This is a genomic window from Larkinella sp. C7 (assembly GCF_006149005.1).
Taxonomy (GTDB): Bacteria; Bacteroidota; Bacteroidia; order Cytophagales; family Spirosomataceae; genus Larkinella.
The window spans coordinates 576,714-634,384 of record NZ_VBSL01000004.1 but is presented as its reverse complement, the minus strand read 5'-3'; the positions used below and the strand labels follow the sequence as shown (position 1 = coordinate 634,384).

Sequence of the window (57,671 nt, the reverse complement as noted above, 5' to 3'; positions counted from 1 at the left end):
TCATTTTTGCAAAAATCCAGGGCTTTTTCCCGAAAGCGGATGCCATAAATCCGCAGGCTGGTTTCGGCTTCGCGACGGCGTGACGGGCAGCGGTCAAAAACCTGCGCGAATTCATACAGAGCCTGGGCCGTATCACCCAACGCCATGGTTGCCCCCGCATGACGGCACAACGACCAGTCGCTCAGAAACGTTTTTTTGGACAACGGGCGAACCAGGTTGTCATAAAGTGTGCGGCTCAGGGCGTAGTTCTTTGTCATGGCCGCCAGTTTGACGGCCTGAAAAGCGTATCGCTCTTTCAAAAACGGCTCCTGCGTGGACTCAAAACCGGCCCGGGCTTCGGTCAAAAGCGTCGGCAACACTGAGCCTGAGGTGTCCTGACGAACTGAATCTGCTTCCCAGGCATTGACCGGACGCGGGGCGGCTTCCTCGGCTTGCCAGGCCAGTTTCAGGTAAGTCAAAGCCGCCGGGTTGGTGGCTGTTGCCCAGCGAACCAGGCCGTTTGACGCCTGGTTGTCGCGGCTATAGAGGGCGGCAGAAATCTCGGTTTCGGACACTTTGCCCCGGCTGTAGGCTTTCCACGCCAGCACGTTTTCGTCCGTTACGACCGTATCTTCATCCGTATCAAAATAATCATCATACCGGTAGAGTTGGGGCGTAAAGTGATAAATCTGGTCACGCAGGGCGGTCTGGCTACTTTCCGGCATGAAAAAACTCATAAACTCGTTGATGTCATACGAACTCGGGCCACAGGCAAAGCCGATCAGGATGGCAACCGACAGCAAGGCACTACGGAGCCGACCGGACAAGAGAGTGAAGAAACGCATCGCTATAGGAGGATGTTACGGTAGAATCGAGATGATAGAGGGCAAATGTAAGTTTTTGATTTTGAATTTTCGATAGCAAAAGGTGCTTCCCCGCCGTCAAATCGTCGTTTCGGCAGGCTTCGGCCCGAAAGACGTCGCCCCGGCGGATGGAAAAGCCGAGGGCGGTGGTGTCGCGGATGGCGACGAAGCGGTTTTCGGTTGCGGGTTTCAAAAAGGAACACGTCGCCAGCATGTTGGAATCGAGGTTGTTGAGCAAACTCAGAAACCGGTTGTTCCGGTAAACGACCGTCCATCGGAACAGCGGCAGAACCACATCCAACGGTAAAGGATAGTGTTCCAAAAAGTCGGTATACCGTCGGGCTACATCCAGATCATAAATCGAATTGCGGGTTTCGGCACGTTTCCAGTCGGCCATGTTGTAAAACATCAGCATGCCCCGGTCGACGGGCGGCAACCCGGTTTGTTCCGGATATTTGATCTGGTGGAGCCGGATGGTGGCCGAAACCGGACCCTTGAAGCGGTTTTTAAGTTCCCGGAGCAGGTGAAAATACCGCTCCCGGCTTCCCGCGCTCCAGTCGCAATCCAACTGGATTTCCGGGCTGCGAATGCCATTTTGCCGGGAAATCTGGTTGATTTTCCGAAGGAGGTTTTCGGCTAACCCCGGAATGGCCGAAGCATCACTGCGAAGAAGCGTCTGGTTTGTGATAAATACCACCGGAACAATGGTCAGACCAATGGGTTTTTGGGCAAACCGGACGACTGCTTTCGGAACCGCCGATTGGGTGGCCGGGTCCCAGTCTACGTCGAAGTACCGGAGGTAGAGTTTCCGGATTTGAAGCTGATCGAGCAACCGTCGCTCAGTATCGGAAGGGTTGTAGGTGGTTTGCCAGGAATAAAAAGCCGGGGTGAGTTGTTTCGAATCGGGCGTCTGGCAGGAAAGCGTTACCAGTAAACCCGTAATACATATTAGGCACAGCCCACTGGGTAGCTTGAAACGGCAACGGGTTGTATTCATGGAGTGGACTACTTCTTCAAAATTGCCCGCCGGGTACGGCATTCACGGCAATCCGGGAAATGGCATTCGAAAAATCTGGAACCCAGGTTGGTTCCTGCACAGGAACCAACCTGGGTTTTAAACTGCGTCCGACTCGGCCTCAGTCGGCCGCAGCACGGTTTTCTGGCTTTTGCCGTCGAGCGTCAGTGGTTTTCCGAACAGCAAAATCTGAGCGGTTTTGTCCGAAAAGTTCTGCACACTTACATCGGTTTGCGTTACTTTGATTTCCAGCAAAGCGCCCCGAAACCGGACTTTAAACGCCAGCGACGCCCAGTTGTCGGGGCAATGCGGATCTAAAACCACCTGCTCATCCTTGATCCGGAAACCACCGAAACCCTTCACTACCGCCAGCCAGGTACCGGCCATCGAGGTGATGTGGCAGCCGTCTTCGGTGTCGTTGTTGTAGTCGTCGAGGTCCAGCCGGGCGGTGCGCAGGTACATTTCATACGCCTTCTCCTTCATGCCCAGTTGCGACGCCAGCACCGAGTGGACGCAGGGTGAGAGCGACGATTCGTGAACGGTCATCGGCTCGTAGAAATCGAAATTCCGGCGCAACGTTTCCCGGTCGAAGTCGTCTTCAAAAAAATACATGCCCTGCAACACATCGGCCTGTTTGATGAAACACGAGCGCAGAATCCGGTCCCACGACCAGTGCTGGTTCAACGGTCGCTGCCCTTTCGGGATCTCGCTCACCGGCATCAGTTCTTTGTCCAGAAACGATTCCTGTTGCAGAAAAACCTGCCGGTTTTCGTCGAAGGGGAGGTGAATGTTGTTGGCGATGTGGAGAGCGGTAGCCACTTCCTTCTCTTCCCGGAAATGAATCCGGTCGCACAACTCGTTGAATTTCTCCAGGTTGAGCTGCTTCACCCGGCCAACGGCTTCGGCGGTATAGCGTAACGTCCAGGCGGCCAGGTAACTCGTATACCAGTTGTTGTTGACGTTGTTTTCGTATTCGTTCGGCCCGGTCACACCCAGCATCACATACTGCTGTTTGGCCTCCGACCAGTTGACGCGCTGGCTCCAGAACCGGCTGATGGCAATCAGCACTTCCAGGCCGTAGTCCGTCAAATAGTCCTCATCACCCGTATACCGGACGTAATCGTAAATGGCGTAGGCGATGGCGCCGTTGCGGTGAATTTCCTCAAACGTGATTTCCCACTCGTTGTGGCATTCTTCGCCGTTCATGGTCACCATCGGATAGAGTGCAGCCCCGGCCTTGAAACCCAGTTTCTGGGCGTTCTCAATGGCTTTTTCGAGGTGCTTATACCGGTAAAGCAACAGATTCCGGCTGACTTTCTGGTCGGCGGTGGCGAGGTAAAAAGGCAAACAATACGCTTCAGTATCCCAATACGTCGAGCCGCCGTATTTTTCTCCGGTAAAGCCTTTCGGGCCGATGTTCAGCCGTTCGTCTTCGCCGGTATAGGTCTGATTGAGTTGGAAAATCGAAAACCGGATGCCCTGTTGAGCGGCAATGTCGCCTTCGATGGTGATGTCGTTCATTTTCCACTTGTCGGCCCAGGCCTGCTGCTGCTCGATCAGCATCCGGTCGAAGCCTTTGCTGGTAATCCGCTGCAGGTATTTGCGGGCTTCTGAAACCACCGAATCACTGTCGTAATTGAGCGACGACAGGTTCACGGCGTATTTATAGAGAACCGTTTCCTGTCCTTGCCGGCATTCCAGCGTCAGGCGATTGGCGACGTATTTTTCCTGCCGGATGGGCTGGGATTGAAAATCGATCCGGGCATTGTCCTGCTCAATTTCGATGGCCATGCCCGTACAAACGTGAAAGCCGGTTTTTCGGGTCCGCAGCTCGATGTAGGCTTCCCCATAACCGGTTTCTTTCCGGACTTCATCCCAAAACGTTTCGTCGTAGTTGGAGTCTCGGTTGCGGATGTTGCCGTCGATGTAGGGTTCAATCGTGATCTTGGCATCGAAATTCAGGGGGGTCAGGCTGTAACGAATGACACCCGCTTCGTCGTCGACGATGGAGCAAAACCGCTTCGCATTAACCTGGAGTTCTTTGCCACTTTTCAACAAAGCCACAAACGACCGTTCGAGATACCCTTCCTGCATGTTCAGCACCCGCCGGAAGTCGCGGACTTCGCAGGTGTTCAGATCCAGCGTTTCGTATTCGATGTTGATGGAAATACCGATCCAGTTGGCCGCGTTCAGGACTTTGGCGAAGTACTCGGGATAACCGTTTTTCCACCAGCCAACCCGGGTTTTGTCGGGGTAATAGACCCCCGCGATGTAGTTGCCCTGTAAGGTTTTGCCCGAAAAATTCTCTTCAAAATTACCCCGCTGTCCCATGCGCCCGTTACCAAGGCTCATGACACTCTCCGTAATTTCATTGTAGGAACGGTGGAAATCCTCTTCAACAATCAGCCAGGGGTCGTGCTTTAAGTACTGTTTCATTCCGGGTCAAGGGGTTTTTAGCGAGATGGAAGAACACTTGTGTGATAGAATTCTCAGTTAATAGCTTGATTGGTAGGGGATTATGGTTTTCTGGTCGCGGGTTGGGCGTAAATATAATTATTTCGCCAGAAAACCAGCGGCTTCCTGTTTCACCCGCAGGGCCTGGTTGAGGTGACGTTCGGTGTGGGCCACCAGCATCTGAAACGCATCGCCGACGTTGATTTTAAGCCAGTTGCCAAAGAGGGTCATCACTTTTTCCTCGTTCCAGTCGATGTACGGAGCCTTGTCGAGCAATTCGTGCAAAAGTTGCTGCAATTCCACAAACTGCTTCATCACATCGCGGGCGTCCAGATCGTTGCGGGGCGTCATGAACGAAACCGTCGGCAGTTTCATTTTTGTGTTCGGGTCGATGGCTTTGCGCAGCATCCGACCGACCAGCGTGCTTTTTAAGGGTTGGTCGATCGGGCTGGTCTGGATAAACCCGAGATCATCGATTTTTTTCTGGAGATTCCGGATGTAAAACCGTTCGGCCAGGTTGAGGTGTTGCAGACACTGCGTGATGCTCCAGCGGCTGGTGTCGGGTTTCCAGTTGAGTTGCTCATCGGACAGCGGACGAAATTCCCGCTCAATGGTTTCCAGAACCGTTTTGATCCGCTGCTGGAGTTGCTGGGCGGTTTCTATTTTTTGCATATTTTTCTGACCCTGTCAGCGCCGGGTCATCGCCTGATCGGTAGACCCTGACAGCGGTTTTTATGTAATGAAAAGGGTAACCATTGCTGGTATGGTTGGGTTATTGTTTGACCGCTGATTGGGTTTAAACGGCCGTCAGGGTCTTTCGACTGCTGACAGTGATAAGACTGCTTCCAGTGTCAATTTTGCCAACGACGGCACCACCAGGTCGGCCTGAGTCAGGACCGATGGCACGCCAATGCCAACGGCCAGCATCCCGCCCCGTTTGGCGGCTTCGACACCCGCAACGGCATCTTCAAAAACCACGCATTCGTCGGGCCGGACGTGAAGCTCGGCAGCACCCTTCAGAAAAACCTCCGGATCGGGCTTGCCCCGGCTGATTTTGGTGCCGTCGATGATCGAATCGAAATCGTCGATCATGCCGATGCGTTCCAGAATCAGGCGGGCATTTTTACTGACCGATCCGAGAGCGGTTTTCAGGTTGGCCGCTTTTACTGCCACGAAAAATTCCGATACGCCGGGCAAAATGGCTGCGGGTGTCATCTGCGAAATCAGTTCCAGATACCACTCGTTTTTCTGGGTAGCCAGTGCCAGTTTATGATCTTCCGAAACCGTCAGGCCGCCGTGGGCCAGAATAATTTCCAGGGATTCGGTGCGGCTGATGCCCTTCAATTGCTCATTAAATTCTTCTGTAATATCGAAACCCAGCGTATTGGCCATCCGTCGCCAGGCTTGATAATGATAAATGGCCGTGTCGACAATAACACCATCCAGGTCAAAAAGTAAGGCTTTTATGGGCATTGGCTGATTGATTATGCAGGTTGTGTACTGCAATAAAGCGATAAAAAAGGACTTATCCGTTAGCATTCGCCCGTTTTCGTTCAGGCCTGATCAGGGAGCCAGTTCCAGCACCACTGCGGTTTTTGCGGGTAATTTCAGGGTGGACAGGGTGTTGATTACCTCGTCAGTCAGCACGTTTCGAGCCTTTGTAAAACCCGCCATGCGTTCGGCAAACCGGCCGGTTTCCAGACTGATTTCCTGCTCCGTCGAATTGGTGGCTATCATCACGGTTTTGGATGCATCATAGCGAAAATAGACGTAGGTGCCGTTTTGGGGAATAAACTGGGTGAGTTTCCCCGAATGCAAAGTCGGCGTATTTTTGCGGTAATTCGCCAGTTTTTTGACAAAATTAAAGGCGTCTTTCTCCTTTTCGTTTCGCCCGGCATCGGTAAATTTATTCAGGGGATCACCGGGAAAACCGCCCGGAAAATCCCGGCGCACTTCAGCATCCGACGGGTTTTTGGTGTTCTTCATGAGCACTTCCGTTCCGTAATACCACGACGGGATGCCGCGCGTCGTCAGAAGCCAGGTGACGCCCATTTTGTATTTCGCGTAATCGTCGCCAATCACCGACAGGTATCGATCAGTATCGTGATTGTCCAGAAACGTAACCAGTTTTTGCGGATCGGCGTAAACCGCATCCGTCGCCAACGCCTGATAAACCCGGTTGAGGCCCGAATCCCAGCCGAAGTTCTCTTTCAAAGCCGCATTGGCAGCTTCATAGAGTACAAAATCCAGACCACCCGGCTGGTTGGATTTGAACGGCTGATCGATCCGGTTTTTAACAAAAAACGCCTGTGCCACCGGATTTCCTACCCAGGCTTCCCCAAAAATATGGAGTTTGGGATACTCATTTAAAAGGGCCTGATTACAGCGGTTCAGGAAATTCAGATCGTTGTATTTATAGGTGTCGACGCGCCACGCATCCAGCGAAAAAAGCTCCGTACACCAGATCGCGTGCTGAATCAGGTACGTTGACAAAAACGAATTTCGCAGGTTTAGATCGGGCAGAAAAGGCGTAAACCAGCCGTCCAGCAGTACTTTTCGGTCCGACGCAGCGGAATAAGGGTCATACAATGCCTGCTCCTTGTGCGAACTGCCGGTGTAGGTCGGCCACTGGTTGAACCAGTCTTTGAACGGCTGGTTTTTATAGAGCCAGTGGTCATCGCTCACGTGGTTATAGACCGCATCCTGCACCAGTTTCATGCCGCGCTGGTGGAGCGCCTGGCCTAGTTTCTGGTAGCCCTCCGTGCCGCCAAACCGCTTGTCGATCTGGTAATGGTCCGTAAAATGATAGCCGTGGTACCCCGCCTGCATCCGGTCGGGGGCTTCCTGTTTCAAGGTTTCGTCGTTTGCCAGAACCGGCGTCATCCAGAGGGCAGTGACACCCAGTTCCTGCAAATAATCGAGGTGGTTGGTGATGCCCTGCAAGTCACCGCCGTGCCGTAGATGCGGAACCGACCGATCGGCTTTGGTGTCGAGCAGATCTGAAAACGCATCATTGGCCGGGTCGCCATTGGCAAAGCGGTCGGGCATGATCAGGTAAATAAAATCGGCCGCCGAAACGCCCTGCCCTTTCGGCCCGGTCGTCCGGGGTTTTAACTCATACGGTCGGCTGATGGTTTCGGAGCCGGTTTTCCCCACAATCCGAAAGGTGCCCGGTTGGGCGGTTGCGGAAATAAGCAGATCCAGAAAAACAAAATCGGGGTTTTCGGCCTTTTGGGTTTTCACCAGCTTGACGCCGGGGTAATTGATCGTGTACGTCATCGATCCGGCTTTAGGGCCGTAAACCAGGAGCTGGAGGTTGGGGTTTTTCAGGCCGACCCACCAGTTGGTTGGGTCGACGCGCCGGATGGCCGCAGACTGCGCCCGGGCCTGGCAAAAGACTAGCTGGCTGACCAGCAGGAAAAGGGAAATCGAACGGTTCATAACGGTTAGCGGAGAGCTGGAAACGGAATCATAAATATGGTAAAATAAAGGATTTGTTTTCATATTGCCAGTAGTTTTGAAATTTGACGCTGAATCCGATCGGTCGGGTCGGGCAGACCGTGCTAAATTTGTATCTTGGACATGAAGACGAATTCATCCGCTCCAGATTCCATACTAATAAACCGCCGGGCTTTTGCCGGCGGATTGGTGGCTACCGGTATCCTGCATACCCTGGCAGCCTATTCCGTTGAACCCTTACCGTCGAACATGAATACAGCTGTGCCCATCGAAGAAAAATCAGACAAACTTGTTGTTTACCAGATCTTTACGCGCCTTTTCGGCAATCAGAATACGACCAATAAACCCTGGGGAAGCCGGGATGAGAATGGTGTTGGCAAATTCAATGACATCACGTCCAAAGCCTTGCAGGAACTGAAGAAGTTTGGGGTTTCGCACGTCTGGTACACCGGTATTATCGAACACGCCCTGATGACGGATTACGCGGCATTTGGGATCCGGAAAGACAATCCGCAGGTGGTGAAAGGCCGGGCGGGTTCGCCTTATGCCATCAAAGATTATTACGACGTGAACCCGGATCTGGCGGTCGATGTGCCCAACCGGATGAAGGAATTCGAGGATCTCCTGAAACGGTCGCACACCAACGACCTGAAAGTGCTGATCGATTTTATTCCCAACCACGTGGCCCGGGAGTATCATTCCGACGCCAAACCAGCGGGCGTGCAGGACATGGGGGAGGGCGATGACACCAGCAAACCTTTCGACCCGAAAAACAATTTCTATTATCTACCTGGTCAGTCGTTTCAGGTTCCGCAGGGCGTTGTTCCGCCGGAAGAATCGGTGGCGAATTACGTTGAGCAACCAGCCAAAGCGACAGGCAATGACGTTTTCAAAGCCCAGCCCGACCTCAATGACTGGTACGAAACGATCAAACTGAACTACGGTGTCGATTACCTCAACAACCGCCAGACGCACTTCGATCCGGTTCCGTCGACCTGGGTGAAAATGAAGGACATTCTGCTGTTCTGGGCGGCCAAGGGCGTCGACGGTTTTCGGTGCGACATGGCCGAAATGGTGCCGGTCGAATTCTGGGGCTGGGCCATTCCGCAGGTCAAAGCGGCTCATCCCGGTGTCATCTTTATCGCCGAAATCTACAACCCGCAGCAATACCGCAATTATATTTTTACCGGCAAATTCGATTACCTCTACGATAAAGTCGGCCTGTATGACGCCGTTCGGCGGTTGATGGAAGGCCAGGGCACGACGGAAGACATTACGCGGGTGTGGCAGCAGGAATCCGGTGATTACGCCAATCACATGCTGCGGTTTCTGGAAAACCACGACGAACAGCGCGTGGCCTCCCGGTTTTTTGCCGGCGACCCGTGGACGGCCGTTCCGGCCATGACGCTTTCGGCGACGCTGCACACCGGGCCGCTGATGATTTATTTCGGGCAGGAGCTGGGCGTCAACCCGACGCAGGCCGAGGGGTTTCAGGGGGAAGATGGCCGGACGACCATCTTTGATTACTGGGGTGTCCCGGAATTTCAGGCCTGGACCAATGGCAGCGTTGGCAAACCTGCGAAGTTCGATGGTGGCAAGCTAACGGACGACCAGAAAAATCTTCGAAAATTCTACCAGCAGTTGAACCAGTTGGTCAACACCAGCGACGCCATCCGGACGGGCGGGTTTTACGACTTGCAATACGCGAACAACGACCGGGGCAAAAGCCCCGGCTATGACCAACACCGGCTGTACAGTTACCTGCGGCACTCGGCCAAACAGAAACTGCTGATTGTCTGTAATTTCGACAAACAGACAACCGCAAAAACGTCGGTGCGCATTCCGGTGGAAGCCTGGAAAACGATGAAGCTGGACGAGACCAAAACGTATTCTTTTACCGATATTTTCCGAACAAAAACCAAGTTGAAATCAGCCGCGATGTCCGGCGTTCCGATCGAACTGCCGCCGTTGGGTGTGCTGGTTTTGGAAATCAAATAAACCGACCAGAATGGCATCGTGATCCGATTTTTGCTATTTTCACGAAAAACCGGCCTCGCTTTTTCGAACCCTGCGTTTTCTTAACCACCGTACTTGATGAAGAAACTGTTTACTGTTCTGCTTGCGTTAGTGCCTTTTACCCGTTCGATTGCCCAGCAAATCCTGCCACCTTCGCCACTCCGGCAGGTGGCCGTTGCGCCCGGAATCTCCCCGGCCGAAACGGCAATTGCCATCAGTAAATCGTTTCAGGGGCGTCCGTATGTGGCCCACACACTGGACGGCAATGAAACCGAACAGCTGGTCGTCAATTTTCGGGCGTTCGATTGCACTACGTTTCTGGAAACCACCCTTGCGCTTTCCCTGGCCCGCCATCAGTTGCTCAACGAGCAGGATTCGGTGCAGTTCGACCGGCTTTTTCGCAAGAATCTGACCAGACTGCGGTATCGCAACGGCACCATCGACGGTTTTGCCAGCCGCCTGCATTACTTTTCAGAATGGCTGGTCGATAACGAGCAAAAAGGCATTGTACAAGATGTGACGCAAAAAATTGGCGGTATGCAGGTGTCAAAACCGGTGTCTTACATGACCAAAAGCACCTGGAAATACCCGCAGCTTTCGGATCCCTCAACCCTTCAGCAGATTGCGCTGGTGGAGTCGGCCATCAGCCAGCAGAGCTTCTGGTTTATTCCCAAAAAACGCATCAAAGAGATTGAAAGCAGCCTGAAAGAAGGCGACATTATCATGCTGACGGCTTCCCGGCCCGGCCTGGATATGAAGCACGTCGGCTTCGTGGTCTGGCAAAACGGCCCCAACGGGGAGAAAAGGGCCCATTTGCTGCATGCGTCATCGCACTACGGTGAAGTGATGATTTCGGAAGAACCGCTGGCCGATTACGTGCTGTGGAACCGGCAATTTTCGGGGATTCGGGTGGCGCGTTTGAAAGAAAACAGTCCGCAAAACCTCTCTTACAAAGACGCCCGCCGAATCAACTGAAAGGGGTTTTTTACTTTTTCGTGTCGCTTTTCCAGAATCAGCCGGGCCGCGGTCTCACCCATTTTTTCGTGATCGGTCGAGATCACCGCAATGCCGTCGGCCAGAACTTCCTTCAGGGGCGTTTCGTTAAAGGCCAGCACCCCGATGTCCTGCCCCAGTTTCAAACCCCGCTGTTTGACCTGCCGAACCAGTTCGACAAGGTCGCCATCTTCCAGCACAATGTACGCCGTACCGGTTTGCAGTTCGCGGCCCGTCAGCGTGTCGAGAAGTTCAAATTCCTTGTGGTAATGCACACAGAAATTCCGAAAACCGCGTACGATTTCCCGTGGGTAGTAGACTTCTTTCGGGAAAACCAGCGTCAGTTTTCGATACTTTTCCAGCACATCCAGGCCCGATTCCAGGGCTTCGTAAATATCGCGGTCAAACTGCTGGTATACTGCCGAATAGTTGCCGTGCAATTCAGAAATCTCCCGATCCAGAATGATCAGTTCGTTGGACGGGATCTGTTCCAGCAATTTGACGACGTTCACCTGTTCAGTTTCTTCGTAAAAATGTGGCATCACCACATAATAATGGTATTGCCCCAGGTTTTCTTCCAGCAGTTTTTTAAACCGCTGTGCGCTGTGGTGGTGAATGCGCAGGTCGACCACGGCGTTGTGGCCCAGCGCATTCACCAGTGAATAGTAAATGATTTTTTTGTAGGCGCTGAACTTGTTGATCAGAAACAGAACCCGCAATTGGCCGGGACCATCGCGCCGGATAAAAAATCCTTTGCCCTGAACCGCCTGAATCACCCCTTCTTTTTTCAGGAAGTTATAGGCTTTCTCGACGGTATCGCGGGCCAGGTAATATTCTTCACTCAGTTCATTGATCGACGGCAGTTGCTGGTCCCGTTTCAGGGTACCAATTTCAATGCCATTGATCACCGCGTTGACGATCTGACGGTATTTCGGAACGCTCGACTGAGATTCGATATGAAGATCAATCATGGACAAGGGTTAAGGGAATTTTGGAAACTTACTGAAATCCGGTTTGCGTTTTTCTAAAAACGAATCTTTGCCTTCTTTCGCTTCATCCGACAGATAATACAACAGCGTGGCATCGCCCGCCAGTTGCTGAATGCCGGCCTGACCATCCAGTTCGGCGTTGAACGATGCCTTCAGCATCCGCAGCGCAATCGGACTTTTTTCGAGCATCTTGCGGCACCATTCCAGGGTGGTTTCTTCGAGTTGTTCCAGCGGAACGACTTTGTTGACCAGCCCCATCTGCAAGGCTTCCTGCGCGTCATACTGGTCACACAAGTACCAGATTTCGCGGGCCTTTTTCTGTCCGACAATCCGGGCCAGATAGGAGGCTCCAAAACCGCCGTCGAAACTCCCGACCTTCGGGCCGGTCTGGCCGAAGCGGGCATTTTCGGCCGCAATCGTCAGGTCGGAAATCACGTGGAGGACGTGTCCACCGCCGATGGCCCAACCGGCCACCATCGCAATCACCGGTTTCGGAATCCGACGGATCTGCATCTGAAAATCGAGCACGTTCAAGCGCGGAACGCTGTCTTCACCCACATAGCCGCCGTGGCCCCGGACGGACTGATCACCGCCACTGCAAAACGCTTTGCCGCCTTCACCCGTCAGAATCACTACGCCCACACGCTCGTCCTGGCGGGCGAGTTCCATGGCTTCGCTCATTTCCTTGACCGTCAACGGCGTAAAGGCGTTGTGCTTTTCGGGACGGTTGATGCTGATTTTGGCAACGCCTTCGTAATACTGAAATAGAATCTCGCGGTATTCTTTAATGGTTTCCCAGGGATATTTGCTTTGCATTGACTTTCAAGTTAATGTTTGTTGGCTAATTGATCAGGTGGTTAATATGGTTTTATGGATGAACGGTTTTTGCGCGTTATTCAATGTTTAACAATTTCAACCATCAAACCATGCTTACCCATCCAGCCATCGTTAACCACCTCAATCCTCTAATTTATTCTTCTGTAAACTCAGTTTCATGGTAAACGACATCCCAGGTGTGGTCGGCCATCATGCGAACGGTGGCAACACACCGGCGAAACGGATACGTCCGTCCCCACTCATTCGGTGCGATCATGGACAAAACATCGGTCCCGTCTTTTTTCTCGTAGAAATAATACGTGTGTCCGACAATGGGTTCAAAGCCCATTTGGGCTCCGTAAATCCGTTCCGACACTTCTACGCGGTTGCGGATGGCCGTCGCCTGTTCTGCCAGCAACTGCATCTGCCGGTACAACTGCGAGAGTTGCAAATCCGTTTGTTCACGCATGGCCGTCACCGCCCGGCCTTTCATTTTCCCCTTATCTTCCGGCTTGATCAAAGCACCACCGACGGAGTGGGCATATTCGAGCAATCCGGGTTTATCCGTAACTTTATCGACTGAAATCGGATTTACAAACGCTTCGTTCGCCATAGTAAAGTGGGTCAGTTTTAAGTTTACGGTTTAACGTTCCGGAATGCGTGATCAGGATCGGCAACGATAAACCGGCAACGATAAACTTGAAAACCGATGCGGGCCTTCAGAGTTTTGTCAGGAACAAAAATCGGGGCAAAAGTAGCTTATTTTTACGATTCAAACCGTACTCCCCATGCGAATAGCACCCGGTAATTTACCGATACCCCAAACCGAATACGAAGCGAAGGCCATCGCGTTTTGCCGGCAATGGCTTTCCGGCCAATCGGTGTTCACGCTCCGCACCTCCGGTTCGACCGGAACGCCGAAACCGATCACCCTGAGTCGGCGCCAGATGAGGGCCAGTGCAGTTCTGACGGGCCACACGTTTGGTCTGTTACCGGGCGATCACGCGCTGGTATGCCTGAATGTGGATTACATCGCCGGGGTCATGATGCTGGTTCGGGGGCTTGAACTGGGGTTGGTGATGACTGTCGTCGAACCGTCGTCCGATCCGTTGCTAACCCTTAATCCGGAAACCGATCCGGTTGATTTTGCCGCTTTCGTCCCCTTGCAGATGCACGCAATGCTCGACCATCCGGGTCATTCGTTGCCCATTCTGAATCGCATGAAGGCAATTCTGGTGGGGGGAGCCGCCGTGGATCGAACGCTGGCTGAACGGTTGCAAACCGTATCGGCCCCGGTGTTCAGCACCTACGGCATGACCGAAACCGTCTCCCACATTGCCATCCGGCGCATCAACGGGCCGGATCGAACAGAGGTATTTCAGGCATTAAAAGGCGTTGAAATTGGGGTCGATGCGCGAAACTGTCTGTTTATCAAAGCCGCAGCCTCTGACTTTGAGACGATTCAAACCAACGATGTGGTCGAACTAACCGATGCTTTTCATTTTCGCCTTGTCGGCCGTGCCGACTCGATCATCAACAGCGGGGGCGTGAAAATTCAGCCGGAGCGGGTAGAAGAGGTGATTGCCGAACTGCTGGCAAAGGAAGGCATGGCAGCCCGGTTTTTTGTCGCAGGTATGCCAGACGAGCGGTTGGGGCAGCAGGTGGTTCTGTTTCTGGAAGGAACCGAATGGTCGGCAAGCCTCCTGGAGGCCCTTAAAAAGGCCGTACAGCTTTCCATCGGGCCATATGCCATTCCGCGTAAAACCGTACAGGTGCCGGTTTTTTCTGAAACCCCCACCGGGAAGATTGACCGAAAATCGACGGTTTCGGCCAGCCAGTAGCCGGGCGTCTTTTTTCTCCGGTCTTTAATCCCTATTCTTGCAAGATGATTGAGCAGCGCTTCAAAATGATCGAAATCCGGTACCAGACCGCTCTGGTCGTTCCACCGCCATATGCCCACTTTTTTACTCTTCTCCTGCATCCGACCAGCGACGGTCGTCTGTCGATCAACCTGACGATGACCTATACCGACCGGGAAGAACTGGACGAGGAAGAAATTACCGGCGAGGGCTTTTCCATGAATGATGACTATCAATGGGCGGGACATCTGCCGGCGATTTGGGAGCAAACCGTTAGCGATCTGGCCCGAAAAACCCAGCTCAAAGCGTTTAATGAAGAAAAACTAAGTGACAATCAGGATTATTTTTTAGTGACGATTGAAACGTACGCGAAGGGCAACCAGTCCGGAACACCTTCTCAGCGTTCCGAATGGCAGTTTTTGAGCCAGGAGCTGATTCAGGCGGTGTACGAAGTTTCGGGAAAAGAAAAACCGTTTGAAGCGACCTACCTGGAAATCGAGTCGGGCAACCGGACGGAAGCACATCTGATCGCATCGTTTGCCAGTCGGGAAGTGCGTCTGGAAACCAGGCGTGCGAACCAGACCCAAACCAAAACCCTGCCGTGGAAAGAATTGAAGGCTCTGATGGAGGTTTTTTTCGCGGTGGATTATAGCAGCGAGGAAGCCGTGCTCGATGCACCGCGCAAACCCGGTCGGTATCTGAATCTGGGAACGCCGGAATGGTATGAAACCGGTACGGCCATCATCGGTGATGAGGGGCCGGTGAGCAAACTTCGGAACGTTTTGGTTCGACTTATTCAATCGTAAACGCCTGTTTTACAGTGTCACGGTTTGTTGCGTCATGATCAGCTCCGATTTTCCGCCGGCTTTTTTCAGCAGGCACCCCAGGCGGTATTGTCCCGGTTGGGTGGCTTTCAACGGCACGGTAGTCGAAAAACCGTTTCCAAAATAAACCCCTTCCGTGAGCAACCGACGCCAGCCTGCCATTTTCGGCAGCGTTCCGGTCAGATACGTACGCTGGGCGGTTTCATCGTGCAGCACCACAAACAATTCATCGCGCAACTGCCGACGGCGAAGTGGAAATTCGGCGGTTTCAATCAGCAATTGTGGAGGGCCGTTTCCTTCGTGGAGGTAGTGCTTAGTCTGGAAAATAAGTGGTTCGAAACGATTCTGCCGGATGGTAGCTTTCAGCCGTTCGTCAAAATCCGCGAATCGTTCAGGCAGCTGCCAATAGCCCTGCTGATAGGCCGGGACCAGAAACTCTATGCTGCTTTCGATGGAACTAAAATTGCATAATTCCGTTTGGTTTTTTCGCCAGTTATACGTGTCGGCAACGTAACGGGTATATTTGTTAACGACTTCAGGCGTGTAGAGAAAGTAGGAACTTAAATAAAAAAGAATCGCAAAAACGACGAAGAATGCATAAGTAGCCCGGCGCAGTTTAGGATACGTGATGAGGAGAAATAAATACAAGAAAACAGAGCTGAAAGCCGCATAAATTTTAAAGCGGTTTTCCAGGACGATTTCGGAGGAAGCCCGATAAATCGTAATCAATCCCGTCGTTAAAAATATAAAACAAAAAAATGCAAATATCGTGTGGGTAACCGTCGGTTGGGTCTCCTTGTTGCGGAAGCTTTGATAAACCGCCACCAGCATGGATGGAATGACCAGAATGCAGATCAAGGTTCCCCAGAGGATTGGAGCACCGATGGATAAAGAAGGCCAGGTCGACAGGATTGCTCCAATTTTTGCTACAAAAGCAGCCGGAATGAGCGGCCACTCGATGCTGCTTTTGACCCCACTGCCGGGTGTGTAGCCCGCCAGATAACCGGCTAAAGCGATCAACATGGCCAGGGTCCAGGGCAGCAAAACAACGTAATGCCGGTTAATCAACAGAATAAAAAAACCGGTTGCGAACACCAGTATGCCATTTCCGTGTGTGTAAGTAGCCAGAAGGGATAGAAAGACGGCCATCGCGACCCGAACCGGTGCCGGTTCCTGAAGAAGAAGCAGGCAGGCGCACAGGAGCAGAAGCAGGGTGATGTGTTGCAATCCAGTCAAGGCCCATATGGTAACTTCATGGTATTGGGGCTGAAAAATAAATAACGGAATGGGAAGGAAATACGCCAGCGGAAGCTTTAACTGCCGAAATAACCCATAGATATAACCCGCCACAAGAATTAAGTTGAACGCAGCAATAAAAATGTAACTTCTAAAATTCAAATGGCCGTTAATCAGGTAATCGATGTAGGAAACGAAGCGGGGTACGAAAATACGGTGATCGTTATCCGCCCGAAAAAAAGTAGAAATTGTTTCTGGCCAGCTTAACCCTTTTCTAATTTCAGTTATTAACTGAAGAAAAGTGTTGTCATCCTGGAAAGGGAAGTTGACGGAATAAATGGCGACATAATAGACAAAAAAAACAATAGCACCGACGCTTACAAAACCCGATATCCAATTTAAAATATGGATAAAAACAGGGTTTTTCGTCGTTGACTGATTGATTAACAGGGTGTTCACACTAGTAAGTCGGTAACGTTGTCAATATACTTTAGTAAGCGCACTGTACATTCGGATGATGCCTGCCTGCATTATTTTTTCTGAATGCGATCCAGTTCATACTGCAGGTCCTCAACCAGGGTTCGAATGCCATCCAGGGAAGGGCTTGCTTCGGGCATTTGCTGACTGATAAAAGCCGAAACCTCCCACACTTCGATCACTTCACGAATGGAAACTTCCCGGCTGTTGATTGAGGGTTGATCGGAAGACAACAGCAATGTACCTTTTAATTTGACCTGATTGAAAACCCGGCGGCACAGGATGCCCTGGTTCTGGATCAACAGGACATACAGCTTGTTGTCGGCAATATCATACCAGTTCCGGATGTATTTGCCAATGAGCACCGCGCCCGGAAAGGCAAACTCTTCCCCCGCTTCAAAAGCCCGATAAGTGTCGGGAGGGAGCAAAGGTAATTGTAAAATCGCCAACCGATTCAGAAAATCGGGCTGCTGGTACCGCTGCATATAATCGCTGAACTGCCGCTTGCGAACATAAGCAATTGTACTGGTTGAATACGTTTCGGCCGAACTGCGGTGTTCGGGGGGCGAACTGGTTACCGTTCGCGTAGTATCGTAACTATTATTGAAAGACAAAGGTTGTGGTGAAGGCGGATTACCAGACAAAGAAAAAGGTGAGAATCCTTCGCGACGCGAAACCGGCCGGGGAACAATCCGTTGCGATACCAGCTTGATTTGCGGCTGGGCAGGCGGGTAATGATCGACCGGTTTCTGAAAGTTTACCGGGGGCTTGGTGGCCGGTTGCTGGTAGTATTTTTCAAGAACGGACGAGAGAGCCTGGGGAGCAGACGCGGTATTTTCAGTTTCGACAATCTCCTTTGGCAGGGGCGAGGCCGGAAAACCGGTGGAGGGCTGGGTACCTGACGACGGGCGGTCGAGCGGCAACGACAGATCGGGTGTTTCACGGATTTTCCGCAAATCACTTTTCAACAGATTATCGACCGTGGTGCTGAACGCGCGGGCAATCGACATTAGATTGTCCAGATTAGGGTTGGCCCGGGCTTCTTCGTAAGCCCCCAACAGTGATCGTTTGATGCCAATCCGCCGGGCAAACTGTTCCTGAGTCAACCCATTGAGCCGGCGAAGGTATTTAATGTTGTTGCTGACAATACTCATCGGGCAGTGTTTTGACAAAAATATTAGTATTTCTGTATTATTACCTGTTTTTTCATGAAAACGTAATCATGCAATGATCTTGCCGCCATTTAATTGCGAAAATAAGACACAGCTTCGGGATTTGTTCGATGCCCAACGCCGACAGACGGTTTTTCTGAAAGAATCATCGGCCGGGGAACGGGTGGCTAAACTGAAAAAGATACAAGCGTATCTGCTGGCGAACCGAACGGTTTTAGCAAAGGCACTTTATGCCGATTCCCGGAAACCAGCAACCGAAACCGATTTGACCGAGGTGTATGGCACGATCAACGAACTGAATGTGGCCATCCGTCATCTGAAAAGATGGATGAAACCCCAGCCGGTTCCTACACCGCTGGGTATGCTGGGAATAACCAGCTATATACAGTATGAACCCAAGGGTGTTACGCTCATCATTTCACCCTGGAATTACCCTATTTATCTGACTTTGAAACCACTCATTTCGGCGATAGCCGCCGGGAATACGGCGTTCATCAAACCGTCTGAGCAGTCTCCTGGTGCTTCTGCTTTCCTTCGGGTGCTGGTGCAGCAGCTATTTCCACCGGAAGAAGTGGCAGTTTTGGAGGGGGATGCTACGTTGGCTCAATACTTATTGGAATTACCTTTTGATCATATTTTCTTTACAGGCAGTTCGGAAGTTGGAAAAGGGGTGATGACGGCAGCAGCCCGGAACCTGACGTCCGTTACCCTGGAACTGGGCGGAAAGTCGCCCGTCATTATTGACGAAACCGCTGAAATCCGGACCGCAGCCCGGCAGATTGCCTGGGGAAAATGGATCAACAACGGACAGACCTGCGTCGCTCCGGATTTCATTCTGATTCAGCGGTCGGAAAAAGACCGGTTTATCCGGGAGATTCGTGAAGCGATTCGGGTCATGTACGATGCGGAGGGGAAGGGGATTCAGGCTTCCGAAAGTTATGCCCGGATCATCAATGACCGGCATTTCCAGCGGCTTAAATCCCTGTTGGACGATGCCGTACAGAAAGGAGCCACCGTGTCGATCGGTGGGCAAACGGATGCCGGTGACCGGTTGATGGAGCCTACGCTGCTCGAAAATGTGACGGTAAAAATGGCCGTGATGCAGGAAGAAATTTTTGGTCCTCTTTTGCCCGTCATTCCGTATGATACCCGCGAAGAAGTGGTTCGTTTTCTGGGCGGGCGGCCCAAACCGCTCGTCTTGTATATTTTTAGCGGCAAAGAATCAAACCGCCAGTTCTGGCTGAACCGAACGACGGCCGGGAATACGGTTCTCAATGACACGATCATTCACTTTGCCCATGCTGAATTGCCGGTGGGAGGAGTCAATCAGAGTGGGATCGGAAAATCGAACGGTTTTTATGGTTTTCAGGAATTTTCCAATGCCCGCGGGGTGGTGAAACGTCAGTTTGGAAACTTAAAGTTACTATATCCGCCTTATTCAGACAAAGTTAAACGAATGGTAAAAATAATTTTAAAATTTTTTTAAACGAATCGACTCCATATTGGGTCAATTGATAAGATTGCTATATTAGTATCAGTTTTTACTCAACAGCCTCTGTATGATAAATACGTCTCCTTCCTCTGCCGACTTGAAAGAAACCGTTCCCGGAACCACCCGGGACCAAAACCAAAAGTCGGGAGGTCGATCGGGCATTCCGATCATTTTCGTTCATCAGCACTACAGTTTTTACCTGGAATATACCCTGCGGCAAGCTGCTCACTCCAATCCCGACAGCCCGATTCACCTCCTGGGAGATGCCGACAATAACCGGTTTCCGTTTTTGATTCACCACAACGTCAGTGATTTGTTAAATTCGGAAACGGACTGGTTTAAAAGTGTCTATCAGCACCAGTCTCCCAATCATTACGACTACGAACTGTTCTGTTTTGTGCGCTGGTATCTGGTGAAAGAACTGATGCGACGCGAAGGCTATCAACAGGTTTTTGTGGCCGATTCGGATGTGATGATTTATTCGGACATTTCTCACTACGTTAACCAGGCCGGCTTGACGAAATACCAGGCTGCTTATAATGTTGGCGTTGACTACCAGTGGGTTCGGTCAGCATCGGGCCATTCGTCTTACTGGACCTGGGAGGGAATCAGCCAGTTTTGCGATCTGATGAGTAACCTGTATACCCTGCCCCGGTTCATCACATTCATGGATCAGATCCGGGCGGAGAAAATCATTAAAAACGACCGGGCCGGCATTTCGGACATGACGGCTTTGTATGTTTATTACGAGGAAGAAAATTCGCGCATCCGTAATCTGTCGGCTTGTCTGAATGGGTCAGCTTTCGATCACAACATTTCAATGGCAACCAATTACGATCTGGATGAATACGAATTTGGACTGGGGCGCAAGAAAATCGTGATCAAAAATGGACACCCAGTTGCCTATAACCTGTTGTTGAAAAAAGAAATCATTCTCCATACGCTCCATTTTCAGGGCAATAGCAAAAACATTATCCACCGGTACTATACGGGGGGAGGATTGCTGGGAAATAAAGCCTTAAGAGAGATTCGTTTTCGGGCTTCCGTACTCTATCACATGGTGCGATAAGGCCGGGAAAAGATCAATATTCATTGTAAGGCAGATTGACGGTATCCCGCCAATACGTCGTAACGTCGCTGATCATTTGAATCAACTCCGTAAACTGGATGGGCTTGACAAGGTAGGAATTGGCACCCAAGCGGTACGCTTTTTCCACCTCCTGCCGCGATGAAGTCAGAATCAATACCGGAATATTTTTTAACTGGTGGTCGGACCGAATTGCCTGAAGAGTCTCCAATCCATTCCGGAGGGGCATATTGATGTCCATAATGACCAGCGACGGAAGCGGGTTGACGGCCTCCGGGCCAATGCAATTCATCAGATAGTCGATGACCTGATCCCCATCTTCGACAAACCGTCCGCAGTCGAACAACCCATTTTGCATAAACGCTTCATCCAGCAATAGCCGATCTTCTTCATCGTCTTCGGCAACTAATATGGTAAAAGGTCGGTTGGGCAACATAAAGAAATGAATAGGTGCCGGACAATGGCCCTAAATGAGAGATTGAAGGTAGCAGTTTTCCGGTTTATTGCCAACTTGTAAATCATATTTCGCCCCAGTTCGATTGTTTAGCGCTTTTGTGTACCTTACCGGTCCAATTTTTTTGATGGCCTCTTTCGAAATTATGCGCTATTGGTTGCCGGTTTTTCTGCTTACAACCCTGTCGGCTGCGGCTCAGACCCTCCCCGTTCTGGATCAAAATCCCCCCCGCCTGCACTGGTATCAACTACAAACACCCCACTTTCGGGTGCTGTATCCGACCGGTTTCGACCAAACCGCTCAACAAACTGCCCGGCGACTGGAGCAGGTGTATGAACCCGTCAGTGCGACGCTGCAAAAGAGACCCCGCAAGTTGTCGGTGGTTCTCCAGAACCAGACGATGATCAGCAACGGTTTTGTGACCATGATGCCCCGGCGTTCGGAGTTTTTTGCCATTCCATCCCAGGACCCTTTTCTGGCCGGCAATCTCGAGTGGCTCGATCTGCTGGCCGTTCACGAGTTCCGGCACGTGGTTCAATACGATAAAGCCTTGCAGGGACTGACGCGGCTGGCGTATACGGTTTTTGGAAATTCCGCCTTCACGGCCCTGACACTGGGCGTGCCGGACTGGTTTTGGGAAGGCGACGCCGTGGGTACGGAAACTGCTCTGACGCTGGGCGGTCGCGGACGTATTCCGAACTTCGATCTGGGCATGCGGGCCAATCTGCTGGCCGGAAAACGGTTCCGGTATCCCAAAGCCGTCGGCGGATCATACCGGGACAATGTACCCAATCATTACGTTCTGGGATACTTTATGTCTACGTATTTAAAACGCACCTACGGCTCAGATGCCTGGAGCAAGGCCCTGAATCGCTATTACCGGTTTCCACTGTATCCGTTTTCGTTTTCCAACAGCGTAAAAAAAACGACGAATTACCGGATTGAAGAACTCTACCGACGGTCGATGGACGATATCGAAGAAAGCTGGCGGAAACAACAGGAAGATTTGCATTTAACCGGTGCGGTTACCTTTCCGGTTACTGCTTCGGGAAAGGTGTTTACCAATTATCAATATCCGCAGTACATTTCAGACCACGAAGTAATCGCCTTGAAATCCGGGTTGGGGGATATTGCGCAATTTGTGCGGCTGAACCGGAATGGCATGGAATCCAAAGTCATGGTACCCGGTTTATACAACAACCCCGAAATGCTTTCGGTGGCCGCCGGGAAAATCTGCTGGACCGAATTCCGGTATGATGTCCGTTTCGGGCAACGCATTCAGTCCGAAATCAAGCTTTTCGATTTGAAATCCCGCCAACTCAAACGGTTGTCCAGCCACAGCCGCTATTCGGTAGCGTCCCTGTCGCCCGATGGATCCCGGGTGGTGGCCGTCCGCAACGACGAATCATACCAAATCCGGCTGGTCATTCTCGACGCCCAGACCGGTCAGGAACTGCGGGTTCTGGACAATCCGGAGAATGACTTTTATGGTCAGCCCCGCTGGCAGGACGACAACCGGACGCTGGTGGTGGTGACCCGCACCAAAGCCGGAAAAACGATTCAATCCATTGATTCTGAAACGAATATTCGACGTGATTTGATGCCGGTTTCCGGGCAGAACATCAGCCATCCCCAACCCTGGAAACACTATGTTTTCTACAATTCGCCCCGGTCCGGCATCGACAATATTTATGCGATCGACACCCAAACCGGGCAGTCGTATCAGGTAACCTCCCGGCCACTCGGGGCCTATCACCCGACAGTCTCCGCCGATGGCCAGAAACTGAGCTTCCACGACTTTTACGCCGAAGGCTACCGCATCGCCGAAATGCCGCTCGATCCGTCCCGGTGGACTCCCGTCGGCGAGGTTCGCGATGGCACCGTTCGTTATTTTGGCCCATTGATCAGTCAGGAAGCAGGCGGGACGCAGGTGCGGATGGCCCTGGCCGATTCGCTGTCGCCAACGATGGATTTTCCTAAAAAACGCTTTAACCGGTTGCTGAACGCCGTCAATGTGTATAGCTGGGGGCCGGTGGTGAGTTCCGACGGCCAAAGTGGAACGGTCGGTTTGCGGTCGCAGGATCTCCTGAGCACCACCCAAATCGATCTGGGTGTGGGGTATGACCAGTCGGAACGAACGGTGAATTACTACGGAAATCTCAGCTATCAGGGGCTTTTTCCCATCATTGACCTTGGTTTTCAGCGGGGCCAACGGTCCACGTCCGTCTACATCGACCGCCGGGCACCGCTCGATTCGTTGCGGAGTGACGCCTGGAATTACAACCAGTTGAACGCCGGCATCCGGATTCCGCTCCAGCTCACGACCTCGAAGTATTTTCAAAGCGCTTCTTTATCCGCTTATTACAACTTGCAGCAGGTGAGCGGGTATGACCTGCCGGTGCGTCCCATCACGGAAGTCGGCTTTGACCGCGTGCTGCATGGCATGTCCTACGCGGCATCCTATTCACGCACCCTGAAACAGAGCAAACGCGACGTCGGGCCCCGCTGGGGACAGGCAGTTTCGGCCGTCTGGCGAAACACGCCTTTTGGCGGGAAGCTAACCGGTGACTTGTGGGCAGTGCAGGGAAGTCTGTATTTTCCGGGGGTAGGAAAACACCATTCGTTGCGCCTGCGGGCGGGTTATCAACAGCAAATGCAGGGAACATACCGGTTTGCACCGGCGGTTTTCTATCCGCGCGGACAGTCGTATGTCAGTTATGACCAGTTGATGGCAGGCAGTGTGGAATACCGCCTGCCGCTGCTCAATCCCCACTGGTCGATTGGGCGCTGGGTCTACATTCAGCGGGTCAAAGCCACCGGTTTTTACGATGCCGCCCAGGGGGAGAGTCAGGTGCTCGTGCAGGGACAAAACCGGGTGGTCACGGATCAGTTTTACACGACAGGACTGGATCTCTCGTTTGTTTTCAACGTCATGCGGTTACGCACGCCATTTGAAGCGGGGATGCGAACCATCTATAACCTCAAAACCGGTGAGCTGCTGGTGCAACCGCTGGTGATCGGGCTTGGCTTTTAGCATTGAGTGATTTGTGATTGAGCGATTGAGTGTAGAGCCTGTCGCCTTGTCACTCAATCACAAATCGCTCAACCACTCAACGAAATACCACTCAATGATAAACTTCCTTGCGGGCCGATTTCAGCGTATTTTGCATCAGGGAGCAGATCGTCATCAGGCCGACGCCACCAGGAACGGGGGTGATGTAGCTCGTTTTGGGAGCCACCTCGTCGAATTTTACATCGCCTTTCAGCGCAAAACCGCTCTTTTTGGAGGCATCCGGTACGCGTTCCAGCCCGACGTCGATTACCACGGCCCCTTCTTTCACCATGTCGGCGGTGATAAATTCCGGTCGACCCAGAGCGGCAATCAGAATATCCGCCGAACGACAGATTTCAGGCAGATTTTGCGTCCGGCTGTGGGTCATGGTTACGGTGCAATTGCCGGGGTAGGTGTTGCGCTGCATCAGAATGCTCATTGGCAATCCCACAATCTGGCTGCGGCCCACCACCACGCAGTGCTTGCCGGCGGTTTCGATCTGATACCGTTGCAGCATTTCCAGAATGCCCTGCGGAGTGGCCGAAATGTAGGCTGGTAAGCCCTTGGCCATCCGGCCAATGTTGATCGGATGAAAACCGTCTACGTCTTTGGCCGGATCGATGGTTTCCATGACTTTGTCGGCCGAAATGTGGGTGGGCAGGGGCAACTGAACAATCAGACCGTCCATGTCCGGATTGGCGTTTACGGCCTGAACGGCGTCGATCAGCTCCGCTTCGGAAACCGAATCATCGAACCGGATGAGCGTCGAGGCCATGCCGATTTCTTCGCAGCTTTTCATTTTGCTGGCTACGTAGGTTTCACTTCGCCCCGCCGTGCCGACCAGAATGGCGACCAGGTGCGGAGTTTTGCCACCCTGGGATTTGATTTCGGCGACTTCTGCCGCGAGTTCCTGTTTGATTTGCTGGGAGAGAACTTTTCCGTCGAGGAGTTGCATGCGCTAATTCGATAAAACGCAAAGGTAGCGGTTTTACGCAGACGATTGACCGGTTTTCTTGCACATTGTTTGAAAGCAGGCTGGCTTTTGAGCGAAAAATTTAGTATACTTGTAAAAACCGCACTATGGGTTTTACCATCGTTTGACTAAAAATGATTCTTTGATGCCCTTGTATCGCCCCCTTTTTCATGTGATTGCTTTCCTCCTGATTGGGTGGACGCTGGTCTCCTGGGTCAGGGTGTCCGACGGGCGGGTGAAGGAGTCGTTCGTGAAAGTGGCGACGATCGATGTCTCCACCGGGTATGAACTGACGGATCATCTGACAGACGGGTTTGCGCACTTGTTTGTTCACGAAGCCCTGGTTACTCCTCCGGTTTCCCACCAGATTCCGCTGCCCTTTTTTGCGATTATTGCTGCGATTTGGGTATTGATCAAACCTGTAGCCCTTTTCCTCCGGCGCGACGTTTTCTATTATTTCTTCTCCTGGTTTCGGCGTCTCTTTGGCCACCAGATTGCCATTAACGCCCCCTGAAGGTCCTGATTTGATTATTTACTCCTGATATTCCGGCGAGCCTTCGTTGGGATTCTATCCGCCGATGACATCACCTAGTTTGTCAACGGATCAGGGCAAGACTGTAAATACAAACATACGGTTTTGATAATCTAATTAGTTATCCACCATCAACTCAGGCATTATGGTAAAGAAACGCATACAACGGGCTCGCAATTCAGCCGTTTTTCGGGAAATAAAAGAGGTCATATTGATTGTACTGGGTGTACTCAGCGCCGGGATGGGGCTGAAAGGGTTTTTATTGCCCAATGATTTTCTGGACGGGGGCGTGATCGGTATTTCGCTGCTGCTTCAAATTAAAACGGGTATCGACCTGGCTATTCTGGTCGTGGTGGTCAATATTCCGTTTATCTGGATGGGATTCCGTCAGGTTTCCTGGACTTTTGCCCTCAAAACCGCCGTCGCCATTGGATTACTGGCTTTGTGTCTGGCTTTTATCCCGTATCCGGTTGTGACAACGGATAAGCTGTTGATAGCCGTCTTTGGCGGTTTTTTCCTCGGTGCCGGAATTGGACTGGCCATTCGGGGAGGGGGCGTGCTGGATGGGACGGAGGTGCTGGCGATTTATGTGAGCCGCCGTTCACCCCTGTCGGTAGGGGATGTCATCATGATCATCAACGTTTTGATTTTTGGGTCTGCCGCGGTGTTTATCAACGTCGAAACCGCCCTTTATGCCATGTTGACGTATCTCTCGGCCTCCAAAACCGTTGATTTTATCATTCACGGTATTGAAGAATACATCGCCGTCATGATCGTGTCGGATCGGCACGAAGAGGTGCGCCAACTGATCACGGAAGAACTCGAACGCGGGGTAACCGTTTTGAAAGGTGAAAAAGGTTTTGGCAAACGCGGCATGCGCGAAAACGACATCAATATTCTGTATGCCGTTGTTACCCGGCTCGAAATCACCCGTTTAAAAGATAAAATCAGTGAAGTCGATGAAAAGGCATTTCTGATTGAACACAGCATTGCCGACGTTAAAGGCGGGATGATCAAGCCCCGCCCGTTGCATTAACGATCAACTGCTCGGCCAGCCGCGACAAACCTGTCGTGGCTGGTTCGGGAATAAACGTCAGGTTTTTGCGGGGACGTATATCCGGCACGTTCGGATCGACCACGTAAATCGGGACCCCCGGCCGGACGTAGTCGATCAAACCTGCCGCCGGGTAAACCACCATCGAAGTGCCAACGATGATCAGAATGTCGGCGGCATGGGTCAGTTCAACGGCGGTTTCCATCATCGGCACGGCTTCGCCAAACCAGACAATGTGTGGGCGCAGCGGTGCGCCTTTTTCGCAGCGGTCGGTTCGTTTCAATTCCCAGCCTTTGATGTCATACACCAGGTTTTCATCCCGCGTGCTGCGCGACTTGAACAGTTCGCCGTGCAGGTGAATGACGTTCGATGAACCGGCTTTTTCGTGCAGATTATCGACGTTTTGGGTGATGATGGTCACCTCATAGTACACCTCCAGGGATTTCAACGCCAGATGGCCGGCGTTGGGTTGGGCAGACAGGGCCTGTTTCCGGCGCTGGTTATAAAACTCAAGCACCAGATCCGGATCTTTCGCCCAGCCTTCGGGCGTAGCAACATCTTCGATGCGGTGGTTTTCCCACAGCCCGTTGGAATCACGGAAGGTTTTCAAACCGCTCTCGGCACTGATCCCGGCACCGGAAAGCACAACCAGTTTAAGACGTTTGGGCATGATACAAGCTATGGAATGCGCGTTCAAAGTAGGGCAACTTTCGGAAACTAAAAAACGGGTGTTTCTGAAGATGACCGATCGGGTTGGAAATCGCCTGGAATGGAATGGGTAAAAAAAGCCCCTCAGTGTTGATTGAGGGGCTTCGTACCTGACAATCGGACGTATAATTACTTCTTCTTCACGGCGGTTTTCTTGGCCGCAGCGGGACGCGTTGCCGGGGCTTTTGTAACCTTCTTCGCTTTGGGTTTTTCCTCGCCACCCGTATCGCCCGCCAGTTTCAGGCAGTCTTCCAGGGTCAACGTCGCCGGTTCTACATCCTTCGGGATTTTGACATTCCGCTTTCCAATGGAAATGTAGGGGCCATACATGCCGTTGACGACTTTCACGGCCGGGTTTTCCGGAAACTCCTTGATGTATTTATTGCTCTCCGTCAAGCGTTTGGCCTGAATCAGTTCGATGGCGCGTTCCAGCGTTAAACCAGCAGGCGATTCGCCTTTCGGCAGTGAAATGTATTTGTCGTCGTGTTTGACGTACGGGCCAAAACGACCTTTTCCGGTGGAAATCAGCTTGCCTTCAAACTCCCCGATGGATTCGCTGATGTTTTCCAACCGCTTTTGCTGAATCAGTTCGACGGTGCGTTCGGCGGTAATCGTGTAGGGATCGTCTTCTTTCGAAAGCGAGACGTATTTATCGTCGTGCCGGACGTACGGACCAAACTTGCCAATGCCGATCACCATCGGTTTGTCTTCAAAAAAGCCGACTTCGCGGGGCAGCGAGAACAGATCAAGGGCCTCTTCGAGTGAGATGGTTTCGATCAACTGGTCTTTTTTGAGGTTGGCAAACTGCGGTTTGTCCTCGTCGGTGGCTTCGCCAATCTGGACGTAAGCGCCGTATTTTCCCAGCCGGGCCGACACCTTTTTGCCCGATTCCGGGTGAATTCCCAGATCACGGCTACCCGGTTTTGATCCCGTCAGGGCGGCACCCTGCACGGTTTCAACGTTCCGGTGGAAGTCGCCGTAGAAGTTCTGGATCATGTCCTGCCAACCCATTTTGCCGTTGGCGATCTCATCAAATTCCTTCTCGACGTTGGCCGTAAACTTATAATCGACAATGCCTTCGAAGTATTCGACCAGAAAATCATTGACCACCAGCCCCATGTTGGTCGGGAAGAGCTTGGCTTTTTCGGAACCGTAATTTTCCTTGCCGGTTTTTTCCTCGATTTCGCCTTTTTTCAAAATCAATTCCTTGAAATCGCGCTCTTTTCCGGGCCGGTCTTCCTTGATGACGTACTGCCGTTTGACAATGGTCGAAATCGTCGGCGCGTACGTCGACGGCCGGCCAATGCCCATTTCTTCCAGTTTTTTCACCAGACTGGCTTCCGTATACCGGGGAGCAGGTCGGCTGAATCGCTGGGTGGCTTTCATCTGATCCAGATTCAACACCTGACCAATGGAGAGCGGAGGCAGCATGCCTTTGCTTTCTTCGTCTTCGTCGTCGGTCGATTCCAGGTACACTTTCAGAAAACCGTCGAACTTGATCACCTCACCTTGTGCAATCAATTCTTCCGGCGTGGTCGAAATGCCGATGGTTGCTGTCGTCCGTTCCAGTTGCGCATCCGCCATTTGGGAGGCAATGGAGCGTTTCCAGATCAGGTCATACAAGCGTTGTTCGTTGCGGTCACCCCCGGCGGTTTTGACCGAAAAGTCGGTCGGTCGGATGGCTTCGTGGGCTTCCTGCGCCGATTCGGATTTGGTTTTGTATTGGCGGGTATGAACGTATTTTTCCCCAAAGTCGGTTGTAATCGCCTGTTTCGCCTTGTCGATGGCTTCCTGCGACAGACTGATCGAGTCCGTCCGCATATACGAAATCTTCCCGCTTTCATACAGTTTCTGCGCCAGCGTCATGGTTTGCAAAACCGAGAACGACAATTTGCGGGAGGCTTCCTGTTGCAGCGTCGAGGTGGTAAAGGGCGGTGCAGGCGATTTCTTGGCGGGTTTGGTTTCCAGATTTTTGATCGTGAAAATGGCTGCCCGGCATTTGTCCAGAAAAGCGCGCGCTTCGTCGAGCGTACCGAAATTTTTGGGCAGCTCGGCGTTCAGAATCTTGCCGTTGTCGACAATGAACTGGGCCGTAACCTTGTAGCTGGATTTGGTGCTGTGGCCATCGATTTCGCGTTCACGCTCCACAATGAGCCGAACCGCAACCGACTGCACCCGACCCGCCGACAAAGCCATCGAACTGCCCGATTTAATCTTTTTCCACAAAACCGGTGACAGCTCAAACCCCACCAGCCGGTCGAGAACGCGCCGGGCCTGCTGGGCATTGACTAAATCAATATCGATCAGACGGGGTGAATCGATGGCCTTCTGAATCGCTTTTTTGGTAATCTCATGAAAAACAATCCGTTTGGTATCGTCTTTCAGACCCAGTGCTTCTTTCAAATGCCAGGAGATGGCTTCCCCTTCGCGGTCGTCGTCCGTTGCGAGCCAGATGACTTCAGATTCCTTTACCAGTTTCTTTAATTCACTGATAACCTGACGTTTATCGGGAGAAACTTCGTAGATCGGACGAAAGCCATTCTGGATGTCAATCGCCATATCATCTTTTGGCAAATCCCGAACATGACCATAGCTCGATTTCACCACGAAATCTTTACCCAGATACCCTTCAATGGTCCTCGCCTTCGCGGGTGATTCCACGATAACCAGGTTTTTTGACATATAGATTCAGGTTGAATGTTAAAACTGCACCGACAATCGGTCCCCACGTCTCGTGCCAAATATAGAAGCAAAAGACGTAATACTTACAAATCTACAGGCGGGAAAGGTGGCCGGGCGGGTGATTGCTGCGTTTTTATAACGATTTCAGGGGGCTAAACGTTCAGGGAAACTAGGTAAAAATGATCAGATCCAACCGCAGGATTGGGGCTTAAAACCACGGATAGACAACGGCATGGCCGATTTAACCCGCTTGTAGTAACAGCGTTGAAGCCCCTGAGTTCGCCGATAGTTGACGCCGTTTAGAAAAGAAATAAATTAATTTGTGAATTGAACCCCTAAAATGCCTAATGTTGAATGATGAAACGATCTGCCATGACCACTTCGGCGGACGATCTTACGGTTTTAATCGCTTCAAATTCTTAAAATGATACTTCTGATTCTGTGGGCGTTTCTGGCGTCCGGTTGTTTTGCATATGGTCTGTTTTTCTATAGCGTGTTGATTCGGTGGCGGTTGATCGATGGTTCGGAACCGGTCAAAGGGAGTGACCTGGTGTTGGTCGGCCTATGTCTGCTCGTTATGTTTGTGCAACTGGCCTCCATTTTTTTGCCCGCCAATCACTACCTGGCTCTGGGCTGGCTGGCCGGGGCGGTTTTGATGGCCGCAGGGTCTACGGCATCGGTGTCGGCTTATTTCCGTCGATTTACCCGGCAGCAAAAACAGATTCCGCTTTTCTGGCTGTTTGTGGTGGTTGTGCTGCTCTACTCAACCCTCGAACCCGCTAACATCGACAGTGGCATGTATCATTTGCCTTCCATGCGCTGGTACGAACGGTTTCGGGTCATTCCCGGTCTGGGCAATCTACACGGACGGCTGGCATTTAACTCCAGTTTTCTGGTCACTTCGGCGGCCTTTGGGTTTACAGACTGGGCCGGTCAGACGCTGTTTCCGCTCAACGGATTTCTGTATCTCGTTGTCTGCTGGCGGCTCTTGAGTCAGATTCGCTCAGCCACGCCCGTCCGGTTTTTAGCCGTTGTCATTCTGAGCCTCCTTCTTTTTTACCAGATCCGGCAGGTTTTTTCGCCGACGCCCGATGTCTGGGGGGCACTGCTGCCCATCACCATCTTCCTGATCTGGCTGGAACTTCGTCCGGTTTTCTCCATTCGGCACGTCCTCCTCTTCATGTTGGTTTGTGTTTGCATTACTGTCAAATTAGCGACGATTCCCATTGCGCTGGTTCTCGTGCCGCTTGCGTGGGCGTTCAGAAAACAGCTTACTGGCCGTCATATTGTGTGGCTGGGCGGATTGGGCCTGCTGACGGTTTTGCCCTGGATGATTCGTACGACGATTCTGTCGGGGTATCTGCTGTATCCTTTTCCGGCGCTGGACCTGTTTTCATTCGATTGGGAAATTCCGGTTGAACGGGTGCGTTTTGAAAAGGATTTTGTCGAGTTCTGGGCCAAATTCCGGATTATCGAACCGTATTTTGATGCCTCACTCCTGAAAACACCGGCGTCGGAATGGATTCCGGCCTGGTGGCAATACAAAGATTATTATTTCCTGAACAAACCAACCTGGCTGCTGGCCGTCGTGTCGCCTTTTCTGGCCCTGAGCCATTTTTTCAATCCGGCGCGACGAACCCGGTTTCAACCGCTGGTACTTCCGTATGGAGCCGCTCTGGCCGGTTTTCTGTTCTGGTTTCTGTCGGCCCCGGAATTCCGCTTCGGGTATGCCTTTGTCTGGATGACCACTTTTTTGCCCGTTTTACCCTTCTTTCCTACCAAAACCAACTACTGGAACATCATGCCCTGGACCAACGCCCTGGTGGTGGGGCTGATCAGTATTTTATTGGGGTATTATGGGTATGTTTTTCTCTGGAAAGAACGGTTTCCCCTGCAAACCTATGCATTGTTGCCCAAACCGCTGACGTATCGCACCCACGGCACGGAAGCCGAAATGTTCACCCGCCAACGTACCCAAAGTGGTTTGGTGGTGCTGGTTCCGGTCAATACCCCCACCCTTCAGAGTTGTTACGAACTGGAGGAACCCTGCTCTCCCTATTTTTATCCGGATCTGGAATTGCGGGGCCAAACCGTCGCGGATGGGTTTCGGAGTACGCTCGTCAGTCGAAATAAAAATTAGTAACCTTTTTGTTAATAAAGTAAATAAAACCTGTTAAAATAGGGGATAAACTCACTTTTCCCTATGCTTTTATCGATTATCATTCCTGCTTACAACGAGGAAAAAACCATCGGATTCGTTTTGAAACGAGTGGCCGAAGTCGGCCTTCCTGGTCAGTTGAGTCGGGAAATTATCGTCGTAGACGACGGTTCTACGGATCAAACTGAATCGATTGTCCGGCGGTTTAACGAGGATCATGCCGACACGACCATACACTACATCAAACAGGCTGTTAATCAGGGGAAAGGCGAAGCGCTGCGGGTAGGAATTCAATGCGCTCACGGGAATTTTATCATCATTCAGGACGCCGATCTGGAATATGATCCCGAAGAATATGGCCATTTGCTGCAACCATTGCTGGCGGGCCGGGCGGATGTGGTGTACGGGTCCCGTTTCATGGGCGGGCGGCCACACCGGGTGTTGTATTTCTGGCATACCGTGGGCAACCGGTTTTTGACGCTGCTCTCGAACATGCTCACTGATTTGAACCTGACCGACATGGAAACCTGTTTCAAAGTGTTTCGCAGCGAAATCATCAAGTCGATCGATCTGAACGAAAAGCGGTTTGGCTTCGAACCGGAAGTAACCGCCAAGATTGCCCGCATTCCGGGCATCCGGATCTACGAAGTCGGCATCTCCTATTATGGCCGGACGTATCAGGAAGGAAAGAAAATCGGCTGGCGTGACGGGTTTCGGGCCATTTTCTGCATTTTGAAATACAATTTGCTGGACTGGAAACCCCGCTCGCAAACCGACCTCACGATGGACACCCCTAAGGCCATGTCGAGTAGTAATTGACTCCACCGGCCTTGTTTCTACAAATAGGCTCGCAAAAGGGACAGAATAGCGATAACGTTTACAAATTATCGGGAAAATTCCATCCTGTTTTATTTTAGAATGAAAATCACCTAATTTTGACACGCTCATCGGGAAACTCATTTTCCGGTAGCCGGTGTTGTTTATTCAGATACATTTTACTATTCACTGCTAATTCCTCCTGTCTATGGCTTTTGATTTTGACATGATTCAGCGCGTATACGACGGTTTCGGCGAACGTGTCGAAGCAGCCCGGCAAGTGGTGGGCCATCCGCTCACGCTGTCGGAAAAAATATTGTACGCCCACCTTAGCAACGGAATCGCCCAAAAGGCGTTCAATCGGGGCAAAGATTACGTTGATTTTGCCCCCGATCGCGTGGCAATGCAGGACGCAACGGCCCAGATGGCGTTGTTGCAGTTTATGCAGGCCGGCCGTTCCAAAGTGGCTGTACCGTCGACCGTTCACTGCGATCACCTGATCCAGGCTGAAGTGGGTGCTGTGCAGGATCTGGAAAATGCCAACAATAAAAACCGGGAGGTATACGCTTTCCTGGCGTCGGTGTCCGACAAATACGGGATCGGTTTCTGGAAACCGGGTGCCGGGATTATTCACCAGGTCGTGATCGAAAACTACGCGTTTCCGGGCGGTTTGATGATCGGGACGGATTCGCACACGCCGAACGCCGGTGGGTTGGGCATGATCGCCATTGGGGTCGGTGGTGCTGATGCCTGCGACGTGATGGCCGGTTTGCCCTGGGAGTTAAAAATGCCAAAACTGATCGGAATTAAACTGGTCGGTAAATTGTCGGGCTGGGCTTCGGCAAAAGACATTATCCTCCGTGTGGCCGGTATTCTGACCGTAAAAGGCGGGACGGGCTGCATCGTGGAATATTTTGGGGAAGGCGCGGATAGTCTGTCGGCTACCGGAAAAGGCACCATTTGCAACATGGGCGCTGAAATCGGAGCAACGACGTCGATCTTTGCCTACGACGAAAAAATGGGCGATTACCTCCGGGCAACCGACCGCGCCGATGTGGCCGATGCGGCCCAGGCCGTTCGCCAGCACCTGCGTTCCGACGACGAAGTATACGCCGATCCGGCTGCTTACTACGATCAGGTGATCGAGATCAACCTGTCGGAACTCGAACCCCACGTCAATGGTCCTTACACGCCGGATCTGGCCTGGCCGCTGTCGAAATTCGCCCAGGCCGTGAAAGAAAACGGCTGGCCCGAAAAACTGGATGTCGGTCTGATCGGTTCCTGCACCAACTCGTCGTACGAAGATTTGACCCGCGCAGCTTCGATAGCCCGTCAGGCCATTTCCAAAAATCTGAAAACCCATTCGGAATATACCGTAACGCCGGGCTCGGAACTGGTTCGGTTTACGACCCAGCGCGACGGTTTACTAACGACCTTCGAGCAAATTGGCGGTGTCGTTCTGGCCAATGCCTGCGGACCTTGTATCGGGCAGTGGGCGCGTCACATCGACGATCCGAAACGTCAAAACTCCATCATTACGTCGTTCAACCGGAACTTCGCAAAGCGGAACGACGGTCTGGCCACCACCCACGCCTTTGTGGCTTCGCCCGAACTGGTGACGGCGATGGCGATTGCCGGAAGTCTGACCTTCAACCCGATGACGGACAGCCTGATTAGCGAAACCGGCGAATCGGTGATGCTGGACGAACCACAGGGAATCGAATTGCCCGTCAACGGTTTTGCCGTGGATGACGCCGGTTATCAGGCTCCGGCCGAAGATGGCAGCGGCATTCAGATTGCGGTTAGCCCGACTTCAGACCGTCTGCAACTGCTCGAATCGTTTAAAGCCTGGGAAGGAACCGACCTGACGGGCCTGAAACTATTGATCAAGGCGAAAGGCAAGTGTACGACCGACCACATTTCGATGGCGGGTCCGTGGTTGAAATACCGGGGTCACCTCGACAACATTTCGAACAACATGCTGATCGGGGCGGTCAATTTCTTCAATGAAAAGACCAATACCGTCAAAAACCAGTTGACGGGCGAATTTGGCGAAGTGCCGGCCGTGCAGCGGGCTTACAAAGCCGCCGGCATTGGTTCGATTGTGGTGGGTGACGAAAACTACGGCGAAGGCTCCTCGCGTGAGCACGCGGCTATGGAACCCCGGTTTCTGGGTGTTCGGGCCATTCTAGTGAAATCATTCGCCCGGATTCACGAAACGAACCTGAAAAAACAGGGCATGTTAGCCCTGACGTTTGCCAATCCGGACGATTACGAAGACATCCGCGAAGACGACACGATCGACATTCTGGGCCTGACGGAGTTCAGCCCGAACGGTCAGTTGACGATCCGGTTAAATCATACCGACGGAACGAGCGAAGAATTCCAGGTCAATCATACCTACAACGAAACGCAGATCGAGTGGTTCAAAGCCGGTTCGGCCCTGAACCTGATCAAGCAGAAGCAAAACGCGTAAGTTGTTGCGATAACGTGTTTGTAAGAGTTGTTTCGCGGAGTTGAGCGGAGTGAAAAAGAGTTTAGCGGAGTTTTCTTTTAGAATTTCTCTGTTAGACTCTTTTTTACTCCGCTCGACTCCGTGAAACAACTCTTTTTTATATACACTTCATCCTTCCTTTATACCGTTTCATCGAAAAAAGTGTTGATTCGTTGGTAAGTTTGCCGGTACCTTACCGCACAAGCCCTGCGTCCCCTATGACCTATGAATTCTGGCAACCCATGTTTGTCGGCATGGTAATTTCGATCCTGCTGATCAATGTCGTCCAGTGGGTTACGTACCGGGAGCGGATTTACGGGTTATACACGCTTTACATGCTGACCTGGCTGACGTATTTCGCCATCCGGTTCGATGGGTTCCAGGAAGCAGTTTCTCTTTCCAACAACGATTGGTATTTCATCCGGGGCTGTGCGCCCATGATCGCCTATTTCATTTATTTTGGCTTCACCGACGCCTTTATCGGACTGCGGAAACGCCTGCCGGATTTGTTTCGCATTTTCCAGTACACCCAGCTTTGCATTGCCCTTTATGTAATGCTTCAGTTTACCGTCTGTTACCTGCGGGAAGACTGGTACCCCATGGTTTATGACACAGCCCACACGGCCATTCGCCTGGGAATGATCGGATTGGCCGTGTACGGAATCTACAGGATTTTGCAATTGAAAGATACCGTCGCGCGGTATTTCATCATCGGCTCGGCCTGTCTGATGGTGGGAGCGGTGACCTCCATGATTTTAACCCATCTGGACACCTATGCCGGACCCAATTCGCCATTCTGGACGGCACCACTGACTGCCATCCAGATTGGCATCATCCTCGAACTGGTTTTTTTTTCGCTGGGACTGGGCTATCGCCAGCGAAAAGCCGCCATCCGAACGGCGGTTCTGGAGCAGAAAATAGAACGGCAGCAGGAAAAACACGAGCGGAAACAGCTCGAAACCGAATTGTCGGTGCAGCAACTCCGGCAGGAAATGTCCGAAGTCCAGATGCGGGCGTTGCAGTCGCAACTGAATCCGCATTTTTTGTTCAACTCCCTCAATTCACTGTCGTCGCTGATTGCCGATGAACCCGTGAAAGCCGAGCAGTTTGTGGATGAAATGGCGAGTGTCTACCGCTATATTCTGCAAACCAATGATGTTGAATTGACGACGCTGAAACGCGAATTACAATTTATTCATTCGTATTTTCATCTGCTGCAAACCCGGTATGCCCGGGGCATTTCCCTTCAAATCGAGGTGGATGACGCCTTTCAGACGTGCCGGCTTCCTCCGCTGACGCTGCAATTGCTGGTGGAAAACGCCGTTAAACACAACATTGTGTCCAGCGAGTTTCCACTGAAAATTCACATTTTTACCAGCGAATCGGCCCTGCTGACGGTTCGGAATAATCTGCAAAAAAAATCAGTCGATCGGGTCAAATCGACCCAGAAGGGTTTGCTCAACATCCTGACAAAATACAAAATGCTGGGCTATCCGGCGCCTGTGGTGGAAGAAACCGATCAGGAATTTATTGTCACCCTCCCCCTAATCCCCTAACCACGTCGGTTCAGCGGGGGCTTTTTCCGTTTCAATGAAGTTGACAGGGGTTTGCTGGGTTTTAGGGGGCAAATTTGCGCTACAGGCAACAGATACGCCCAATCAAAGAACCACATCATGAAAAATACGAATCGGTTTACCATCATCGGTGGTGGGATTGCGGGACTGACCACCGCCATTGCCCTGCGAAAAATCGGGATTCGGGCGACGCTGTTTGAAGCCGCGCCAGCCATTAAACCGCTGGGGGCGGGACTCGTACTGGCCGCCAACGCCATCAAGGCGTACCAAAAACTAGGCATTGCGGAGGCCATTCTGCCCGCTGGCCGGGTGATCGATACGTTTGTCATTCGGGACCAGCAAGGCCGGGCGATTACCCGCACCGACAGCCAGGCTGTCAGCCAAAGATACGGAACTGATAATTTTACGATCCACCGGGCTGCGCTCCACCGGATTTTGCTGGATCAACTGATTGGTAATCCGATTATTCTGGGCAAACGGGCCATTTCCATCGATCAAAGCAACGACGGTGTCATCATGCGGTTTGACGACGGAACCATACACCAGACCGACTACCTGCTGGTGGCCGACGGCATTCATTCGGCGATCCGACAACAGATTCTGCCTGATTCCAAACCCCGGTATGCAGGCTATACGTGCTGGCGGGCGGTGGTGGATGGGACCGGCCTGGATTTAACCGAAGCGACCGAAACCTGGGGCACACAGGGTCGGGTGGGCATTGTGCCGCTTGCCAACAACCAGATTTACTGGTTTGCAACGGCCAACGCACCCGCGAACGATGGACGGATGCGAACCTTCCGGGTCAATGACCTGACGACCCGGTTTGCAGACTACCACGCGCCCATTCCGGAAGTTATTTCCCGAACCACAGATGGCGGCTTACTCTGGAATGACATCATCGACCTGAAACCCCTGCCCCGGTATGCCTTCGGCAATGTGTTGTTGCTGGGTGATGCCGCGCACGCTACGACGCCTAACATGGGACAGGGAGCTTGTCAGGCCATTGAAGACGGGGTGGTTCTGGCTGATGAACTGGACCGGGGTGGTACGGTTTTCGACGCTTTCAAACGGTTTGAGCAACGGCGGCTGAAGCGAACGCATTCGATTGTGGAAAAATCCCGGCGGATTGGCCAGCTAGCCCAGGTGCAGCATCCCTGGCTGGTTGCCGTGCGCAATGGCTTGTTTCGGATGTTACCGGATTCCCTGAACGAACGACAGTTGGAAACCTTGTATAAAGTGGATTTTTAAGTATATTTCTGCCCCAACTCATTCTCTATGCATCGGGTTCTGTTCAATATAGAACGCATCGTTCGGCCATCCAGCGAAGAAAAAACCGCCTTTGAGCAAATCATTCACTACCGCGTGCTGGCGAAAGATGAGCTGTATGTGCGGGAGGGAGAGGTTTGCAACACCATCGGCTTCATCGAAAAAGGATGCGGACGGTTATTTTACGAAATCGACGGCTGGGAAGTTTCGAAAGAGTTTTTATTTGAAAATTCACTCCTGGGTTCGTTCGTTGGTTTTTTTACCCAAAAACCGTCTCATGTTAATGTGGCGACGGTGGAAGAAACGCACCTGCTCGAACTGCGCTACGACGACGTCATGGCGCTTTGCCGAACGTATCCGACCTGGCAACGCTTCGCTACCTTGCTGCTGCAGGACCAGTTGATGCGGGTCGAAAAACGGGAGGCTTCTCTGCTGAAAGAGGCCCCGGAAGACCGGTATCGCCGGTTGCTGGAAGAACACCCGAAAGTATTGAATCGCATTCCGTCAGAATTTGTCGCCAGTTATCTGGGAATTACCCCCGAAACGCTGGGCCGCTACCGGTCGGGTATCGGGGTTTGAAGTATATTTGTGGTTGATTGTGGTGACATCAAATCGTACGGATGAGTTCCGACACTTAAGGTACACGATGCCGTGAATGAAATAAGCAGAATAGAAAACGAAGAAGGGGACATTTACGCCATTTTACGGTATGAACCCACGAAAAATTACCTTCTGATGAAGTGGATCGGCTTTTGCACCGATGAGGAACTGATGCGGGCGACGCTCAAAATGCTGGAGTGGCAGCAAGCCGAGGGGCAGCAACGGGCATGTCGGTTTCATGTGCACGACACGAAGGAGTTTGACGTGGCCTGGGCCGGAACCGTCGACTGGATTGTGAATGATTACTTTCCGAAGGCTCATGCGGCCGGGGTCCGCTACAACATCAGCATTGTGTCGCCGGATTTGTTTTCGAAACTGTCGTCGGAAGCCCTGTTTGAGAAAAGCAACCCGGTGCTTCCCACAAAATTATGCGAAACACTTTCGGAGGCCGAACGTTTTATGGCCGGGCAAACCCCCAACTCCTAAACCGCCTTTCATGATTACCGTTCGTCATTCCGAATTGATTCGATTGCCGTTAACGGAGGTCTATGGATTGCTGGGCTGTTACGAATACGATATGCTCTGGCGCAGTAATTTGTTCGCCATGCAGCAGGACGCGCCCGGTCTGGCTCGTTCGGGCATGAAACTCCGGCAGGAAGTTCGGCTTTTTGATCAGGAAATGACGATTCTGGCCGAAGTGACAGCAGCCGCCCCGAACCGGCGAACGGCCCACGAGAGCGTCGATAGCCCGGTTGAACTCTGGGAACAGCGGTTATTTGAGCGGGTAGATAAAGAAACCCGGGTAACCTACGAAATGAGTCTGGAACTCAGAGGCTGGCAGCGGTTGATGGCACCTTTGTTGATTCACCAGTTGCAGCGGCAGTTTCGGAACGACCTGATCCGCGCCAAACAATTGCTCGAAGACACCCCCAATCCGCTGATCGAGCTTCCGAAACGGCTTTTATAGCGACGGTTTTTATTTTCCCATCCACTTCTTAAACTCCGTGGCGCGTTCGCGGCTCACCAGCACCTCCTCTTCGGGAGCCGGTTTTAGCGTCAGTTTCAGTTTGTTGTTGAAATACGGGTGAATTTGCTGAACGCAGTTGATGTCGACGATGAATTGCCGGTTGGCCCGAAAAAACTGCAAAGGATCGAGCATGGCTTCGAGTTCATCGAGCGTGTAGTCTACCGAAAATTTCTGATTGGTTCGGGTCCGGAACAGGCTGACGCCTTCTTCCGAATAAAAATAAGCGATGTCGGCCACTTCGACGGGCATCCACTGCGAGAGGTGTTTGACCAGAAACCGCTTGCGGTATTCGGCGGGCTGAATCTGCTGGCGGAGTTGCTGCACGAGCGCGTCGATGGCCATGCGGCCGCCGGTTTCGGGTTCGGCGGGGTTGCGCAGTTTGCGGTGTTTTTCCAGACTCGCTTCCAGTTCGTGCCGTTTGATGGGTTTCAGCAAATAATCGATGCTGTTGACCTTGAACGCCCGCAAGGCGTATTCGTCGTAGGAAGTCGTAAAAATAACCGGCGATTCGACCGGCGTCTGCTCAAAGATTTCAAAGCTCTGTCCGTCTGCCAGTTCGATGTCCATCAAAATCAGATCCGGCGTCGCGTTGTTTTGCAGCCACTGGACGGATGCGCGCACGCTGGCGGCCGTTCCAACAATCCGGATGGAATGATCGACGTCCTGCAGCAGTTTGGTCAACTTACGGACAGCCAGTTCTTCGTCTTCAATTACCAGTACATCCATACGAATCGGTCGTTATTTTTTCGGGGAGGTGGGTGAAGGTGTTACGGTTCAAATCGTACCTACAAGTAGCAGATTCGGCTCGTTTTTTCCAAATCGCCTTCCGTTGAAACCGCAAATTGGCAGGTCAAACCGGTATTGTCCGGCCATGAAATGCATCCTTCCTCAGTTGACGCCAATCCGTTCCTGGAGCAGGGGAAGGGTCACAATAAACTGTCCGTCTTTTTCTTCAATAATCGGGCTGGGTTGTTTCAGCAGCTTGTATTTGGAAGCAATGTTTGATAAACCGACGTGGTTCGATTCCACCCGAACGTTTTTACGTTGCAGGGTATTTTTGATCTGCAAAAAACCGTCCGTCGTTTCAATAGTGATTTCCAGGGGTTGCTCCGGCAACATGGTATTGTGCTTGACGGCATTTTCGACCAGCATTTGCAGCGTCAGCGGAGGCAGCAAAGCGTCTTTGTCCTCCTCCCGGACCACCACCCGTAGCGAAATACCCGGCCCGTAGCGGGTTTTGAGCAGGTGGTAGTAGGAGTCGATAAAATCCAGTTCTTTCCGAAGGGGCGTCAGCTCGCGCTCGTTGGTCTGTAACAGGTAGCGGTATACGCTGGCCATGTCATCGACAAATTCTTCGGCCAGGTTGGGATTTTCGGAGATGAGCGACGAAAGCGTGTTTAGTGAATTGAACAGGAAATGCGGATTGACCTGGTTTTTCAGCACTTCAAACCGGCCCTGCCATTGCATACGAAGCAAAGCTTCTTTTTCGAGATTGGTTTTCCGCCATTGAATAAACAGATAAGAACCTTCGTAAATACCGATGTATAAAAAGTGGTAAAAAATCTGAATGCCGATGGTTTCCAGGTAGCTGATGAAGAAATTGACATCCCAATCAAAGGTTGATTCTCCGTCGTGCGGATAAATCAGCGTATGACCAAAAAACCGGATAAAATACCCGATGTTGACCAGAATGGGAAACGCCAGAAGCAATAGATATAACCGATACCGGGTGTTGGCCAGACCCGGATGCCGGTGCTGAATTCGCCGGACGAGCCAGCGGGTTATGTTCCAGCAAATATAACCGGAGATAAGCCCCACAATCAAATACCGGATCAACTCGATGCTGGTGTAACTGAGCAGTAGTTTAACCCGAAAAAATAACGCCCCAAAAAAGAACAATACCAGAGGCCCCGTCAACCGAAGGCGGGTATCGTTAAAAGTCATCATAGCATCGGATTAAAAGCCAGGCATTGGGGTTTATTTTAGTTCGTTCATCATGAGCGGTAGGATGACACAAAAACTGGTTTCCGTGTTCAGGATTTCAAGATTTCCCTGACCGAGCAATTGGTATTTTGTGGCAATATTGGCCAATCCGACTCCGTTGGAAGCTACGCGCAGGTTTTTAAGCTGCACATTGTTCGAAACAATCAGCCGACCGCTTTGCGTGGTTTCAATGCGTATCTGAAGCGGTTGATCGGAAAGGATGATGTTGTGTTTCACCGCGTTTTCGACCAGCATCTGGAGCGTCAGGGGGGGTAATTGAGACTCTTTAAAGCCATCGGCTACACACACTTCCAGATTGATGCCATTTCCGTACCGGGTTTTTAACAGGTGAAAATACGATTCGATAAACGTCAATTCGTCGTGAAGGCTGGTCAGGGCGTTTTCGTTGGTCTGCAATAAATACCGATAAACACTCGATAATTCCTCGATAAACAGTTCCGCTTTGTCCGTATCTTCATCAATCAGGGATGACAGTGTATTGAGTGAATTGAACAGAAAGTGTGGATTTACCTGCTGTTTTAAACTGTCGAGCTGGCTCTGTAAATTCGCTTTTTTTAGCTTTTCGGTTTCGCTGATGGTTTGCGACCATTTCTCAAAGGTATAGACGCTTTCGTGAACAATATTCGCGACAACGTTGCCGATGATTCCCAGGGTAATAGCCCAAAAAAGCCGGTTGCTATCGAAGGTGTAGCCCGGGAAATGGATCCACTTATAAACGTAAAACAGTAAAGTTATGGCGGCTGAAGACATCAGAATATGAATCGACAGGGCCAGGCACATGCGCATCCAGGTCTGGCGAATGTGCGGAAATCGTTTGCGGAGATACACCGCCGGTACGGCGTGGAGAAAAAAAGCCGGTGTCCAGATGAGTGTCGTCAGCAGCGAAGCACCCAGAAAAATATCCAGCCGTTGGAAATAGGGCTTCCCGAGCATCATGTAGTTCAGGAAAAGGTAATAACCCGGCAAAAGGCCGAGTGCGATCCAGGTGTCACGGTTGGTATAACGGATAGATTTCAGGCCCACATCGGTAGGGAAAAGTCAGGGTAAATTTACCAAAAAATCGGCACCTTTAACGATTAATGGCACCCGAACGCTAAACTGTCGGCCGTCGTCGGTGATCACCGGGCGTGGCAGCCGCAGGAGCGTAAACCGCTCGGTGAGTTGCCGCAAACCGCCGGGCTGCTTGTTGACCTGTACATTTTTTCGTTGAATATTGTTGGTTACGCGTAATGCCACCAACCCGTCGTTGATTTGTGCTTCGGCCTGGAGCGAGATCACGAGCGGCCGGTCGGCCAGAATGATGTTGTGGCGGATGGCGTTTTCGATCAGCGTTTGCAGGCTGAAAGGCGGCAGATAACACTCCAGCAGGCACGATTCGATACTGAGCTGCAATTCGATGGCCGAACCATACCGGGTTTTTAAGAGGTAAAAAAACGAATGGATAAAGTTCAGCTCGGTCTGGAGCGATACGAGCTTGCGCTCATTCGATTGCAGCAGATACCGGTACACACTCGATAACTCTTCCAGAAATTTGTTGGCCTGCTGCTTGTCCTCGGAAATCAGGGCCGACAACGAATTGAGGCTGTTGAACAGAAAATGCGGATTGACCTGACTTTTCAGGCTGTCGAATTGCCCCTGAATCCGGGATTTCTGAATCGCTTCGGCTTCAGCAATCGCTTTGCGGTATTGTTGCAGGTAATAAATGATTTCGTAGGTCGTCCCCAGAATCAGGGAACAAAAGATACCGATTCCGATGTAAGCCTGATAGACGCGGGCCGTGATGGGAATAATAGCCAGTCCGGTCAGATCGGTCAGAAAGATGAACAACGACTGGCACAAAACCGCCAGCAGCCCGTAGCCGGTAAAGGTGATGACAATTCGCCGGAAGGCATGCCGGGCGTCCGGGAATTTTTTGCGCACGTAATGCACCCAGCTCACGGAACCTTCCCAGGCGAGGGTCATGTAGGCCATGCCAATAAAGACCCAGCCTGAATACAGAACCGGGTTATGCTGGTAATCTTTCAGGTAAAGTATATTGCCCAACAGCACCATCAGCGGGATTCCTATCCAGCGGAGCCATCGGTCGTTCGGTCTTTCCAACGTCGTCACGTACTTTGCAATGGTTTATTTTTTTGTAAAATAAAGGGGAGTTAACCGTTGGCTCAATACAGATTGGATTGAAACGCCGACTTTTGGGGTTGAATTGAGGTTAGTTGAACCTAAAGAGTATAAAATCGTTTTGACACAGTAGTTTTACATACGAATCCCAAAAACAACCCGAAGCCGGCAAAGACATGCTTAAATACAGTTTACTTTTTCTATTTCTGCCCATTTCCCTTTTCGCCCAGCAAACGCCGTCCAGCCGTTCCGTTCCCGATTCCATTCAACTGGCGGAGGTGACCGTTCGGGGCTACGAGACGAACCGCCCGCTGCTCGAAACGGCGGCATCGGTCAATGTGTTGTCTGGCAAAGAACTGAACCAGCGGTTTGGTACCCCGGCCCTTGTCCCGGCTTTCAACACCCTGCCCGGCGTCCGGATGGACGAACGGTCGCCGGGCAGCTACCGGCTTTCGATCCGGGGGAGCCTGATCCGGTCGCCGTTTGGCGTTCGGAATGTCAAAGTCTACTGGAATGAATTGCCGATGACCGATGCGGGGGGCGGTACCTACCTGAACGCGCTGGACGTTCGCTCCATTGGCCGGGTGGAAGTCATCAAAGGACCGTCGGGCAGTTTGTACGGTGCCGGAACGGGGGGGACGGTTTTGCTCAGCGGTCAGGCCAGCCCATCGGGCGACCAGGCCAACCGGGCCGAAGTGAGCGTGCTGGCGGGTTCCTACGGATTGTCAGGTCAAAACTATACGATTCAAACCGGTCAGAACAATTCGGCTATCTCGCTGAATTACGGGCATTTACAGTCGGATGGCTACCGGGCCAACAGCCGGATGTACCGCGATAATCTATCGCTCAATGCCACCTTTGCCGTTAACCCAAAGCAAACGGTTTCGGTCATGGGGCTATATTCGGATCTAATGTACCAGACGCCGGGCGGGCTGACCCGGGCGCAGTTTCTGGCCGATCCGCGCCAGGCCCGGCCATCGACGCGGGTCTCGCCCGGCAGCGTGGATCAGCGGGCGGCTATTTACCAGAAAACCGGGTACCTGGGTTTCTCGCACCAATACCGCTGGAACGACCGCATTCAGAACACGACGGTTTTGTTCGGTTCGCTGACCGATTTTGCCAATCCGTTTATTACCAACTACGAAAAACGCGCCGATCAGGGCATTGGGGGACGCACGGTAACGCGCTGGCAGATGATTGAAACGGGCGTTCCCACCCAACTGGTTTTCGGGGGCGAATGGCAGCACAATTTCACCATCACCCGCAATTATGGCAACCGCCGGGGCCAGCCCGACACGCTTCAGTCGGACGACGAATTCCGGGCGTCGCAGTCGGTTCTGTTTGCCCAGTTGGAAGCAAACCTGCCGTTCGGCATCATTGCCACCGCCGGGTTGAGCCGCAACGAAGTATCGTATCGGTTTACCCGGTTTTCGGATCAGCCCATTGTTCCGCAACCGCGTGGCTTTCAGCCGGTCTGGTTGCCGAGGGTGGCGCTGTTGAAGAAAATTGGTGATCACGTATCGGTTTTTGCCAGTGTCAGCACCGGCTATTCGGCCCCCACGATCCAGGAAGTCCGGCCCTCGGAAGGAACCTTCAACCCGACGCTGGAGCCGGAACAGGGTACCAACCTGGAAGCCGCCGTGCGCGGCCAGTTGAACCGGTTTCAGTTCGACGTGGCCGTGTATCAGTTCCGTTTGCGGCAAACGATCGTTCGGCGGTCGGTGGAAAGCGGAGCCGAATACTTCATCAATGCCGGGGCTACGAATCAAAAAGGGCTGGAAGCACAACTGTCATATAATCTGGTGGTTCCGAAACCGGGCGGCTTCTGGCAGACCGTCCGGGTCTGGAACAGCACCACGGTGACCAATTACCGGTTTAAGAATTACCAGCAGGGCACCGCCGATGTGTCGGGCAACCGCGTCACGGGTGTCCCCCCGCTGGTGGTCGTCACCGGTTTTGATGCTGAAACCCGGCTGGGATTCTACGCGCACCTGACGCACCAGTTTATCGACAAATTCCCGCTCGATGACGCCAACGCTTTTCAATCCGATATTGCCCGGATGCTGAACGCGACGCTGGGGTTCCGGAAAACGCTGGCCAAACGCTGGACGCTCGATGCGTATGTCAGTGGTGACAACCTGCTCGATCAAACCTACAGCCTGGGTTATGACCTCAACGCTTTTGGCGGCCGGTTTTACAATGCCGCCCCGCGCCGGAATTTTACGGGAGGGGTGAGGCTGGCAGTTCGGTGGTAGGCGGGTTTATTTAGGATTCTGCGTTACTTTTTGACTGGAAAGCGGTCTCAAGTAGGTAGTCATATTCCTAAATAATAAACTATTCCCATGAGCTTACCCGTTCAAGAATTAAAAGGCATTACCGCAGATCTGGCCGAAGCCTTAAAAGCACAGGGTCTAACCAACACTGACGCCCTGCTTGAAGCTGCCAAAACCGTAGCTTTGCGGAAGAAACTGGCCGCTTCGGTCGGCGTAGAAACCGCCGTGATTCTGGATCTGGCCAATCGGGCGGATTTGAATCGCATTGCGGGGATTGGTGGCGTCTACAGCGATTTGCTGGAAGAAGCCGGCGTCGACACGGTTAAAGAACTGGCCCACCGCTCACCGGAAAACCTCTTTGCCAAAATTACGGAAATCAACCAGGAACGGCAGCTAACACAGCGGCCCCCAACCCTGGAGAAAATCACCGATTTTATCAACCAGGCCAAAAGCCTGCCCGCCGGGTTGGAGTATTGATTTTGCAGGCAAGATGAATCGTATTAAATAACCAATGTAAAATGATGAACGCCAAATGTAAAAGTATCCGGGTGCTTCCCTCTTCACTTTTACATTTGGCGTTCATCATTTTACATTGATTATTCATTTATAGCGTTATCGACTCGTCCTTCTCTTCGTAAAACAGGTAATTCAGGTAATCGCAATACGGTTTAATCAACCGGGCGCCTTTCACGACTTCGTTCACGAAATCCGGTTTCACCACCTCCTGATCCGAATACCGGTGGAGGAAAAACAGTTCTTTCCGGCGCAGTAAACCGATTTCCGGATGGTCGGCCGAATACCCTTTGGGAGACGTTTTCATCGTTTCACCAAAAATTTCCGGAAAATATGCTTTGAACACCGGGGCCTCGATGATGTCTTTCAACTCATCGACGTTGTAGTCGATTTCCTGCCGAAACTTCGCGAGTTGGGCCGGTGTCGGTTGCCACATGCCAGCACCCAGAAACGTTTCGCCACCGGGTTGCAGGTGGAAATAATAGTCGATCCGACCCGAATGCCGTCCGCCCGGACCCACCGCAGCCGCCAGATTCTTCTTGTACGGCGCCTTGTCTTTGGAAAACCGGATGTCGCGGTTGATGCGGAAAATACAATCCTTTACGGCGGTGTTGGGCAGCGGCTGAAACGTTTCGATGCCCTGCAGCAGCTTGCCCACAAAACCTTCAAACTCGGATTTAGCCGCATCGTAGCGGGCGCGGTTTGCCTGAAACCACTCCCGGTTGTTGTTTAAAACCAGATCGCGCAGAAAGTCAAGCGTTTGAACGGAGAGCTGAGAATTAGGTGCGTTTTTCGTCTTCATACAGTTCCAAAGCTAGCCAGAAATAGCGAAGTTTGCACGGAAATTCAATTGTGAATGAGCGAATGAGCGAATGAGTGAATAGCTCCGCTGAAAGCATGATCCTACCGGAGCTATTCACCCATTCGTTCATTCACGCATTCACGCATTCAAAAAATATGTCTCGCATTCTCACTGGTATTCAAAGCAGCGGAAGACCGCATTTGGGTAATATTCTGGGGGCCATCAAACCCGCCATCAAACTGTCGGAAGAACCCGGTAACGACTCCTTTCTGTTCATTGCCGACCTGCATTCCCTGACAACCATCAAAGACGGGGCCTTGCGCCGGGAATACATCCGCGCCGTCGCGTCGGCCTGGCTGGCGTTTGGACTCGATACGACTAAAAATACCTTCTGGCGGCAGTCGCACGTGCCGGAGCATACCGAACTGGCGTGGTACCTGAACTGCTTTACGCCCTTTCCGATGCTGTCTAACGCGCATTCGTTCAAGGACAAATCCGAACGGCTGGCGGATGTCAACGCCGGTTTGTTTACGTATCCGTGTCTGATGGCGGCTGATATTCTGCTGTATGACGCCAACCTGGTTCCGGTTGGAAAAGACCAGAGGCAACACGTTGAAATGACGCGTGACATGGCCAGCGCGGTCAATCACCAGGTGGGCGAGGAGATTTTCGTCTTGCCCGAATCCCGCATCGACGAGCGGATTATGACCATTCCGGGCATCGACGGCCAGAAAATGAGCAAGTCATACAACAATTACATCGACATTTTCGTACCGGCCAACGAGCTTTACAAGGTGATCAAAAAGATCGTTTCGGACTCGACACCACTCGAAGAACCGAAAAATCCGGCTACCGATATCACCTTCCAGTTGTATGCACTGCTGGCGGATGAGGCTCAGGTGGAAACCATGCGCCAGAATTACCTGAACGGCGGGTATGGCTACGGCCACGCCAAAAAGGAACTGTATGAGCTGATCATCAGCCAGTTTGCCGAAGCCCGTGAGAAGTTCAATTTCTACATGGAAAACGAAGAAGCGCTGGAACGCGAACTGCGCAACGGCGAAGAAAAAGCCCGCGCCGTTGCCTCGGTCACGATGGAACGGGTCCGGCGGAAATTAGGCTACAATTAATGGCGATTGCGTGATTGAGCGATTGCGTGAAAAATTCGGCAAAACTCACTCAATCGCTTAATCACGCAATCACTCAATAAATTTGGAAACGCTCAACCAACTCGACACCGACCTCTTCCTCTGGCTGAACGGCTTGCATGCGCCTTGGCTGGATCCGATCATGGTGGGGGCCACGATGCGCAATACGTGGATTCCGTTCTATGCGTTGCTGATTGGCTGGTTGATTTTTCAATACCGGAAACGGGCGTTCGGTCTGGTTCTGACGTTGGTGCTGGCCGTGGCGTTGAGCGATCAGATGGCGTCAGCGGTCATGAAACCATTGACGCTCCGGTTGCGCCCCTGTCACGAACCGGCCTTGCAAAAACTCATTCATCCGGTGCTGGAATGTGGCGGCACCTACGGTTTTGCGTCTTCCCATGCCGCCAACACCTTTGCTTTGGCGATGGCATTGTGGTTGTTAATCGGGAAACGGTTCGGCGGGGTCAGGTGGGTATTTTTGTGGGCCACGGTTGTTTCCTTCAGCCGGATTTACGTCGGGGCGCACTATCCGCTGGATGTTTTGGCGGGTGCCGGGATTGGCGTGATGATGGCTGTTTTTTGTGTGAACGGTTACCAGTATGTAGAGAAACGGTTTGATTGGGTGAAAAAATAAGATGTCTTTGCCTTAAATATTCAATATAATATTATAATAATCTTATAACCAATCTTCTACAAGAAAACTTTAAGGTTCTCTTCCCAAGAGTCAAATACTATTTGTATTTTTGCGGACATTTTCGGCACTGATTCAGCACTGAATGGCATCCCTCAACACGGTTAAGATTTTTTCAGGTAGTCAATCGACGTATCTGGCAGAGAAAATTGCCCACCAATACGGCAAGGATCTGGGCGGTTACACCCTGCGTAAATTTAGCGACGGCGAATTATCGCCGAGCTACGAGGAGTCGGTTCGTGGTTGCGACGTTTTTCTGATTCATTCGACAAACCCGCCCGCCGACAATCTGATGGAGTTGTTGTTGATGGTCGACGCAGCCCGTCGGGCCTCGGCTCACTACGTAACGGTCGTCATTCCGTACTTCGGGTACGCCCGGCAGGATCGGAAAGACAAACCACGGGTGGCGATTGCGGCCAAACTGGTGGCCAACATGCTGGCCGCTGCCGGAGCGGATCGCCTGATGACGATCGACCTGCACGCCGGTCAGATTCAGGGATTCTTTGATTTTCCGGTGGATCACCTGGAAGGAACGTCGGTTTTCGTTCCCTACATCCGGAGTCTGAATCTGGACAATCTGCTGATTGCCTCGCCGGACGTTGGTGGGGCCGCCCGCGCCCGGACGTTTGCGAAGCATTTTAACGCCGACATCGTTCTTTGCGACAAACACCGCAAAAGGGCCAACGAGATTGCCTCGATGCAGGTCATCGGGGATGTGGAAGGTGCCAATGTCGTTCTGGTCGATGACCTGATCGATACGGGCGGAACCTTGTGCAAGGCGGCTGAAATTATCCTGGAAAAAGGAGCCAAATCCGTCCGGGCAATCTGTACGCACCCGGTGATGTCGGGTAAAGCGCACGACAACATTACGAATTCGGTGCTGGAAGAACTCGTGGTGTCCGACACCATGCCGTTGCGCCAGTTGAGTCCAAAAGTGAAAGTGCTGACGGTGGCGGATTTATTTGCCAAAGCCATCGGCCGCATTCGCGATCATGAATCTATTAGTTCATTGTTTATAAATTATTAAAAGAGAGTAAAGAGGATAGACAATAGAGGATAGACAAAAGGCGATAGGCTGGCTGTCATTCTGGAATGTCAACAATCTTTGATCTCTTGTCTATTATCTAAAATCAAAAATCATGAAACAACACGAGATTGTAGGGTATAACAGAGCGAATCTCGGTAAGACAGAGTCGAAGGCTCTTCGTATCGAAGGAAATGTACCCTGTGTATTGTACGGAGGTAAAACCCAGGTCCATTTCTATTCGCCGGCTATCCTGTTCCGCACCTTGCTGACAACGCCAGACGCGTACGAAGTGACTCTGAACATTGAAGGTGACGAATACAAGGCCATTTTACAGGACGCGCAGTTCCATCCGGTGAACGACCAGATTCTGCACGCGGATTTCCTGGAAATCGTTGAAGGAAAAGATATTAAAGTGGAAGTGCCGATTCGTTTTAGCGGTATTTCTCCCGGTGTACAGCAGGGGGGGAAATTGATTCAGAAAATGCGTAAACTGAAACTGAGCGGGCCTTACACGAAGATTCCCGATTACGTTGAGGTGAACATCTCGAATCTGGAATTGGGCAAAACAGTAAAAGTAAGCGCCATCCAACTGGAAGGCGTCGAAATTCTGGATAGCACAGCTCTCCCGATTGCTACGATTGAAATTCCGCGTTCGATGCGGGGGAAAGCCGCTTAACACCGGTTTGATTGCTAATAGATTAGAAACAGAAAACCCGCCCAATTGGGCGGGTTTTCTGTTTCTAATCTATTAGCAATGAGAGGTAAGACAAGAGATGAACGAGCTACGCTTCTGATTGAAATGTTTTCGTCTTTGCTCTATTGTCTATCCTCTCTTGTCTGGAAAATCACTTCTTCGTCACCCGAATCGAAATCCGGCGGTTTTGGGCGCGCCCTTCTTCGGTGTCGTTCGACGCCACCGGGTGTTCCTGGCCGTAGCCTTCCGCATCCACCCGACTTTTGTCGATGTCCAGATTGGCCAGTTCGTTTTGAACGGATTTGGCCCGGTCGCCCGAGAGTTTCAGGTTGGAATCCGCATTGCCGGTATTATCCGTGTAACCGCCCAATTTAATGGCGACACCCGGATAGGCTTTCAGGATTTCGGAGATGTTTTTCAACTGCTCCTGCGACTCGGGTTTGAGCGTGGCGCTGCCGGTCTCGAACGTCAGCCGGTCGAAGTCAAACCAGGTTTCTTTATCGACCGCTTTTTGGTCATCCTCGATGAAGGCCAGCAGTTTGTTTTCAACGCCCAGTTCCGGGAGGGAGAGTTCAGTGCCGTTTGTCAATTTAACCGGTTGAAACGCGCCCAGATTGGGCGTACTGACGGTTTCATTGTCAGCCCCGGTTGATTTTTCCAGATCGACGCCTTCCATGCCGCCCACCGCAACCTGACCTTCCTGCACAAATTCCGCGGTTTCAGTCGATTGCACGGCGATGTACGGCGCAATGACCAGCGATACGATCGACATCAGCTTGATCAGAATGTTCATCGAAGGGCCGGATGTGTCTTTGAAAGGATCACCGACGGTATCACCCGTTACCGACGCTTTGTGTGGTTCCGATTTTTTGTAATAAATCTGCCCGTTGATTTCAACACCTTTCTCGAAAGACTTCTTGGCATTGTCCCACGCGCCACCGGCGTTGCTCTGGAAAATCCCCATTAAAACGCCGGAAACCGTAACCCCCGCCAGAAAACCGCCCAATACTTCGGGGCCGAAAATGAAACCGACGATGACCGGTGAAATCAAAGCGATAGCGCCCGGCAGAATCATTTCGCGAATCGACGCCTGGGTTGAAATGGCGACGCATTTTTCGTATTCCGGTTTGCCGGTTCCTTCCAGAATGCCCGGAATTTCGCGGAACTGACGACGAACTTCCTCCACCATTTTCATGGCAGCCCGGCCCACGGCAGCAATCGCCAGCGACGAGAAGATGAACGGAATCATTCCGCCGACGAAGAGGCCGGATAGCACATCAGCTTTGTAAATGTCGATGCCGGTAATGCCCGAAACGCCCACGAAAGCGGCCAGCAGGGCCAGCGACGTCAGGGCGGCAGAGGCAATGGCGAATCCTTTTCCGGTAGCGGCCGTCGTATTTCCAACGGCATCCAGAATGTCCGTGCGACCCCGAACTTCTTCGGGCAGTTCGCTCATTTCGGCAATTCCACCGGCGTTATCGGCAATCGGACCAAAGGCGTCGATGGCCAATTGCATGGCGGTTGTCGCCATCATCCCGGCGGCTGAAATCGCCACTCCATATAGACCGGCAAATTTGTAGGAAATAAAAATACCGGCGGCCAGCGTCAGAATTGGCAAAACCGTCGATTCCATCCCCACCGACAAACCGCCGATGATGTTGGTCGCGTGACCGGTCGATGACTGGCGAACGATGGTCATCACCGGACGGCGACCCATCGCCGTATAATATTCAGTAATAATCGACATCAATGCCCCGACCACCAAACCGGTGACAATGGCGTAAAACACATCGAGCCGCGTGAACTCAACGCCCCGGATTTCCAGAATGCCGGTGGGCAGAACCGCGTTCACCAGAAAATAGGAAGCAACAACCGTCAGGATGATGGACGCCCAGTTGCCCATGTTCAAAGCCGCCTGCACGTTGCCATTGTCGTCTTTTACCCGCACAAAATAGGTGGCAATAATGGAGAAGATCAGCCCCATGCCGGCAATCAGCATCGGCAATACGATGGGCGCGTGACCAAAAATGTTGCTCACATCCGGAATCCGGATTTCCCGACCCAGCACCATCGTGGCCAGAATGGTGGCCACGTACGAACCGAACAAATCGGCACCCATCCCGGCCACGTCACCGACGTTGTCACCCACGTTATCGGCAATGGTCGCCGGGTTCCGCGGGTCATCTTCCGGAATACCGGCTTCAACTTTTCCCACCAGATCCGCACCGACGTCAGCCGCTTTGGTGTAAATACCGCCCCCAACGCGCGCAAACAAGGCAATGGACTCGGCACCCAGTGAGAAACCGGCCAGCACTTCCAGGGTTTTTTCCATGGGAATTCCGTTCACATCGCCGGTGGCTCCCACGTAAATGGAATAAAAAATGATGAATAAAACGCTCAGCCCGATCACGGCCAGACTGGCCACGCCGATGCCCATCACCGAGCCGCCGGTGAATGAAACCGCCAGCGCGCGGGTCAGGCTGGTCCGGGCGGCCTGTGCCGTGCGAACGTTTGCTTTGGTGGCGATTTTCATGCCGATGTACCCCGCAAGGGCTGAAGTGAAAGCCCCGATGGCGAAGGCAATTCCGATGGGCCAGTCGGAGTTTTCAACTAAAGTACCGGCAAAACTGAGCAGGAGGGCAACAAAAACACCGAAGATTATGAGGACCCGCCATTCGGCTTTTAGAAAGGCAATGGCACCGTCGGCGATGTAGGATGCGATCTCCTGCATCCGTTCGTTACCAGCATCCTGGCGCGAAACCCATACAAATTTGGTGTACATCACCACCAGGCCAATGAGACCCAGAATGGGAACAAGGTAAATACTCGAATTCATGCTGTAAGATTAATGAGGTTTAATTTTTGCAAAGTCGCAAATATAATTGGATTGACAGCAATTGAAAATCGGTAAACTGGTTTTGATAGATTTTTTAGAGAAAAACTGTACTTATTTTTAGGGATCAAAAAAAACGGACTTTTAATTCAAAATGCGCCGAAGCCGGTAGCAATTCGTTCGTTTGCCCTGACTATTTTTGTTATTCATGTGACTGCTTCCTTCTGATGATCAACCGACACTATTTCCGATTCTGCTGCTATACCGCGTTCGTTCTCACCGCGTTCGCTTCCCTTTCGTTCGGGCAAAACAAACCAGCCGCGGCCGGAACCATCTTGCAGGGACTCAAAAAACTTAACGTGGTAGGGTCAGTCCTGTATGTGGCAGCCCACCCGGACGACGAAAATACGCAGTTGCTAACGTATCTGGCCAATGAGCGACTGCTCCGAACCGGCTACCTTTCCATGACGCGGGGTGACGGCGGGCAGAACCTGATCGGACCCGAGCAGGGCGAATACATTGGCGTGATTCGGACGCAGGAATTGCTGGCAGCCCGGCGCATCGACGGTCCGGATCAGTTTTTTAGCCGGGCCAACGATTTCGGATTTTCCAAATCGACGGATGAAGCGGTTCGGATGTGGGGGCAGGAGCAGGCCCTGGCCGATGTGGTCTGGATGATTCGGAAATACCGCCCGGATGTGATCATTACCCGGTTTCCGCCCGATAGCCGCGCCGGTCATGGTCACCACAGCGCGTCGGGGTATCTGGCTGAGGAAGCCTTCAAGATTGCCAATGATCCGACCAAATATCCCGAGCAACTGAAGTGGGTGAAACCGTGGCAACCCAAACGGATTTTCTGGAACGTGTTTATTCCGGGGGCGTTTATGAGCAATAAAAAACCGGACGAACCGGGCGTGATTTCGGTGGAAACGGGTCTCTATAATCCGTTGCTGGGAAAATCATACGGTGAAATTGCCGCCGAAAGCCGGAGCCAGCACAAAAGCCAGGGCTTTGGCGTTCCGGCAAACCGGGGCGTTAAAATTGATTATCTGGCCCTGAAAGGCGGAGAACCGGCACCGAATGACCCCTTCGATGGCGTCGATCTGAGCTGGAAACGCGTTGCGGGCAGCGAATCGGTGCAACAGTTGATTAATCAGGCGATTGCCAACTTCAAACCCGAAAAACCGGTGGCTTCGGTGCCGGTTCTGGTGCAGACGTATAAGGCACTCAGTCGGCTCGATACCGCCAATATCTACGTCAAAACCAAACGTCTGGAAATCGAGACGCTGATTCAGCAGTGTATCGGACTCTGGTTTGAAACCAACCCCGGCAACTACGCAGCCGCGCCCGGTGAAGCCATTCGGGTGACGAGCAGCGTGGTGAACCGAACCGATTTTCCGGTGAAGCTGATCGGCATGCAAATGCCCGCGATCCAGAAAGATACCGTTACGAATCTGGTTCTGAAGCCGAATGATGTCGCTGCGTTTACAACAACAGTGAACATTCCGGCCAACCAGCCAGTCTCGCAGCCTTACTGGCTGGAAAAACCGGTGGTGAAAGGCTTGTTTCAGGTGAGCAACCAGGCACTAATTGGCTACCCTGAAAATCCGCCCGCATTCACGACGCTTTACACCTTCGACATTGATGGACAGACGTTTACCTTTAGTCGTCCGTGGAGCTACAAATCGACCGATCCGGTGGATGGCGAAATCTACCGCCCGTTTATCATCCAGCCAGCTGTAATGGTTAACCTGGCTGAACGGGTTTACGTTTTTGCCGACAATACGCCGAAAACCGTCGACGTAATGTTGAAATCCGGCCGGGCAAACGTTTCCGGGACGTTAAAGCTTGAAGTTCCAACGGGCTGGCGGATCGAACCGGCGCAACTGCCGTTTGAGTTGAAAGAAAAGGCGCAGGAGGTGCGGGTGTCGTTCCGGGTATTTCCATCGGCGGCCTACAGCGAGGGCAAACTGCGCGCGGTGGTCAGCACCGAATCGCCGGAAAAAACCGGATATGCCAGCAGCCTGCGGGTGGTGGCGTACAAACACATTCCCACCCAAACCCTGTTTCCGGCGGCTGAAGCCAAACTGGTGAAACTGGACGTCAAGGTAAAAAGTAAAAACATTGGGTACATCGCGGGAGCGGGGGACGAAGTTCCGGCGGCTTTGCAGCAGATTGGTTGTCTGGTAACTCCGCTTGGCCCCCGCGAGTTGAATGCGGATCTGGCGCGGTATGATGCCATTGTGGTGGGTGTCCGTGCTTACAATACCGAAGAATGGCTGCGGTATTACCAGCCCAAACTGATGGAGTACGTCAAAAATGGCGGCACCATGATCGTCCAGTACGTAACACCAGGTGGATCTTTCATTCAGAACGGCCTGAAAGTGAATCAGATCGGGCCGTATCCCTTCACCGTTGGCCGGGATCGGGTCACGGAAGAGGAGGCCAAAATGACGTTTTTAAAACCGCAACATCCCTTGCTCAATACACCCAACAAAATTACGGACCAGGATTTTAGCGGCTGGGTTCAGGAGCGGGGCATTTATTTTGCGCAGGAGTGGGACAAAGCGTACGAACCGATTTTTTCGGCGCACGACACCAATGAAGCCGCCAAAGACGGGAGCTTGATATACTGCAAATACGGAAAAGGACATTTTATGTATACCGGCTTGGTGTTTTTCCGGGAACTACCGGCTGGTGTTCCGGGCGCTTACCGCTTATTCGCCAACATGATTTCGGTTGGGAAGTAATTCAGGAATAACAGAATGTGGCAAATCTGGATTGATACCGGTGGAACCTTCACGGATGGTATGGCCACCGATCCGGAGGGTACTGTACACCGCACCAAAGTACTCAGCAGCAGTTGTCTTCGGGGGATAATCACGTCTGATAATGGGCTTAAACTGGACGCAAAATGGCTTCAGGCTCCCATTTTCAACGGGTATGGATTGCGAATTTTGGAAACCGGTGAAGAAGCAACGGTTTTAAGGCTGGATTTATCAGGTAATCTTCTGTTAGATAAACTAATAAACCTCCAAAGTGAAGTAACGGTTGAGTTATTCACGGGGGAAGAAGCACCGGTTTTAGCCACTCGTTTGCTGACCTTAACACCGTTAGATAAACCGTTTCCATCCCTGGAAATGCGTCTGGGAACAACCAAAGGAACCAATGCATTGCTGGAACGGAAGGGGGGACGCGTCGGCCTGGTTGTTACAAAAGGATTTAAAGATTTGCTCAAGATCGGTACCCAGCAACGGCCCCATCTTTTTCAACTGGACATTTCTCCGGCTGAGGTTGTCTACGAATCCGTATGGGAACTGGACGAGCGAGTGGATGCCGACGGGCAACCGGTTAAGCCTTTGGCCGACGATTCGGTGACCCAACTTCTGGAACATCTTCGTTTGGCCAAACCGGAGGTCGTCTCCGTTTCTCTGATGAACGCCTACC

Annotated in this window: 46 protein-coding genes (2 of these 46 cut by a window edge); 25 read left to right on the top strand and 21 right to left on the bottom strand. The window is 52.0% G+C overall.

Annotation, left to right across the window (positions count from 1 at the left end; all coding sequences use genetic code 11):
- The 6 genes from FH871_RS13615 to FH871_RS13590 all read right to left on the bottom strand — a co-directional run.
- Nucleotides 1–824, bottom strand: the 5' portion of a protein-coding gene (locus FH871_RS13615; protein ID WP_138991956.1) for a hypothetical protein. It extends 1,630 nt beyond the left edge of the window; the window shows 824 of its 2,454 coding nt (coding positions 1–824); it begins with the start codon at nucleotides 822–824; the stop codon falls past the left edge of the window.
- Nucleotides 787–1,839 (bottom strand): hypothetical protein, encoded by a 1,053-nt coding sequence (locus FH871_RS13610; RefSeq protein WP_138991955.1) that lies wholly within the window; start codon nucleotides 1,837–1,839, stop codon nucleotides 787–789. The genes FH871_RS13615 and FH871_RS13610 overlap by 38 nt, the downstream gene beginning before the upstream one ends.
- A gap of 117 nt (nucleotides 1,840–1,956) precedes the next feature.
- Nucleotides 1,957–4,293 (bottom strand): glycoside hydrolase family 65 protein, encoded by a 2,337-nt coding sequence (locus FH871_RS13605; protein WP_138991954.1) that lies wholly within the window; start codon nucleotides 4,291–4,293, stop codon nucleotides 1,957–1,959.
- A 117-nt stretch (nucleotides 4,294–4,410) separates the two neighbouring features.
- On the bottom strand, nucleotides 4,411–4,983 hold the full coding sequence (locus tag FH871_RS13600; protein WP_138991953.1) for a DinB family protein: 573 nt from the start codon (nucleotides 4,981–4,983) through the stop codon (nucleotides 4,411–4,413).
- A gap of 135 nt (nucleotides 4,984–5,118) precedes the next feature.
- On the bottom strand, nucleotides 5,119–5,784 hold the full coding sequence (pgmB, locus tag FH871_RS13595) for a beta-phosphoglucomutase (RefSeq protein WP_138991952.1): 666 nt from the start codon (nucleotides 5,782–5,784) through the stop codon (nucleotides 5,119–5,121).
- A gap of 90 nt (nucleotides 5,785–5,874) precedes the next feature.
- The gene (locus tag FH871_RS13590; RefSeq protein WP_138991951.1) at nucleotides 5,875–7,752 is read right to left on the bottom strand and encodes a glycoside hydrolase family 13 protein; all 1,878 of its coding nucleotides are present in this window, start codon (nucleotides 7,750–7,752) and stop codon (nucleotides 5,875–5,877) included.
- 267 nt (nucleotides 7,753–8,019) lie between these two features.
- On the opposite strand from FH871_RS13590, the gene FH871_RS13585 reads away from it, so the two are divergent.
- Entirely contained in the window at nucleotides 8,020–9,768 is a 1,749-nt protein-coding gene (locus FH871_RS13585) for an alpha-amylase family protein (protein WP_229317276.1), read from the top strand.
- A gap of 96 nt (nucleotides 9,769–9,864) precedes the next feature.
- A complete protein-coding gene (locus FH871_RS13580; protein ID WP_138991949.1) occupies nucleotides 9,865–10,761 on the top strand; it encodes an N-acetylmuramoyl-L-alanine amidase-like domain-containing protein in 897 nt (298 codons plus the stop codon).
- Here the strand turns inward: FH871_RS13580 and FH871_RS13575 are convergent.
- The 3 genes from FH871_RS13575 to FH871_RS13565 all read right to left on the bottom strand — a co-directional run bounded on the left by FH871_RS13575 (nucleotide 10,734) and on the right by FH871_RS13565 (nucleotide 13,197).
- On the bottom strand, nucleotides 10,734–11,750 hold the full coding sequence (locus FH871_RS13575) for a GntR family transcriptional regulator (protein WP_138991948.1): 1,017 nt from the start codon (nucleotides 11,748–11,750) through the stop codon (nucleotides 10,734–10,736). The genes FH871_RS13580 and FH871_RS13575 overlap by 28 nt on opposite strands.
- A gap of 9 nt (nucleotides 11,751–11,759) precedes the next feature.
- The gene (menB, locus tag FH871_RS13570) at nucleotides 11,760–12,584 is read right to left on the bottom strand and encodes a 1,4-dihydroxy-2-naphthoyl-CoA synthase (protein ID WP_138991947.1); all 825 of its coding nucleotides are present in this window, start codon (nucleotides 12,582–12,584) and stop codon (nucleotides 11,760–11,762) included.
- A 154-nt stretch (nucleotides 12,585–12,738) separates the two neighbouring features.
- A complete protein-coding gene (locus tag FH871_RS13565) occupies nucleotides 12,739–13,197 on the bottom strand; it encodes a DUF2452 domain-containing protein (RefSeq protein WP_114409309.1) in 459 nt (152 codons plus the stop codon).
- Nucleotides 13,198–13,372: 175 nt separating this feature from the next.
- On the opposite strand from FH871_RS13565, the gene FH871_RS13560 reads away from it, so the two are divergent.
- Both FH871_RS13560 and FH871_RS13555 read left to right on the top strand, forming a co-directional pair.
- Entirely contained in the window at nucleotides 13,373–14,425 is a 1,053-nt protein-coding gene (locus tag FH871_RS13560) for an AMP-binding protein (protein WP_138991946.1), read from the top strand.
- A 44-nt stretch (nucleotides 14,426–14,469) separates the two neighbouring features.
- A complete protein-coding gene (locus tag FH871_RS13555) occupies nucleotides 14,470–15,249 on the top strand; it encodes a hypothetical protein (protein ID WP_138991945.1) in 780 nt (259 codons plus the stop codon).
- Between the two features lie 9 nt (nucleotides 15,250–15,258).
- On the opposite strand, the gene FH871_RS13550 is transcribed toward FH871_RS13555, so the two are convergent.
- Together FH871_RS13550 and FH871_RS13545 are read right to left on the bottom strand one after the other, a co-directional pair.
- Nucleotides 15,259–16,503: a hypothetical protein gene (locus FH871_RS13550; protein WP_138991944.1), complete on the bottom strand. Its 1,245-nt coding sequence runs from the start codon at nucleotides 16,501–16,503 to the stop codon at nucleotides 15,259–15,261.
- Nucleotides 16,504–17,033: 530 nt separating this feature from the next.
- Nucleotides 17,034–18,134 carry a helix-turn-helix transcriptional regulator gene (locus tag FH871_RS13545; RefSeq protein ID WP_138991943.1) on the bottom strand — a complete coding sequence of 367 codons (1,101 nt, stop codon included), beginning with the start codon at nucleotides 18,132–18,134 and terminating at the stop codon, nucleotides 17,034–17,036.
- A 73-nt stretch (nucleotides 18,135–18,207) separates the two neighbouring features.
- On the opposite strand from FH871_RS13545, the gene FH871_RS13540 reads away from it, so the two are divergent.
- Complete coding sequence (locus tag FH871_RS13540) at nucleotides 18,208–19,638, top strand: aldehyde dehydrogenase family protein (RefSeq protein WP_138991942.1); 1,431 nt, start codon at nucleotides 18,208–18,210, stop codon at nucleotides 19,636–19,638.
- A 73-nt stretch (nucleotides 19,639–19,711) separates the two neighbouring features.
- Entirely contained in the window at nucleotides 19,712–20,713 is a 1,002-nt protein-coding gene (locus tag FH871_RS13535) for a hypothetical protein (RefSeq protein ID WP_138991941.1), read from the top strand.
- Nucleotides 20,714–20,726: 13 nt separating this feature from the next.
- Here the strand turns inward: FH871_RS13535 and FH871_RS13530 are convergent, their stop codons facing one another.
- A complete protein-coding gene (locus tag FH871_RS13530; protein WP_138991940.1) occupies nucleotides 20,727–21,167 on the bottom strand; it encodes a response regulator in 441 nt (146 codons plus the stop codon).
- 145 nt (nucleotides 21,168–21,312) lie between these two features.
- Between FH871_RS13530 and FH871_RS13525 the strand changes: the two genes are divergently transcribed.
- Nucleotides 21,313–24,219 carry a hypothetical protein gene (locus FH871_RS13525; protein WP_138991939.1) on the top strand — a complete coding sequence of 969 codons (2,907 nt, stop codon included), beginning with the start codon at nucleotides 21,313–21,315 and terminating at the stop codon, nucleotides 24,217–24,219.
- Nucleotides 24,220–24,310: 91 nt separating this feature from the next.
- On the opposite strand, the gene FH871_RS13520 is transcribed toward FH871_RS13525, so the two are convergent.
- The gene (locus FH871_RS13520) at nucleotides 24,311–25,192 is read right to left on the bottom strand and encodes a bifunctional 5,10-methylenetetrahydrofolate dehydrogenase/5,10-methenyltetrahydrofolate cyclohydrolase (protein WP_138991938.1); all 882 of its coding nucleotides are present in this window, start codon (nucleotides 25,190–25,192) and stop codon (nucleotides 24,311–24,313) included.
- 163 nt (nucleotides 25,193–25,355) lie between these two features.
- Between FH871_RS13520 and FH871_RS13515 the strand changes: the two genes are divergently transcribed.
- Both FH871_RS13515 and FH871_RS13510 read left to right on the top strand, forming a co-directional pair.
- Nucleotides 25,356–25,724, top strand: coding sequence for a hypothetical protein (locus FH871_RS13515; protein ID WP_138991937.1), 369 nt, complete (start codon nucleotides 25,356–25,358; stop codon nucleotides 25,722–25,724).
- Between the two features lie 163 nt (nucleotides 25,725–25,887).
- The gene (locus tag FH871_RS13510) at nucleotides 25,888–26,778 is read left to right on the top strand and encodes a YitT family protein (RefSeq protein ID WP_114409298.1); all 891 of its coding nucleotides are present in this window, start codon (nucleotides 25,888–25,890) and stop codon (nucleotides 26,776–26,778) included.
- On the opposite strand, the gene FH871_RS13505 is transcribed toward FH871_RS13510, so the two are convergent.
- Both FH871_RS13505 and topA read right to left on the bottom strand, forming a co-directional pair.
- Nucleotides 26,756–27,466, bottom strand: coding sequence for an NAD-dependent deacylase (locus FH871_RS13505; protein WP_138991936.1), 711 nt, complete (start codon nucleotides 27,464–27,466; stop codon nucleotides 26,756–26,758). The two genes, FH871_RS13510 and FH871_RS13505, sit on opposite strands and share 23 nt — an antisense overlap.
- A 167-nt stretch (nucleotides 27,467–27,633) precedes the next feature.
- The gene (gene topA, locus FH871_RS13500; protein WP_138991935.1) at nucleotides 27,634–30,186 is read right to left on the bottom strand and encodes a type I DNA topoisomerase; all 2,553 of its coding nucleotides are present in this window, start codon (nucleotides 30,184–30,186) and stop codon (nucleotides 27,634–27,636) included.
- A 424-nt stretch (nucleotides 30,187–30,610) separates the two neighbouring features.
- Here topA and FH871_RS13495 point away from each other — a divergent pair, with 424 nt between their 5' ends.
- From FH871_RS13495 to FH871_RS13460, 8 genes are all read left to right on the top strand, one after another.
- Nucleotides 30,611–32,326: a hypothetical protein gene (locus FH871_RS13495; RefSeq protein WP_138991934.1), complete on the top strand. Its 1,716-nt coding sequence runs from the start codon at nucleotides 30,611–30,613 to the stop codon at nucleotides 32,324–32,326.
- Between the two features lie 63 nt (nucleotides 32,327–32,389).
- Nucleotides 32,390–33,163, top strand: coding sequence for a glycosyltransferase family 2 protein (locus FH871_RS13490; protein WP_138991933.1), 774 nt, complete (start codon nucleotides 32,390–32,392; stop codon nucleotides 33,161–33,163).
- Between the two features lie 205 nt (nucleotides 33,164–33,368).
- A complete protein-coding gene (locus FH871_RS13485) occupies nucleotides 33,369–35,636 on the top strand; it encodes an aconitate hydratase (RefSeq protein ID WP_138991932.1) in 2,268 nt (755 codons plus the stop codon).
- A gap of 236 nt (nucleotides 35,637–35,872) precedes the next feature.
- A complete protein-coding gene (locus FH871_RS13480) occupies nucleotides 35,873–37,210 on the top strand; it encodes a sensor histidine kinase (RefSeq protein WP_138991931.1) in 1,338 nt (445 codons plus the stop codon).
- A gap of 117 nt (nucleotides 37,211–37,327) precedes the next feature.
- Nucleotides 37,328–38,476, top strand: coding sequence for an FAD-dependent monooxygenase (locus FH871_RS13475; RefSeq protein ID WP_138991930.1), 1,149 nt, complete (start codon nucleotides 37,328–37,330; stop codon nucleotides 38,474–38,476).
- A gap of 27 nt (nucleotides 38,477–38,503) precedes the next feature.
- Nucleotides 38,504–39,073 carry a Crp/Fnr family transcriptional regulator gene (locus FH871_RS13470; RefSeq protein WP_138991929.1) on the top strand — a complete coding sequence of 190 codons (570 nt, stop codon included), beginning with the start codon at nucleotides 38,504–38,506 and terminating at the stop codon, nucleotides 39,071–39,073.
- Nucleotides 39,074–39,145: 72 nt separating this feature from the next.
- Nucleotides 39,146–39,580, top strand: a complete 435-nt coding sequence (locus FH871_RS13465) for a hypothetical protein (RefSeq protein WP_138991928.1) — start codon at nucleotides 39,146–39,148, stop codon at nucleotides 39,578–39,580.
- A 10-nt stretch (nucleotides 39,581–39,590) separates the two neighbouring features.
- Nucleotides 39,591–40,061, top strand: coding sequence for a hypothetical protein (locus FH871_RS13460; RefSeq protein WP_138991927.1), 471 nt, complete (start codon nucleotides 39,591–39,593; stop codon nucleotides 40,059–40,061).
- A gap of 9 nt (nucleotides 40,062–40,070) precedes the next feature.
- Here FH871_RS13460 and FH871_RS13455 read toward each other — a convergent pair whose 3' ends face one another.
- From FH871_RS13455 to FH871_RS13440, 4 genes are all read right to left on the bottom strand, one after another.
- Nucleotides 40,071–40,847 carry a LytTR family DNA-binding domain-containing protein gene (locus tag FH871_RS13455; RefSeq protein WP_114409287.1) on the bottom strand — a complete coding sequence of 259 codons (777 nt, stop codon included), beginning with the start codon at nucleotides 40,845–40,847 and terminating at the stop codon, nucleotides 40,071–40,073.
- A 162-nt stretch (nucleotides 40,848–41,009) separates the two neighbouring features.
- The gene (locus FH871_RS13450; RefSeq protein WP_138991926.1) at nucleotides 41,010–42,068 is read right to left on the bottom strand and encodes a sensor histidine kinase; all 1,059 of its coding nucleotides are present in this window, start codon (nucleotides 42,066–42,068) and stop codon (nucleotides 41,010–41,012) included.
- A gap of 30 nt (nucleotides 42,069–42,098) precedes the next feature.
- The gene (locus tag FH871_RS13445) at nucleotides 42,099–43,148 is read right to left on the bottom strand and encodes a sensor histidine kinase (protein ID WP_229317274.1); all 1,050 of its coding nucleotides are present in this window, start codon (nucleotides 43,146–43,148) and stop codon (nucleotides 42,099–42,101) included.
- A 15-nt stretch (nucleotides 43,149–43,163) separates the two neighbouring features.
- The gene (locus FH871_RS13440; protein WP_138991925.1) at nucleotides 43,164–44,234 is read right to left on the bottom strand and encodes a sensor histidine kinase; all 1,071 of its coding nucleotides are present in this window, start codon (nucleotides 44,232–44,234) and stop codon (nucleotides 43,164–43,166) included.
- Nucleotides 44,235–44,419: 185 nt separating this feature from the next.
- Between FH871_RS13440 and FH871_RS13435 the strand changes: the two genes are divergently transcribed.
- Together FH871_RS13435 and FH871_RS13430 are read left to right on the top strand one after the other, a co-directional pair.
- On the top strand, nucleotides 44,420–46,498 hold the full coding sequence (locus FH871_RS13435) for a TonB-dependent receptor (RefSeq protein WP_138991924.1): 2,079 nt from the start codon (nucleotides 44,420–44,422) through the stop codon (nucleotides 46,496–46,498).
- 87 nt (nucleotides 46,499–46,585) lie between these two features.
- A complete protein-coding gene (locus FH871_RS13430) occupies nucleotides 46,586–46,993 on the top strand; it encodes a DUF4332 domain-containing protein (RefSeq protein WP_138991923.1) in 408 nt (135 codons plus the stop codon).
- 127 nt (nucleotides 46,994–47,120) lie between these two features.
- Here the strand turns inward: FH871_RS13430 and FH871_RS13425 are convergent, their stop codons facing one another.
- Entirely contained in the window at nucleotides 47,121–47,831 is a 711-nt protein-coding gene (locus FH871_RS13425) for a DUF2461 domain-containing protein (RefSeq protein WP_138991922.1), read from the bottom strand.
- Nucleotides 47,832–47,986: 155 nt separating this feature from the next.
- Between FH871_RS13425 and trpS the strand changes: the two genes are divergently transcribed.
- From trpS to FH871_RS13405, 4 genes are all read left to right on the top strand, one after another.
- Nucleotides 47,987–48,961, top strand: coding sequence for a tryptophan--tRNA ligase (gene trpS / locus FH871_RS13420; protein ID WP_138991921.1), 975 nt, complete (start codon nucleotides 47,987–47,989; stop codon nucleotides 48,959–48,961).
- Nucleotides 48,962–49,043: 82 nt separating this feature from the next.
- On the top strand, nucleotides 49,044–49,613 hold the full coding sequence (locus FH871_RS13415; protein ID WP_229317272.1) for a phosphatase PAP2 family protein: 570 nt from the start codon (nucleotides 49,044–49,046) through the stop codon (nucleotides 49,611–49,613).
- A gap of 142 nt (nucleotides 49,614–49,755) precedes the next feature.
- The gene (locus tag FH871_RS13410; protein ID WP_138991920.1) at nucleotides 49,756–50,697 is read left to right on the top strand and encodes a ribose-phosphate pyrophosphokinase; all 942 of its coding nucleotides are present in this window, start codon (nucleotides 49,756–49,758) and stop codon (nucleotides 50,695–50,697) included.
- A 112-nt stretch (nucleotides 50,698–50,809) separates the two neighbouring features.
- Nucleotides 50,810–51,373, top strand: coding sequence for a 50S ribosomal protein L25/general stress protein Ctc (locus FH871_RS13405; RefSeq protein WP_138991919.1), 564 nt, complete (start codon nucleotides 50,810–50,812; stop codon nucleotides 51,371–51,373).
- Nucleotides 51,374–51,542: 169 nt separating this feature from the next.
- Here FH871_RS13405 and FH871_RS13400 read toward each other — a convergent pair whose 3' ends face one another.
- Nucleotides 51,543–54,227: a sodium-translocating pyrophosphatase gene (locus FH871_RS13400; RefSeq protein WP_138991918.1), complete on the bottom strand. Its 2,685-nt coding sequence runs from the start codon at nucleotides 54,225–54,227 to the stop codon at nucleotides 51,543–51,545.
- Nucleotides 54,228–54,451: 224 nt separating this feature from the next.
- On the opposite strand from FH871_RS13400, the gene FH871_RS13395 reads away from it, so the two are divergent.
- Nucleotides 54,452–56,974, top strand: coding sequence for a PIG-L family deacetylase (locus FH871_RS13395; RefSeq protein WP_138991917.1), 2,523 nt, complete (start codon nucleotides 54,452–54,454; stop codon nucleotides 56,972–56,974).
- A 15-nt stretch (nucleotides 56,975–56,989) separates the two neighbouring features.
- On the top strand, nucleotides 56,990–57,671 hold the beginning of the coding sequence (locus FH871_RS13390) for a hydantoinase B/oxoprolinase family protein (RefSeq protein WP_138991916.1). The gene runs 3,110 nt beyond the window's last position; the window shows 682 of its 3,792 coding nt (coding positions 1–682); it begins with the start codon at nucleotides 56,990–56,992; the stop codon falls past the right edge of the window.

Bases quoted from the DNA above. Each gene is read 5' to 3' on its own strand.
- FH871_RS13610 (WP_138991955.1), bottom strand. From the start codon at position 1,839: ATGAATACAACCCGTTGCCGTTTCAAGCTACCCAGTGGGCTGTGCCTA.
- FH871_RS13605 (WP_138991954.1), bottom strand. From the start codon at position 4,293: ATGAAACAGTACTTAAAGCACGACCCCTGGCTGATTGTTGAAGAGGAT.
- FH871_RS13600 (WP_138991953.1), bottom strand. From the start codon at position 4,983: ATGCAAAAAATAGAAACCGCCCAGCAACTCCAGCAGCGGATCAAAACG.
- pgmB (WP_138991952.1), bottom strand. From the start codon at position 5,784: ATGCCCATAAAAGCCTTACTTTTTGACCTGGATGGTGTTATTGTCGAC.
- FH871_RS13590 (WP_138991951.1), bottom strand. From the start codon at position 7,752: ATGAACCGTTCGATTTCCCTTTTCCTGCTGGTCAGCCAGCTAGTCTTT.
- FH871_RS13585 (WP_229317276.1), top strand. From the start codon at position 8,020: ATGAATACAGCTGTGCCCATCGAAGAAAAATCAGACAAACTTGTTGTT.
- FH871_RS13580 (WP_138991949.1), top strand. From the start codon at position 9,865: ATGAAGAAACTGTTTACTGTTCTGCTTGCGTTAGTGCCTTTTACCCGT.
- FH871_RS13575 (WP_138991948.1), bottom strand. From the start codon at position 11,750: ATGATTGATCTTCATATCGAATCTCAGTCGAGCGTTCCGAAATACCGT.
- menB (WP_138991947.1), bottom strand. From the start codon at position 12,584: ATGCAAAGCAAATATCCCTGGGAAACCATTAAAGAATACCGCGAGATT.
- FH871_RS13565 (WP_114409309.1), bottom strand. From the start codon at position 13,197: ATGGCGAACGAAGCGTTTGTAAATCCGATTTCAGTCGATAAAGTTACG.
- FH871_RS13560 (WP_138991946.1), top strand. From the start codon at position 13,373: ATGCGAATAGCACCCGGTAATTTACCGATACCCCAAACCGAATACGAA.
- FH871_RS13555 (WP_138991945.1), top strand. From the start codon at position 14,470: ATGATTGAGCAGCGCTTCAAAATGATCGAAATCCGGTACCAGACCGCT.
- FH871_RS13545 (WP_138991943.1), bottom strand. From the start codon at position 18,134: ATGAGTATTGTCAGCAACAACATTAAATACCTTCGCCGGCTCAATGGG.
- FH871_RS13540 (WP_138991942.1), top strand. From the start codon at position 18,208: ATGATCTTGCCGCCATTTAATTGCGAAAATAAGACACAGCTTCGGGAT.
- FH871_RS13535 (WP_138991941.1), top strand. From the start codon at position 19,712: ATGATAAATACGTCTCCTTCCTCTGCCGACTTGAAAGAAACCGTTCCC.
- FH871_RS13530 (WP_138991940.1), bottom strand. From the start codon at position 21,167: ATGTTGCCCAACCGACCTTTTACCATATTAGTTGCCGAAGACGATGAA.
- FH871_RS13525 (WP_138991939.1), top strand. From the start codon at position 21,313: ATGGCCTCTTTCGAAATTATGCGCTATTGGTTGCCGGTTTTTCTGCTT.
- FH871_RS13520 (WP_138991938.1), bottom strand. From the start codon at position 25,192: ATGCAACTCCTCGACGGAAAAGTTCTCTCCCAGCAAATCAAACAGGAA.
- FH871_RS13515 (WP_138991937.1), top strand. From the start codon at position 25,356: ATGCCCTTGTATCGCCCCCTTTTTCATGTGATTGCTTTCCTCCTGATT.
- FH871_RS13510 (WP_114409298.1), top strand. From the start codon at position 25,888: ATGGTAAAGAAACGCATACAACGGGCTCGCAATTCAGCCGTTTTTCGG.
- FH871_RS13505 (WP_138991936.1), bottom strand. From the start codon at position 27,466: ATGCCCAAACGTCTTAAACTGGTTGTGCTTTCCGGTGCCGGGATCAGT.
- topA (WP_138991935.1), bottom strand. From the start codon at position 30,186: ATGTCAAAAAACCTGGTTATCGTGGAATCACCCGCGAAGGCGAGGACC.
- FH871_RS13495 (WP_138991934.1), top strand. From the start codon at position 30,611: ATGATACTTCTGATTCTGTGGGCGTTTCTGGCGTCCGGTTGTTTTGCA.
- FH871_RS13490 (WP_138991933.1), top strand. From the start codon at position 32,390: ATGCTTTTATCGATTATCATTCCTGCTTACAACGAGGAAAAAACCATC.
- FH871_RS13485 (WP_138991932.1), top strand. From the start codon at position 33,369: ATGGCTTTTGATTTTGACATGATTCAGCGCGTATACGACGGTTTCGGC.
- FH871_RS13480 (WP_138991931.1), top strand. From the start codon at position 35,873: ATGACCTATGAATTCTGGCAACCCATGTTTGTCGGCATGGTAATTTCG.
- FH871_RS13475 (WP_138991930.1), top strand. From the start codon at position 37,328: ATGAAAAATACGAATCGGTTTACCATCATCGGTGGTGGGATTGCGGGA.
- FH871_RS13470 (WP_138991929.1), top strand. From the start codon at position 38,504: ATGCATCGGGTTCTGTTCAATATAGAACGCATCGTTCGGCCATCCAGC.
- FH871_RS13460 (WP_138991927.1), top strand. From the start codon at position 39,591: ATGATTACCGTTCGTCATTCCGAATTGATTCGATTGCCGTTAACGGAG.
- FH871_RS13455 (WP_114409287.1), bottom strand. From the start codon at position 40,847: ATGGATGTACTGGTAATTGAAGACGAAGAACTGGCTGTCCGTAAGTTG.
- FH871_RS13450 (WP_138991926.1), bottom strand. From the start codon at position 42,068: ATGATGACTTTTAACGATACCCGCCTTCGGTTGACGGGGCCTCTGGTA.
- FH871_RS13435 (WP_138991924.1), top strand. From the start codon at position 44,420: ATGCTTAAATACAGTTTACTTTTTCTATTTCTGCCCATTTCCCTTTTC.
- FH871_RS13430 (WP_138991923.1), top strand. From the start codon at position 46,586: ATGAGCTTACCCGTTCAAGAATTAAAAGGCATTACCGCAGATCTGGCC.
- FH871_RS13425 (WP_138991922.1), bottom strand. From the start codon at position 47,831: ATGAAGACGAAAAACGCACCTAATTCTCAGCTCTCCGTTCAAACGCTT.
- trpS (WP_138991921.1), top strand. From the start codon at position 47,987: ATGTCTCGCATTCTCACTGGTATTCAAAGCAGCGGAAGACCGCATTTG.
- FH871_RS13410 (WP_138991920.1), top strand. From the start codon at position 49,756: ATGGCATCCCTCAACACGGTTAAGATTTTTTCAGGTAGTCAATCGACG.
- FH871_RS13405 (WP_138991919.1), top strand. From the start codon at position 50,810: ATGAAACAACACGAGATTGTAGGGTATAACAGAGCGAATCTCGGTAAG.
- FH871_RS13400 (WP_138991918.1), bottom strand. From the start codon at position 54,227: ATGAATTCGAGTATTTACCTTGTTCCCATTCTGGGTCTCATTGGCCTG.
- FH871_RS13395 (WP_138991917.1), top strand. From the start codon at position 54,452: ATGATCAACCGACACTATTTCCGATTCTGCTGCTATACCGCGTTCGTT.